Origin of the sequence: Streptococcus oralis (genome assembly GCF_016028255.1) — a bacterium.
In the GTDB taxonomy this organism is placed as follows: Bacteria; Bacillota; Bacilli; order Lactobacillales; family Streptococcaceae; genus Streptococcus; species Streptococcus oralis_AC.
This window is the reverse complement of the sequence record NZ_CP065707.1, coordinates 285,843-343,513: the sequence shown is the minus strand read 5'-3', so window position 1 is coordinate 343,513 and position 57,671 is coordinate 285,843. Positions and strand designations below refer to the sequence as shown.

Annotated in this window: 49 protein-coding genes (2 of these 49 cut by a window edge); 35 read left to right on the top strand and 14 right to left on the bottom strand. The window is 41.2% G+C overall.

Going from position 1 to position 57,671, the window contains the following annotated elements:
- The 11 genes from I6G42_RS01660 to adcA form a co-directional block, all read left to right on the top strand.
- Positions 1-200: the final stretch of an MIP/aquaporin family protein gene (locus tag I6G42_RS01660; RefSeq protein WP_038804742.1), read on the top strand. It extends 505 nt beyond the left edge of the window; the window shows 200 of its 705 coding nt (coding positions 506-705); its start codon lies off the left edge, out of view; its stop codon occupies positions 198-200.
- A 231-nt stretch (positions 201-431) separates the two neighbouring features.
- The gene (locus tag I6G42_RS01655; protein ID WP_025168981.1) at positions 432-563 is read left to right on the top strand and encodes a teichoic acid D-Ala incorporation-associated protein DltX; all 132 of its coding nucleotides are present in this window, start codon (positions 432-434) and stop codon (positions 561-563) included.
- Positions 564-583: 20 nt separating this feature from the next.
- Positions 584-2,134, top strand: coding sequence for a D-alanine--poly(phosphoribitol) ligase subunit DltA (dltA, locus tag I6G42_RS01650; protein ID WP_038804741.1), 1,551 nt, complete (start codon positions 584-586; stop codon positions 2,132-2,134).
- The gene (gene dltB / locus I6G42_RS01645) at positions 2,131-3,375 is read left to right on the top strand and encodes a D-alanyl-lipoteichoic acid biosynthesis protein DltB (RefSeq protein WP_038804740.1); all 1,245 of its coding nucleotides are present in this window, start codon (positions 2,131-2,133) and stop codon (positions 3,373-3,375) included. Before dltA ends, dltB begins: the two co-directional genes overlap by 4 nt.
- Before the next feature lie 13 nt (positions 3,376-3,388).
- Positions 3,389-3,628, top strand: a complete 240-nt coding sequence (dltC, locus tag I6G42_RS01640; RefSeq protein ID WP_000351970.1) for a D-alanine--poly(phosphoribitol) ligase subunit DltC — start codon at positions 3,389-3,391, stop codon at positions 3,626-3,628.
- Positions 3,621-4,889 carry a D-alanyl-lipoteichoic acid biosynthesis protein DltD gene (dltD, locus tag I6G42_RS01635; protein WP_038804739.1) on the top strand — a complete coding sequence of 423 codons (1,269 nt, stop codon included), beginning with the start codon at positions 3,621-3,623 and terminating at the stop codon, positions 4,887-4,889. The genes dltC and dltD overlap by 8 nt, the downstream gene beginning before the upstream one ends.
- 143 nt (positions 4,890-5,032) lie before the next feature.
- On the top strand, positions 5,033-7,072 hold the full coding sequence (gene nt5e, locus I6G42_RS01630; protein WP_038804738.1) for a cell surface ecto-5'-nucleotidase Nt5e: 2,040 nt from the start codon (positions 5,033-5,035) through the stop codon (positions 7,070-7,072).
- A gap of 144 nt (positions 7,073-7,216) precedes the next feature.
- Positions 7,217-7,657 carry a zinc-dependent transcriptional regulator AdcR gene (adcR, locus tag I6G42_RS01625; protein ID WP_001249328.1) on the top strand — a complete coding sequence of 147 codons (441 nt, stop codon included), beginning with the start codon at positions 7,217-7,219 and terminating at the stop codon, positions 7,655-7,657.
- Complete coding sequence (locus I6G42_RS01620; protein ID WP_001269483.1) at positions 7,657-8,361, top strand: metal ABC transporter ATP-binding protein; 705 nt, start codon at positions 7,657-7,659, stop codon at positions 8,359-8,361. The genes adcR and I6G42_RS01620 overlap by 1 nt, the downstream gene beginning before the upstream one ends.
- Complete coding sequence (locus tag I6G42_RS01615) at positions 8,354-9,160, top strand: metal ABC transporter permease (RefSeq protein WP_000950023.1); 807 nt, start codon at positions 8,354-8,356, stop codon at positions 9,158-9,160. Before I6G42_RS01620 ends, I6G42_RS01615 begins: the two co-directional genes overlap by 8 nt.
- 9 nt (positions 9,161-9,169) lie before the next feature.
- Positions 9,170-10,675, top strand: coding sequence for a zinc ABC transporter substrate-binding lipoprotein AdcA (gene adcA / locus I6G42_RS01610; RefSeq protein WP_038804737.1), 1,506 nt, complete (start codon positions 9,170-9,172; stop codon positions 10,673-10,675).
- A 56-nt stretch (positions 10,676-10,731) separates the two neighbouring features.
- Here the strand turns inward: adcA and I6G42_RS01605 are convergent, their stop codons facing one another.
- The 5 genes from I6G42_RS01605 to arcA form a co-directional block, all read right to left on the bottom strand.
- Positions 10,732-12,060: a dipeptidase gene (locus tag I6G42_RS01605; RefSeq protein WP_038804735.1), complete on the bottom strand. Its 1,329-nt coding sequence runs from the start codon at positions 12,058-12,060 to the stop codon at positions 10,732-10,734.
- Positions 12,061-12,082: 22 nt separating this feature from the next.
- On the bottom strand, positions 12,083-13,594 hold the full coding sequence (locus tag I6G42_RS01600) for a YfcC family protein (RefSeq protein ID WP_038804734.1): 1,512 nt from the start codon (positions 13,592-13,594) through the stop codon (positions 12,083-12,085).
- A 97-nt stretch (positions 13,595-13,691) separates the two neighbouring features.
- Positions 13,692-14,639, bottom strand: a complete 948-nt coding sequence (gene arcC, locus I6G42_RS01595) for a carbamate kinase (protein ID WP_038804733.1) — start codon at positions 14,637-14,639, stop codon at positions 13,692-13,694.
- 293 nt (positions 14,640-14,932) lie between these two features.
- Positions 14,933-15,949, bottom strand: coding sequence for an ornithine carbamoyltransferase (argF, locus tag I6G42_RS01590; protein ID WP_038804732.1), 1,017 nt, complete (start codon positions 15,947-15,949; stop codon positions 14,933-14,935).
- 57 nt (positions 15,950-16,006) lie between these two features.
- Complete coding sequence (gene arcA, locus I6G42_RS01585; protein ID WP_000094625.1) at positions 16,007-17,236, bottom strand: arginine deiminase; 1,230 nt, start codon at positions 17,234-17,236, stop codon at positions 16,007-16,009.
- Between the two features lie 754 nt (positions 17,237-17,990).
- Between arcA and I6G42_RS01580 the strand changes: the two genes are divergently transcribed.
- Positions 17,991-19,670, top strand: a complete 1,680-nt coding sequence (locus I6G42_RS01580) for an alpha-L-fucosidase (protein WP_038804811.1) — start codon at positions 17,991-17,993, stop codon at positions 19,668-19,670.
- A gap of 44 nt (positions 19,671-19,714) precedes the next feature.
- Here the strand turns inward: I6G42_RS01580 and I6G42_RS01575 are convergent, their stop codons facing one another.
- Positions 19,715-21,799, bottom strand: a complete 2,085-nt coding sequence (locus I6G42_RS01575; RefSeq protein WP_038804731.1) for a GH92 family glycosyl hydrolase — start codon at positions 21,797-21,799, stop codon at positions 19,715-19,717.
- A gap of 170 nt (positions 21,800-21,969) precedes the next feature.
- On the opposite strand from I6G42_RS01575, the gene I6G42_RS01570 reads away from it, so the two are divergent.
- The 21 genes from I6G42_RS01570 (at position 21,970) to I6G42_RS01470 (ending at position 45,024) form a co-directional block, all read left to right on the top strand.
- On the top strand, positions 21,970-23,250 hold the full coding sequence (locus I6G42_RS01570) for a glycoside hydrolase family 125 protein (RefSeq protein WP_038804730.1): 1,281 nt from the start codon (positions 21,970-21,972) through the stop codon (positions 23,248-23,250).
- A 55-nt stretch (positions 23,251-23,305) separates the two neighbouring features.
- Positions 23,306-25,951 (top strand): alpha-mannosidase, encoded by a 2,646-nt coding sequence (locus I6G42_RS01565; RefSeq protein WP_038804728.1) that lies wholly within the window; start codon positions 23,306-23,308, stop codon positions 25,949-25,951.
- Positions 25,952-26,050: 99 nt separating this feature from the next.
- Complete coding sequence (locus tag I6G42_RS01560) at positions 26,051-26,920, top strand: ROK family protein (RefSeq protein WP_038804727.1); 870 nt, start codon at positions 26,051-26,053, stop codon at positions 26,918-26,920.
- Positions 26,914-28,794 carry a beta-N-acetylhexosaminidase gene (locus I6G42_RS01555; RefSeq protein WP_038804726.1) on the top strand — a complete coding sequence of 627 codons (1,881 nt, stop codon included), beginning with the start codon at positions 26,914-26,916 and terminating at the stop codon, positions 28,792-28,794. Before I6G42_RS01560 ends, I6G42_RS01555 begins: the two co-directional genes overlap by 7 nt.
- A 112-nt stretch (positions 28,795-28,906) precedes the next feature.
- Positions 28,907-30,022, top strand: coding sequence for a DUF4767 domain-containing protein (locus I6G42_RS01550; protein ID WP_038804724.1), 1,116 nt, complete (start codon positions 28,907-28,909; stop codon positions 30,020-30,022).
- 209 nt (positions 30,023-30,231) lie between these two features.
- Entirely contained in the window at positions 30,232-31,161 is a 930-nt protein-coding gene (locus I6G42_RS01545) for an ABC transporter permease (protein ID WP_000714584.1), read from the top strand.
- Positions 31,162-31,174: 13 nt separating this feature from the next.
- Positions 31,175-32,098, top strand: a complete 924-nt coding sequence (locus I6G42_RS01540) for a carbohydrate ABC transporter permease (RefSeq protein WP_000818345.1) — start codon at positions 31,175-31,177, stop codon at positions 32,096-32,098.
- A gap of 108 nt (positions 32,099-32,206) precedes the next feature.
- A complete protein-coding gene (locus tag I6G42_RS01535; protein ID WP_000800423.1) occupies positions 32,207-33,691 on the top strand; it encodes an ABC transporter substrate-binding protein in 1,485 nt (494 codons plus the stop codon).
- A 158-nt stretch (positions 33,692-33,849) separates the two neighbouring features.
- A complete protein-coding gene (locus I6G42_RS01530; protein ID WP_038804723.1) occupies positions 33,850-34,539 on the top strand; it encodes a CPBP family intramembrane glutamic endopeptidase in 690 nt (229 codons plus the stop codon).
- 68 nt (positions 34,540-34,607) lie between these two features.
- Positions 34,608-34,904, top strand: a complete 297-nt coding sequence (locus I6G42_RS01525; RefSeq protein WP_038804721.1) for a bacteriocin immunity protein — start codon at positions 34,608-34,610, stop codon at positions 34,902-34,904.
- Positions 34,905-35,035: 131 nt separating this feature from the next.
- Positions 35,036-36,022, top strand: coding sequence for a rhodanese-related sulfurtransferase (locus tag I6G42_RS01520; RefSeq protein ID WP_038804719.1), 987 nt, complete (start codon positions 35,036-35,038; stop codon positions 36,020-36,022).
- 156 nt (positions 36,023-36,178) lie between these two features.
- Positions 36,179-36,982: a helix-turn-helix transcriptional regulator gene (locus I6G42_RS01515; protein WP_038804718.1), complete on the top strand. Its 804-nt coding sequence runs from the start codon at positions 36,179-36,181 to the stop codon at positions 36,980-36,982.
- Between the two features lie 56 nt (positions 36,983-37,038).
- On the top strand, positions 37,039-37,455 hold the full coding sequence (locus I6G42_RS01510) for a VOC family protein (protein WP_038804716.1): 417 nt from the start codon (positions 37,039-37,041) through the stop codon (positions 37,453-37,455).
- Between the two features lie 9 nt (positions 37,456-37,464).
- Positions 37,465-37,824, top strand: coding sequence for a TfoX/Sxy family protein (locus I6G42_RS01505; protein ID WP_038804715.1), 360 nt, complete (start codon positions 37,465-37,467; stop codon positions 37,822-37,824).
- Between the two features lie 723 nt (positions 37,825-38,547).
- Positions 38,548-39,408 carry a DUF4299 family protein gene (locus I6G42_RS01500; protein ID WP_038804714.1) on the top strand — a complete coding sequence of 287 codons (861 nt, stop codon included), beginning with the start codon at positions 38,548-38,550 and terminating at the stop codon, positions 39,406-39,408.
- A gap of 154 nt (positions 39,409-39,562) precedes the next feature.
- On the top strand, positions 39,563-40,486 hold the full coding sequence (locus I6G42_RS01495; protein ID WP_038804712.1) for a helix-turn-helix domain-containing protein: 924 nt from the start codon (positions 39,563-39,565) through the stop codon (positions 40,484-40,486).
- 93 nt (positions 40,487-40,579) lie between these two features.
- Positions 40,580-40,801 (top strand): hypothetical protein, encoded by a 222-nt coding sequence (locus I6G42_RS01490; RefSeq protein WP_038804710.1) that lies wholly within the window; start codon positions 40,580-40,582, stop codon positions 40,799-40,801.
- A 30-nt stretch (positions 40,802-40,831) separates the two neighbouring features.
- Entirely contained in the window at positions 40,832-41,695 is an 864-nt protein-coding gene (locus I6G42_RS01485; RefSeq protein ID WP_038804709.1) for an ATP-binding cassette domain-containing protein, read from the top strand.
- A gap of 23 nt (positions 41,696-41,718) precedes the next feature.
- Positions 41,719-42,411, top strand: a complete 693-nt coding sequence (locus I6G42_RS01480; RefSeq protein WP_038804708.1) for an ABC transporter permease — start codon at positions 41,719-41,721, stop codon at positions 42,409-42,411.
- Between the two features lie 8 nt (positions 42,412-42,419).
- Positions 42,420-43,001 carry a hypothetical protein gene (locus I6G42_RS01475; protein ID WP_038804706.1) on the top strand — a complete coding sequence of 194 codons (582 nt, stop codon included), beginning with the start codon at positions 42,420-42,422 and terminating at the stop codon, positions 42,999-43,001.
- Complete coding sequence (locus I6G42_RS01470) at positions 42,994-45,024, top strand: ATP-binding cassette domain-containing protein (RefSeq protein WP_068981907.1); 2,031 nt, start codon at positions 42,994-42,996, stop codon at positions 45,022-45,024. The genes I6G42_RS01475 and I6G42_RS01470 overlap by 8 nt, the downstream gene beginning before the upstream one ends.
- A 228-nt stretch (positions 45,025-45,252) precedes the next feature.
- Here I6G42_RS01470 and I6G42_RS01465 read toward each other — a convergent pair whose 3' ends face one another.
- The 6 genes from I6G42_RS01465 to I6G42_RS01440 all read right to left on the bottom strand — a co-directional run bounded on the left by I6G42_RS01465 (position 45,253) and on the right by I6G42_RS01440 (position 53,483).
- Positions 45,253-46,215: a DUF6574 domain-containing protein gene (locus I6G42_RS01465; protein ID WP_038804705.1), complete on the bottom strand. Its 963-nt coding sequence runs from the start codon at positions 46,213-46,215 to the stop codon at positions 45,253-45,255.
- A 62-nt stretch (positions 46,216-46,277) separates the two neighbouring features.
- Positions 46,278-47,210 (bottom strand): DUF4097 family beta strand repeat-containing protein, encoded by a 933-nt coding sequence (locus I6G42_RS01460; protein ID WP_038804704.1) that lies wholly within the window; start codon positions 47,208-47,210, stop codon positions 46,278-46,280.
- Positions 47,203-47,796: a DUF1700 domain-containing protein gene (locus I6G42_RS01455; protein WP_038804703.1), complete on the bottom strand. Its 594-nt coding sequence runs from the start codon at positions 47,794-47,796 to the stop codon at positions 47,203-47,205. The genes I6G42_RS01460 and I6G42_RS01455 overlap by 8 nt, the downstream gene beginning before the upstream one ends.
- Positions 47,783-48,109, bottom strand: a complete 327-nt coding sequence (locus I6G42_RS01450; protein WP_038804702.1) for a PadR family transcriptional regulator — start codon at positions 48,107-48,109, stop codon at positions 47,783-47,785. The genes I6G42_RS01455 and I6G42_RS01450 overlap by 14 nt, the downstream gene beginning before the upstream one ends.
- A gap of 155 nt (positions 48,110-48,264) precedes the next feature.
- Entirely contained in the window at positions 48,265-52,113 is a 3,849-nt protein-coding gene (locus I6G42_RS09995; protein WP_232234404.1) for a DUF2971 domain-containing protein, read from the bottom strand.
- A 203-nt stretch (positions 52,114-52,316) separates the two neighbouring features.
- On the bottom strand, positions 52,317-53,483 hold the full coding sequence (locus I6G42_RS01440) for a CynX/NimT family MFS transporter (RefSeq protein ID WP_038804701.1): 1,167 nt from the start codon (positions 53,481-53,483) through the stop codon (positions 52,317-52,319).
- Between the two features lie 221 nt (positions 53,484-53,704).
- On the opposite strand from I6G42_RS01440, the gene I6G42_RS01435 reads away from it, so the two are divergent.
- Together I6G42_RS01435 and I6G42_RS01430 are read left to right on the top strand one after the other, a co-directional pair.
- A complete protein-coding gene (locus I6G42_RS01435) occupies positions 53,705-54,535 on the top strand; it encodes a glycosyltransferase (RefSeq protein ID WP_038804700.1) in 831 nt (276 codons plus the stop codon).
- Between the two features lie 79 nt (positions 54,536-54,614).
- A complete protein-coding gene (locus tag I6G42_RS01430; RefSeq protein WP_038804699.1) occupies positions 54,615-56,465 on the top strand; it encodes a nucleoside-diphosphate sugar epimerase/dehydratase in 1,851 nt (616 codons plus the stop codon).
- 95 nt (positions 56,466-56,560) lie between these two features.
- Here the strand turns inward: I6G42_RS01430 and I6G42_RS01425 are convergent, their stop codons facing one another.
- Both I6G42_RS01425 and sdaAA read right to left on the bottom strand, forming a co-directional pair.
- Positions 56,561-57,190: an HAD-IA family hydrolase gene (locus tag I6G42_RS01425; protein WP_038804698.1), complete on the bottom strand. Its 630-nt coding sequence runs from the start codon at positions 57,188-57,190 to the stop codon at positions 56,561-56,563.
- Positions 57,191-57,212: 22 nt separating this feature from the next.
- Positions 57,213-57,671, bottom strand: partial view of an L-serine ammonia-lyase, iron-sulfur-dependent, subunit alpha gene (gene sdaAA, locus I6G42_RS01420; protein ID WP_038804697.1) — the 3' portion only. The gene runs 414 nt beyond the window's last position; 459 of the gene's 873 nt are visible here — the last part of the coding sequence; the start codon falls outside the window, past its right edge; its stop codon occupies positions 57,213-57,215.

Genomic DNA, 57,671 nt, shown 5'->3' with positions numbered 1-57,671 from the left:
TGATTGTCGGTATCGGTCTTTCACTAGGTGGGACAACAGGTTATGCCTTGAACCCTGCGCGTGACCTTGGTCCTCGCATCATGCACAGCCTTCTTCCAATTCCAAACAAGGGAGATGGGGACTGGTCTTATGCTTGGATCCCTGTAGTAGGACCTATAATTGGTGCGGCCCTAGCAGTCCTCGTATTTTCACTTTTCTAAGATAAATGAGCTATTTGCAATAGAGTTTGAGATGGAAGTCTCAGGCTCTTTTTTGATAGCTAAGACGTTAATATTTTAACTTGCCTTAAAATAAGCTAAAACGAACTTTTGAATTATGGTAAACAGTTGAAAAAAAGGTTGATAAAATGGTAAAATGTTAGGAAGATAAGATAGTAAATGCATAGTTGCATAGCTTTTTTGAAAAATCATAGAAAATTGAACACACTAACTATGGGAAAACACAGAAAATTGTATATGTTTTTGGGACAGACCGTCCTATATTTTGTAATCTTACTTGGTTTGCTTTATTTTTTTAGTTACCTTGGTCAGAGTCAAGGAACCTTTATTTATAATGAGTTCTAGTTTGAAGGAGAAAATGAACCGTGTCTAATAAACCGATAAAAGATATGATCGAAACGATTGAGCACTTTGCTCAAACACAGCCAACATATCCCGTCTACAATGTTTTAGGTCAAGAGCACACTTATGGCGATTTAAAGGCTGATTCGGATAGTTTGGCTGCAGCCATTGATCAGTTGAATTTGCCAGAAAAATCTCCTGTTGTCGTCTATGGTGGCCAGGAATATGAGATGTTGGCTACTTTTGTAGCGCTGACTAAGTCGGGGCATGCCTATATTCCCATTGACAGCCATTCGGCCTTGGAACGAGTTTCTGCTATTGTAGAAGTTGCAGAGCCAAGCTTGATTATTGCCATTTCAGACTTTCCATTAGAGCAGGTTTCTACACCGATTTTGAATCTAGCTCAGGTTCAAGAAGCCTTTGCTCAAGGGACTAGCTATGAGATCACGCATCCAGTCAAGGGCGATGATAACTATTACATCATCTTTACTTCTGGTACGACTGGTAAGCCAAAGGGAGTGCAGATTTCCCATGATAATCTTCTCAGCTTTACCAACTGGATGATTACGGACAAGGAATTTGCGACGCCAAGTCGTCCACAAATGCTGGCTCAACCGCCTTATTCTTTTGACCTATCTGTCATGTACTGGGCACCAACATTGGCACTAGGTGGTACACTTTTTGCGCTTCCGTCTGCTATCACACAGGACTTCAAGCAACTCTTTGCAACTATCTTTTCATTACCCATCGCTATCTGGACTTCAACACCTTCCTTTGCAGATATGGCCATGTTGTCAGAAGACTTTAATAGCGAGAAAATGCCTGGAATCACGCATTTCTACTTTGATGGTGAAGAATTAACGGTCAAAACAGCTCAAAAACTGCGCGAACGTTTCCCAAATGCCCGTATCATCAATGCTTACGGCCCAACAGAAGCGACAGTAGCCCTGTCAGCTGTTGCCGTGACGGACGAGATGTTGTCGACTCTCAAACGCCTACCAATCGGCTATACCAAGGCGGATTCTCCAACCTTTATCATTGATGAGGAAGGTAAGAAACTGCCAAATGGTGAGCAGGGAGAAATCATCGTTTCTGGACCAGCTGTTTCAAAAGGCTATATGAACAATCCTGAAAAAACGGCAGAAGCCTTCTTTGAGTTTGAAGGCCTTCCAGCCTACCACACAGGAGATGTGGGAACCATGACAGATGAGGGCTTGCTTCTCTACGGTGGACGCATGGATTTCCAGATTAAGTTTAATGGTTATCGCATTGAGCTTGAAGATGTCTCTCAAAACCTCAATAAATCTCGCTATATCGAGTCGGCTGTTGCTGTTCCACGTTACAACAAGGATCATAAGGTGCAAAATCTGCTGGCCTATGTCATCCTAAAGGACGGTGTCCGTCAGCAGTTTGAGCGTGATATCGATATTACCAAGGCTATCAAGGAAGATTTAGCAGATATCATGATGTCCTATATGATGCCGTCTAAGTTTCTCTATCGAGACAGTTTGCCACTAACGCCTAATGGTAAAATTGATATTAAGGGCTTGATCAATGAGGTAAACAATAGATGATGGAGCTTTATAAACAGCTACCTCATTTGGAACCTTATGGCAATCTTTATTATTTTTTGTACGTGATTGCTGCGACCTTACCGATATTTATCGGGCTCTTTTTCAAGAAACGCTTTGCCTGGTATGAGGTGCTCGTCAGTCTCTTCTTTATCGTCACCATGTTGGTCGGTGGAAAGACGAATCAAATAAGCGCTCTTATCCTTTATGTTATCTGGCAAGTACTGCTTGTATTTTTCTACAAAGGGTACAGGAAACGACGGGATAGTAAATGGATATTTTACCTGGTTAGCTTTTTATCTCTATTGCCAATCGTCTTTGTGAAAGTATCTCCCGCTATTCATGGCCCCCAGTCTTTGTTTGGCTTTTTAGGGATTTCTTACTTGACCTTTCGTGCAGTTGGGGTTATCGTTGAGCTGAGAGATGGTGTCATCAAGGATGTAACGATCTGGCAATTCTTGCGTTTTCTTCTCTTTATGCCGACCTTCTCAAGTGGTCCCATTGATCGTTTTAAACGCTTCAATGAAAATTATGAAACCATTCCTGAGAGGAGTGAGCTGATGGATATGCTAGAAGAGGCTGTCAAGTATATTATGCTTGGCTTCCTTTACAAGTTTATCTTGGCTCATATTTTAGGAGAGACATTATTGCCTCCGCTGAAAAATTTGGCCTTGCAGACAGGTGGTTTCTTTAATCATTATGCTTTGGCGGTGATGTATACCTTTGGTTTAGAATTGTTCTTTGACTTTGCGGGCTACTCTATGTTTGCTTTAGCCATCTCCAATTTGATGGGTATTCATAGTCCTATCAACTTTAATAAGCCCTTTCTGTCTAGGGATTTAAAAGAGTTTTGGAATCGCTGGCACATGAGTCTGTCTTTCTGGTTCCGTGACTTTGTCTTTATGCGGATGGTTATGGTGTTGACCAGAAAGAAGGTCTTTAAAAATCGCAATGTGACCTCAAGTGTCGCCTATATTATAAATATGCTGATTATGGGATTTTGGCACGGTGTGACCTGGTACTACATCGCCTATGGGCTTTTTCATGGAATTGGACTGGTCATCAATGATGCTTGGCTTCGTAAGAAAAAAGCGCTCAACAAAGAACGGAAAAAAGCTGGGAAGGACTCTTTACCTGAGAATCGCTGGATTCAGTTGTTTGGCATGGTTGTCACCTTCCATGTCGTGATGGTTTCATTCTTAATCTTTTCGGGATTTTTGAATGATTTGTGGTTTAAAAAATAAAAGGATATAAAAAATGGATATCAAATCAGAAGTTATTGAAATTATTGATGAGTTGTTTATGGAAGATGTTTCTGACATGATGGATGAAGATCTTTTTGACGCTGGTGTCTTGGATAGTATGGGAACGGTTGAATTGATTGTTGAGATTGAAAACCGTTTTGACATTCGTGTTCCAGTGACAGAGTTCGGTCGTGATGACTGGAATACAGCTAATAAAATTGTAGAAGGTATTGCGGAGTTAAAGAATGCTTAAACGCTTGTGGCTGATCTTCGGGCCTATCTTCATCGCTGGATTTTTGGTTCTTCTACTCATCTTTTTTTATCCAAGTACAACAAGCCATAATCTGACGGAGGAGAAGTACTCTGCAGCTTCCATCAGTAGAGAAAGTTTTAAAGAGAGAAGTCAAAAAGTGAGGGCGCTAACGGATCCCAATATGCGTTTTGTCCCTTTTCTAGGGTCAAGTGAATGGATTCGATTTGATAGTGTCCATCCAGCTGTTTTAGCAGAAAAATACAATCGTCCCTATCGCCCTTACTTTATGGGTCAGGCAGGAGCGGCCTCGCTTAATCAATATTTCGGTTTGCAGCAGATTCTGCCAGAAATTGAGGAAAAGCAGGCGGTGTTTGTCATCTCTCCTCAGTGGTTTACAGAGACGGATTACGAGCCAGCAGCGTTTCAGAGATTCTTTAATAGCGACCAGTTGACAGCTTTTTTAGAAAATCAATCTGGGGACATCTCGGCTAAGCATGCTGCGACGCGTTTGTTGAAGCAGAACCCGAGTGTGGCATTGAAAGGCATCCTTCAAAAGCTTTCAAAAGGAGAGGACTTGTCAGATGCTGATCGACTTATCATCAACGTCTTTGCACGATTCAATGAAAAGCAGTCCTCTCTTTTTGGTCAATTTTCCATTCGGGGGAAACTCAAGTACAAAGAACATGTAGAAAACTATTTAAAAGATCTTCCTGATCAGTTTTCCTATGACGCTTTAGAAGAAATTGCCCGTAAGGATGCAGAGGCAAATACGACCAATAACGATATGGGGATGGAGAATCATTTCTACACGTATGAGGTCAAAAAAGACTTAAAAAAATGGGAAGGGTATCAAAAAAATTATAACTTCCTAAAGTCCTCTGAATACAATGATTTGCAGCTGGTTCTCAATCAATTTGCCAAATCAAAAGTCAATGTACTCTTTGTTATCCAGCCCGTCAACAAGAAATGGATGGAATACACAGAACTCAGTGAAGAAATGTATCAACATGCAGTGGAGAAAATTCGTTACCAGCTAGAAAGTCAAGGCTTTACCAACATTGCTGACTTTTCAAAAAACGGAGGAGAACCTTACTTTATCAAGGATACTATCCACTTAGGTTGGTTGGGCTGGTTGGCTTTTGATAAGGTTGTGAATCCCTTCTTGACGGATCCAAAACCAGCCCCAGACTACAAGATGAATGACCGTTTCTTTAGTAAGGACTGGGCGACCTATGATGGAAATATCAAAGATTTCCAATAAATCGATTAAAAAAACTTGAACTGTTTTGTTCAGGTTTTTTTGGTTAAATAACGAATGTTTTATATAAAAACCAGTCAAAAGTTTTATTTTTTCTAGAAATATCGTATAATATAAAGGAAAAAAGAAAAGAAAAGGATTTCAAAATGAATAAACGTTCTTTGTTACCTGTCTTGTCGACAGCCCTGTTAGCTCCAGCCTTCTTAGCTGGACAAGTATACGCTGAAGAAGCAACAACTCCTGCAGAAAGTTCAGCTGTTATAGCGACTCCAGCTCCTGTTGAGAGCCCTGCGGTACCGGAAACTTCGGCAACTTCAGAAGCAGTTGCACCTGCAGAAGCTCCGTCAGCTCCTGTTGAATCTACTAAAAACGAAGAAAAGGATACCGTTATCTTACACACCAATGATGTCCATGGTCGTATTGTAGAGGAAAAGGGAGTAATTGGAGATGCCAAGTTAGCGACTGTCATTGAGCAGGAGCGTGCGAAATCAAATCAAAATACTCTAGTTGTTGACGCGGGAGACGCTTTCCAAGGTTTACCGATTTCCAACTCTACGAAGGGTGAAGCGCGTGCTGAAATTCTCAATCAGATGCAGTATGATGCCATGGCAGTAGGAAACCATGAGTTTGACTTTGGTCTTGATGAAGTAAAAAAATACAAGGAAATCTTGAAATTCCCATTACTTAGCTCAAATACTTATGTCAATGGAGCTCGTCTTTTTGAAGCTTCTACAATCGTTGATAAAGATAAGACTGTGGAAGGTGATGAGTTTGTTGTAATCGGTGTGACGACACCTGAAACTGCTACAAAAACCCACCCTAAAAACATTAAAGGGGTAACTTTTACAGATCCAATCTCTGAAGTCAATAAGGTCATCGAAGAAGTTCAAGCCAAGGCTCGTGCAGAAGGTAAGGACTACAAACACTATGTTGTGCTCGCTCACTTGGGTGTAGATACCACAACTCCAGTCGAGTGGCGTGGTTCAACCTTGGCAGAAGCTCTCTCTAAAAATCCTCGTCTCAAAGGCAAACGTGTGACAGTTATTGATGGGCATTCTCACACAGTAGCTTCCACAACTTATGGCGACAATGTTACCTATAACCAAACAGGAAGTTACCTTCATAATGTTGGGAAGGTTATCTACAAATCACGTCAGCTTTTGGGTAATCCTACATTGATTGCAGCTGCTGATGCTAAAAAATTACCAGCTAATCCTACAGTTGAAAAACTGGTCAAAGACATTAAACAAAAATACGATGCTGAAAATGCGGTTGAGATTGTCTCAAACAGCCCTGTAGAACTCAACGGTGATCGTGAAAATGTTCGGGTCCGTGAAACCAACCTCGGAAACGTCGTAGCAGACTCCCTCTATCAGTATGGTCAAACAGGATTTAGCCATCCGACAGACATCGCTGTGACAAATGGTGGTGGCTTGCGTGAAACCATTGCAAAAGGCAAACCAATCACTAAAGGAAATGTCATTGCCGTTCTTCCGTTTGGAAATACCATCTCACAAATCCAAGTGACTGGGCAACAAGTCTTGGATATGTTTGAAAAGTCACTCGGCTCTATCTTGCAGGTCGATAAGGATGGCAAGAAGGTCTTGGATGAGAACGGGCAACCATTGTTAGAGCCAAGTGGGGGCTTCTTACAAGTTTCAGGTGTGAAGGTCTACTATGATACCAACCTACCATCAGGCAAACGTGTCTTGGCTATCCAGGTTAAAAACCGTGCGACTGGTCGTTATGATCTTCTAGACCTCGCAAAAACCTACTATCTTGCAACCAATGATTTCTTAGCTGCAGGTGGTGATGGCTACACTATGTTGGGTGGCGCGCGTGAAGAAGGCCCATCTATGGATGCAGCCTTTGAAGAGTATCTGAAAACCGCTGATTTGACCCAGTATGAAAAGATCAATCCGAACTCACGGACGATTTCTGTGGATTCTACAACTTTTAGTCTGCCGGTAGAAACGCCTCAAACGAATGCGGCTGCTAATGATGCGACTACAAATGTGCCACTGACTTATGAGGTGGCAGGTCAATTTAGCAAGAAAGCAGTTGTCTCAGAAAAAGCCCTCCCAAATACAGGAAGCGAACAGTCCATCTTCTTGCTCTTGATGGGAATGGTAGCTGGTTTGGCAGGTTATCTTATCGAGTCGAAAACCAAAGCAAAAATAGGTTAAATTTTACATCTAGAAGAGTCTAGGGAAACGTTTTTACGCCTTTTTCCCTTGACTCTTTTTTGGTTTATGATATAATTAACCAGTAAAGAATCGGTAGCTATCTAAGTTTTTTTACGGAAAAGATAGCTAGGGAAGGAGTAACACATGAGACAGCTTGCACAGGAAATCGATAACTTTTTAAACGAGGTGATCTTGAGATCGGAGAACCAGCATGAAATTCTGATTGGGCATTGCACGAGTGACGTTGCCTTGACCAATACTCAGGAACACATCCTCATGCTCTTGTCAGAAGAATCCTTAACCAACTCGGAGTTGGCCCGTCGCCTCAATGTCAGTCAGGCGGCAGTGACCAAGGCTATCAAGTCTTTGGTCAAAGAGGGTATGTTAGAGACATCCAGAGATCCAAAGGATGCGCGCGTGATCTTTTATCAACTGACAGAGCTAGCTCGACCGGTGGCAGAGGAACACCACCATCATCATGAACACACTCTCTTAGCCTATGAACAAGTAGCAAGTCAGTTTACTCCAAATGAACAAGAAGTTATCCAGCGGTTTTTAACTGCTTTAGTAGGAGAAATTAAATAATGCGGTATATTACAGTAGAGGACTTGTCTTTCTATTATGACAAGGAACCTGTCCTCGAGCACATCAACTATAGTGTTGATAGTGGGGAGTTTGTCACCCTGACTGGTGAAAATGGGGCTGCCAAGACAACGCTTATCAAGGCGAGCCTAGGCATCTTGCAACCAAGATTTGGCAAGGTAACCATCTCAAAGACAAATACTCATGGGAAAAAACTTAGGATAGCCTATCTTCCCCAGCAGATAGCTAGTTTTAATGCTGGCTTTCCAAGTACGGTTTATGAATTTGTCAAGTCGGGTCGCTATCCGCGAAAGGGCTGGTTCCGTCGCTTGAATGCTCATGATGAGGAACATATCAAGGCCAGTCTAGACTCAGTTGGTATGTGGGAACACCGTGACAAACGAATTGGTTCCCTTTCGGGAGGGCAAAAGCAACGAGCAGTGATTGCTCGGATGTTTGCTTCTGACCCAGATATCTTCGTCTTGGATGAGCCGACGACAGGGATGGATGCTGGAAGCAAAAATGAATTTTACGAACTCATGCACCATAGTGCCCACCATCATGGTAAGGCTGTTTTGATGATTACCCATGACCCTGAGGAAGTCAAGGACTATGCGGATCGCAATATTCATCTAGTTCGTAACCAAGATTCGCCATGGCGTTGTTTCAACGTTCACGAAAGCGACCAGGAGGTGGAACATGCTTAGTTTGTTATCATATGACTTTATGCAGCGAGCCTTCTTGGCAGTTATTGCCATGAGTCTCTTTTCTCCAGTTCTTGGGACCTTCCTTATCTTACGTCGTCAGAGCCTCATGAGCGACACCCTCAGTCACGTTTCTCTGTCAGGGGTTGCCTTTGGTCTGGTTTTGGGAATTTCTCCAACTATTTCAACCATTGCCATTGTCTTGATCGCTGCGGTCTTTCTAGAGTATCTCCGGACAGTCTATAAGAACTTTATGGAAATCGGGACTGCCATCCTCATGTCTACAGGGCTTGCAGTCTCCCTTATCGTCATGAGTAAGGGGAAAAGTTCTAGTTCCATGAGTTTGGACCAATATCTCTTTGGTTCGATTGTGACCATTAGCCAGGAGCAGGTGATTTTCCTCTTTGCCATTGCTGCGGTCGTTTTACTCTTGACTTTCTTATTCTTGCGACCAATGTATATCCTGACCTTTGATGAGGACACGGCCTTTGTGGATGGCTTGCCCGTTCGTACCATGTCTATCCTCTTTAACATGGTGACAGGGGTGGCCATTGCCCTTATGATTCCAGCTGCAGGAGCTCTTCTGGTATCGACCATTATGGTCTTGCCAGCTAGTATTGCCCTTCGTCTGGGGAAAAACTTTAAATCCGTTATGTTACTAGCCAGCGCTATTGGCTTTTTGGGAATGGTGGCAGGTCTCTATATTTCCTACTATGCGGAAACACCTGCCAGCGCTAGTATCACCATTATCTTTGTAGCTGTCTTTTTGTTAGTCAGTCTACTGAAACGTTTTATCAAATAGGAGAATGAAATGAAAAAAATTAGCTTACTATTAGCTAGTCTATGTGCCCTGTTTTTAGTGGCTTGTTCCAATCAAAAACAGGCAGATGGGAAACTCAATATCGTGACAACCTTTTACCCTGTCTACGAATTTACCAAACAAGTCGCAGGAGATACTGCTAATGTAGAACTTCTAATCGGTGCTGGTACGGAACCCCATGAGTATGAACCGTCTGCCAAGGCAGTTGCCAAAATCCAAGACGCAGATACCTTTGTCTATGAAAATGAAAATATGGAAACTTGGGTTCCAAAATTGTTAGAATCCTTGGATAAGAAAAAAGTGAAAACTATCAAGGCGACAGGTGATATGCTTCTCTTGCCAGGTGGTGAGGAAGAAGAGGAAGGGCATGATCATGGCGGTGAGGGTCACCATCACGACTACGATCCCCACGTTTGGCTTTCACCAGCACGCGCCATCAAACTGGTAGAGCATATCCGTGACAGCTTGTCAGCAGATTATCCTGATAAAAAAGAGACTTTTGAGAAGAATGCGGCTGCCTATATCGAAAAATTGCAAGCCTTGGACAAGGCCTACACAGATGGCTTGTCTCAAGCCAAACAAAAGAGCTTTGTGACCCAGCACGCTGCCTTTAACTACCTTGCCTTGGACTACGGTCTCAAGCAAGTATCCATCTCAGGTCTCTCACCAGATGCAGAACCATCAGCAGCACGTTTGGCAGAATTGACAGAGTATATTAAGAAAAACAAGATTTCTTATATCTACTTTGAAGAAAATGCCTCACAAGCCCTCGCCAATACACTCTCAAAAGAAACAGGCGTCAAACTAGACGTGCTCAATCCGCTAGAAAGTCTGACAGAAGAAGCAACCAAGGCCGGTGAGGACTATATCTCCGTGATGGAGAAAAACCTCAAGGCTTTGAAACAAACAACAGACCAAGAAGGACCAGAAATCGAGCCAGAGAAGGAAGAAAATACCCAGACAGTTCACAATGGTTACTTTGAGGATGCTGACGTCAAGGACCGCACCTTGAGTGACTATACTGGTAACTGGCAGTCAGTTTATCCTTTCCTTGAGGATGGAACCTTCGATCAAGTCTTTGATTACAAGGCTAAGTTGACTGGTAAGATGACTAAGAATGAGTACAAGGCCTACTATAGAAAAGGTTATCAGACAGATGTGACTAAGATCAACATTACTGATAACACTATGGAATTTGTTCAAGGTGGCCAAAGCAAGAAATTCACCTACAAGTATGTCGGCAAGAAAATCTTGACTTATAAGAAAGGCAATCGTGGTGTGCGCTTCCTCTTTGAAGCGACAGATGCGGATGCTGGACAGTTCAAGTATGTTCAGTTTAGTGACCACAATATCGCCCCAGTTAAAGCAGAACATTTCCATATCTTCTTTGGAGGCACCAGCCAAGAAGCTCTCTTTGAAGAGATGGACAACTGGCCAACCTACTACCCAGATAACCTATCTGGTCAAGAAATCGCCCAAGAAATGTTGGCGCATTGATGTAAGAGAAAATCCCGCAAATCTGCGGGATTTTTTTGGTAGAAACGATTATCTGGTTAGGTTGCGAGACGGTAAACCGCCTCTGCGTAGATGTCCATAGCGCGATATAGATCGTCTAGGACAGCTGCTTCATTTGCCTGATGCTCAGTTTGTTGTGCTCCTGGGAAAAGAGCGCCAAAGGCTACACAGTTTGGCATGGTGCGGGCAAAGGTAGCACCACCTGATGAAAGAGGAGGAGTTTTATCTCCGGTTTTTTCTTGGTAGACTTGCATAAGGGTAGTAACAAGTTGGCTATCTCTTGCGACATAGAGGGGTGCTAGATAGTCAAATTCTTGGTAGTCAAGTTGGTAGTCTTTGGCGCACTGGGTGAGCTGTGCCACCAGTTTCTCCTTATCTGCTAGCACAGGTATGCGTATATCGATCCGAATCTCGGAGCGATCGGGATTGATGGTCAACCCTGCAACATTAAAGGAAAGGGAACCAGACGGTTCATCAGCAACTTCTCCAAAGATTCCAAGCCCTCTACCATCTTGCCCTGCTTTGTCGGCTAGAAAATGGAGGGCAGGGTGGGGTTGGAGAGGCGCGAGCACACTAGCAAGTCGAATGACTGCATTGACACCTTGACTAGCATCTTTGGCGTGTTTAGGTACCCCGAGTACGGTCACGGTTTGGTCTGTGGTTTGGTGATCAAAATTTGCTTCCTTCAAACCTCTACAAACCGCTTCATAAAGAGGACCTTGGTAACTTGCCTTATCTGGTACGACATTAAAGGCACCTCCGACATCGAGCTTGAGATGATCAGAACCGGGGCCATGAAGCTTGACTTGAAGGAGCCCCTTTTCAGCGTATGTCAAAGGAAATGACGAATCTGGTGCAAATCCCATGCTGGCTTGTTCTTCGAGGGCGTTGTAGCGTGCCATACATCTCCAAAGAGTTTCTTCATCCGTACCAAAGATAAAACGCACGCGCTTCTTAAATTGGATGCCTTGGTCAAGCAAGCTTTTCACTGCGTAGAGAGCTGCGAGTGAAGGACCTTTGTCGTCTTGTGCCCCTCGTCCATAGAGTTTGCCTTCTCTGATAGTTGCTTCAAATGGAGGAGATTGCCAATCTGACAAATCTCCTGCAGGCACAACATCTAAGTGGCAGAGGATGGCAAGGAGTTCTCCCTCACCAACCTCTGCATAACCATAATAGCCCTTGGGATCAATATAAGTTTTAAAGCCAAGTTCACGGCAGATTTCCAGCGTCTTTTCTAGAACGTCTTGAATAGCTTGTCCAAAAGGTGTCCCATTTTCCCCTTCTTGGAGGACAGATGGGTAGGAGATGAGAGTCTTTAGACTCTGTATAAAGCTCTGTTTAATGGAGTCAGTGATGTAGACGGTCATTCGTTTTACCTCACACTTTGTTCTAAAGGAATGGTAGGAAGGTACCTAGGATAAGAAGAAGTATGCTTACAATGACAATAACGACAATGAGTTTAGTAACAAATTTCCACCAAGTTCCTAGACTGATACGGCCGAGCGCGAGAGCCCCCATAACGATACCAGAAGTTGGAGCGACAAGGTTTAGTACACCAGATGCAGATTGATAGGCAGTGATGATGAGACTAGGTTTTACGTTAACGAACTCACCAAGTGGTGCCATGATTCCCATTGTAGCACTAGCAAGTCCAGATGAAGATGGGATAAGGAATGACATAGGAAGGTAGAAGAGGTAGGTCAAAACGATGAAGACCTGAGAAGAGAGACCTTGAAGTCCGACTTCACCCCAGTGTAGAATAGTTGCAGTAATCATACCGTCGTTCATGATAACTTGGATACCACGAGCTACTGCACAAATCAAGGCTACGGTGAGAAGATCTGCTGCACCAGCCATAAAGGTAGAGATAATCTTGCTTTCCTTGAGACCGTAAACAACACCAATAAGAATACCCATCACAGCAAAGAGCATTGCACCTTCTGGGAAGTACCAGCTACCGAATGGTAGAGCAGATGAACCGATAGCTCCGCCAATAACAGGGAGACCAATCAACCAATTCTTGAAATCTTCAAATATAGTGATATGCAAGTCTACCCAAGGGATAAAGCTGGCGATCATGATGATGAAAGTCAAGATGAACAAGGCAAGAACATGTTTTTGTTTCTTGTTCAAGACAGATGGAGCATTTTCGTTATCAGTGACATTGAAGTGTTTAAGGTCTTCTTCACGTTGAGAATAAACAAGTGATTTTGTAGGATCTTTTTGAATCTTTTCCGCATAGCGGTAAACAAAGTATGTGCTAATACCTGTCATAACAAACCAGAAGATGATACGAAGGATAACCCCGTCCATAGATGACACACCTGCGGTATCAGAAGCAATAACAGTAGCAAAGGGATTGAGAGTAGAGGCAAGACAGCCAACTTGAGAACCTAGTAGGATGATGGCAACGGCAGTAATGCTATCAAAACCAACAGCCATCATAACAGGAACAAGGAGTGGATAAAATGCCATGGTTTCTTCACCCATACCATAAGTTGTTCCTCCAAGCGCAAAGAGGGGCATGAGGATGAGGATCAGCATTTTTTCGCGTCCTTTGTATTTCTTAACAATAGAGGCAATACCAACATCTAATGTGCCTGTCGCATTGACGACACCTAGAAATCCTCCAACCATGAGGATGAAGAAGGCTACGTCAATAGCGGCTTTAGTTGGTTCGTGACCGAGCATCGCCCGAATCGGAGCCATTAGGATATCGTAAATCCCTTGGGGATTAGATTCAACAGTTTGATAGGTACCTGCAATGAGGTCACCTGCTTCGTTCGTGTCATACTTACCTGCTGGAATGATCCAAGTTAAGATTGCCATGATGGCAATAATAATGATCAAAACAGTGTAAGATGAAGGCATTTGGAACCTTTTTTTTGTTTTTTCACTCATTTGTTTTTCCTCCTAAACTATGCCACAAAGTATAAAAACGAATGATGTTGGTTTACCTGAGTACTCCTAGTTAGAGCTTGTACTTGGGTTAAAATGGCTAGTCTTTAACAATAATTGTTCCGCTTTCGGACTCGATCAAGGCGCCTAGATTGCTGAGGGAAGTGATAACAGCCTTGCCTTCTGGGCGGTTGGTTACAAAATCGATAGTAGCTTCGACTTTTGGTAGCATGCTACCTGGTGCGAATTGTCCTTGCTTGATGTATTCTTTTAGTTGACTGACAGTAACGTGTTCAAGTTTTTCTTGGTCTGGTTTATTGTAGTTGACATAAACATAATCTACGCCAGTAAGGACGATAAAGAGGTCAGCTTCGACGAGTTCTGCTAGTCGTTGAGACGCAAAGTCTTTATCAATAACGGCTTCGACTCCACTTAAGTAACCGTTTTCATTTTTGACAACAGGGATACCTCCTCCACCTGCTGCGATGACAACTTGACCATTATCAAGCAAGGTGCGGATGCTGTTGATTTCTTTGATGTCGATTGGTTTTGGTGAAGCTACTACTTTACGCCAGCCACGACCAGCATCTTCTTTGAAGGTTGCTCCTGTTTTTTCGCTCTCAGCTTTAGCATCCTCTTCTGAGTAGAATGGACCGATTGGTTTGGTAGGATTGATAAAGGCAGGGTCCGCTTTGTCTACTATAACTTGGGTAACAACAGAAGCGACATTTTTATCAAGCCCTACATCGAGTAATGCGTTATCAAGAGCACATTGTAGCCAAAAACCGATACTACCTTCGGTCATGGCAACCAAAGAATCAAGTGGGAAGGCAGGATTTTTTTCCGAATCTGCCATCAAGTGTTGAAGCAAGAGATTACCCACCTGAGGACCATTTCCGTGAGTGATGATCAGTTCATCTCCGTTTTGAATCAACTTGACCAGATGACGAGCTGTTTCTACCAGAGCAGCTTGTTGAGCTTGGGCAGATGGATCAGTGGAGAGGATGGCATTTCCGCCTAAAGCAACGACGATTTTTCTATGAGACATGAGCTCTCCTTTCTTTAATATGGTAAACCTGACAGAACTCTAAGAGCTACAGGCAGGTATGATGATAAAATATGAAGTGGAGGTAGCGTCTTTTCAAAAGACAAATTAGTCATTACTACTAGTAAAAGGGGTTGAACGCATAGCCGACGTTTATCAGAATGAGACTAGGAAGCAGGAAGATGACAAGAGTAAGGTGGCAAATTTGTCAAAGAGGATCCGTGCTTTCTTTCGCTAGAACTGATAAGCTATCATAGCTTTCGTCTCAACCCCTGTGTTGTGTATACGAGTAAGTTTTATACTTTAGGAATGTAGAGATTTCCAAGAGTAGCGGCCATAACAGCTTTGATAGTGTGCATACGGTTTTCTGCTTGGTCAAAGTGACGAGCATACTTGCTGCGGAAGACTTCGTCTGTTACTTCCATTTCTTCTACGCCAAATTTTTCAGCAACATCTTTACCGTAAACAGTGTGAGTGTCGTGGAATGCGGGTAAACAGTGCAAGAAGATCAAGTTTTCGTTGCCTGCTTTTTTCACTAAGTCCATATTGACTTGGTAAGGTTTCAAAAGTGCAACGCGTTCTGCGAATTTGTCTTCTTCACCCATAGATACCCAAACGTCTGTGTAAAGAACGTCTGCGCCTTTAACTGCTTCGTCAGCATCTTCAGTGATGAGAACATGTGCACCACTTTCTTTAGCAAATCCTTCAGCCAATTCAACGATTTCTTTTTCTGGGAAGAGTTCTTTTGGTGAGAAGATGTGAACGTTAACACCAAGGATAGCACCTGTTACCAGCAAGCTGTTGGCAACGTTGTTACGTCCATCACCACAGTATACCAATGTCAAGCCTTCCAAACGACCAAAGTTTTCTTGAACTGTCAAATAGTCAGCGAGCATTTGAGTTGGGTGCCATTCGTCAGTTAGACCATTCCATACTGGAACACCTGAGAATTCTGCCAATTCTTCAACCATACATTGGCTGAAGCCGCGGAATTCAATCCCGTCAAACATACGACCCAAAACTTTTGCAGTATCTTCAGTAGATTCTTTTTTACCTAACTGAATGTCATTTGCTCCGAGGTATTCTGGATGAGCACCAAGGTCAATAGCTGCAGTTGTAAAGGCTGCACGTGTACGAGTAGAAGTTTTTTCAAACAGGAGAGCGATATTTTTACCAGCAAGGTAGTGGTGTTGGATATTGCGTTTTTTCAAATCCTTCAAGTGAGCTGAAAGACCGATAAGGTATTCTAACTCTGCGCGAGTAAAGTCTTTTTCTGCTAAGAAGCTACGTCCTTGGAATACTGAATGTGTCATTCTATTATTTCCTCTTTCTATTTTTTACATTTTTTATTGACAAATACTGAACAGCGATTATACTTCTTCACGTTCAAATGGCATAGACATACAACGAGGTCCACCACGGCCCCGAACCAATTCGCTTCCGCGAATCTTAATCAAGCGAAGCCCGTATTCTTCTAGGATCTTATTGGTAATGGTATTGCGAGCATAAACGACGACTACACCAGGTGCGATTGTCAAAGTGTTGGAGCCATCATTCCATTGTTCACGCGCAGCTGCTACGATATTGCCACCACCGCAACGGATCAAATGAACTTTTTCTACGCCGAGGTTCTTTGCAAGAAGTTCAGCTAAGTCACCTTTTTCTTCAACAATCTTGAGTTTTTCATCTTCATAAGTGACAGAGTACACACGAAGATCACCTTCGATTTCTGGGTGAATTGTGAACTTGTCATAGTCAACCATGGTGAAGACAGTATCCAAGTGCATGAATTTACGGTTGTTAGCAAATTCAAATGCCAATACTTTCTTGAAGCCAACATTTTTCTTGAAGATGTTCACCAAGAGTTTTTCAATCGAAGCTGCGTCTGTACGTTGAGAAATACCTACTGCGAGAACGTCTTTAGAAAGAACGAGCTCATCTCCACCTTCAATACGAGTATCTTCTTCACGGTTGTAGACCAATTCTACTTTTCCACCATAGATTGGATGGTGTTTGAAAATGTATTTACCATAAAGAGTTTCACGGTTACGAGTATCTGCATACATGTGGTTAAGCGATACGGCATTACCAATAGTTGCAAATGGGTCGCGAGTGAAGTAGAGGTTTGGCATTGGGTCGATAGCAAATGGATAGTCTGACTCAACCAAGTCAGTTAAGCCTTTTGCTTCTTCAGGAATTTCCGGCAATTCAACTTTTTGAACCCCTGCCATAGTTTTTTCAACCAATTCCTGATTGTCCTTGATACCGTGAAGCAATTCACGAATAGCCGCCTTGGTTTGACGACCACGGATGTTGGCTTCGTCTAAATATTCCTCGATAAATTGATCGCGGATTTCTGGGGAAGTCAATGATTCAGCAGCCAATTGCTCTAGGTAAAGGACCTCAATTCCTTCATCACGAAGAGCTTGAGCAAATGCGTCATGTTCTTTTTGAGCATCTTCCAAGAATGGAATGTCATCAAAAAGAAGCCTTTCGAGATAGTCCGGCAACAAGTTTTCCAACTCTTTGCCTGGACGGTGCAACATAACTTTTTTCAGTTTCCCAATTTCTGAGAATACCTGAATTGGATGTGAAGACATGTGTTTTCCTCCTTAAAAATTTTTACGATGGCACCTTTTTGGTACCGCTTACATTTACGTTATATCATATTCTCAGAGGCGTGTCAATAGTAAAAAATGACTAAAAATTCGGACAAAACAAGGTTTTAGTAGTATTTTATGTTATTATACGATGGCAAAAGGAATTAGAGGAAATAAATGTATAAACTTCTACTAAAAAGAATATAATATTTTTTGAAAAAATTATGCTAAATTTCACATTTTAAGAAGAAATGTCCAGATTTTAATTCAGTTCTGACGAGGAATTGAGAGGAGCAGTGATTGAAAGTCGCTTAGAAAGTTATATGAAATCTATCTGAAAGCCTTTCTTTTGAATGGCATAAAATGTATATTGTACAAATTATAGAATTTTTTCTGAGTATTTAGGAAGACAGCCTAGTCTTATTGACGGTACCTAGATTTTTTGTTATAGTCAACGAGGTAACAACTAGGAAGAAGGGTTTATTCACAAGTTGTGGATAAGTCTGGGGAGAGCAGGACATTCAGCTAATATCCTAGAGGGTTCTTGATAATAGTACCGGCAACTAGTAACTGGCCAGCTTTCTAGTAGAAATCCTAGTGCAGTGGGGATTTGAGCAGAGTTTGCTGAAGGTGATAGGTTCAAAGTCAAAGAGATGGAGTCTAGAAAAGCTAGTTTTTAGGCATGTTTTCTTATCCACAATCTGTGGATAACTTTGTGAACAAGAGAAATAATCAGAGAAAGAGATACGAGATGATGACGAAAATAAAACCACATGGACCATTACCAAGTCAGGCCCAGCTGGATTATTTAGAGGATGGACTAGCTGCCTTTATCCATTTTGGCCCCAATACCTTTTATGACCAGGAATGGGGAAGTGGGCAAGAGAATCCTAAGCGTTTTAACCCGAACAAGTTGGATGCGCGTGAATGGGTTCGAGTGCTCAAAGAAACAGGTTTTAAAAAGCTGATTTTGGTGGTTAAGCACCACGATGGTTTTGTGCTCTACCAGACAGCCCATACAGATTATTCGGTCAAGGCTAGCCCTTGGAGGGATGGAAAGGGGGATTTGCTTCTCGAAGTTTCCAAAGCTGCGACTGAGTTTGACATGGATTTGGGAGTGTATTTGTCTCCTTGGGATGCCCATAGTCCCCTCTATCATGTGGACCGAGAAGCGGACTACAATGCCTACTATCTAGCTCAATTGAAGGAAATCTTGTCAAATCCTGCCTATGGTAATGCCGGGAAGTTCGCTGAGGTGTGGATGGATGGTGCTCGAGGCGAAGGGGCCCAGAAAGTCAACTATGAGTTTGAAACTTGGTTTGAAACCATTCGTGACTTGCAGGGCGATTGTTTGATTTTCTCAACTGAAGGGACCAGTATCCGCTGGATTGGAAATGAACGAGGCTATGCAGGGGATCCCTTGTGGCAAAAAGTCAAGCCAGACCAGTTAGGAACAGAAGCGGAATTAGATTATCTACAGCACGGAGACCCCTCTGGGACGCTATTTTCAATCGGGGAGGCAGATGTATCCCTTCGACCAGGTTGGTTTTACCATGAGGATCAGGACCCCAAGTCTCTCGAGGAATTGGTCGAAATCTACTTTCACTCAGTAGGGCGGGGTACACCACTCTTGCTTAATATTCCGCCTAATAAAGATGGGCTCTTTGATGAAAAGGATATCCAGCGTCTCTATGAATTTGCTGCCTACCGTAACGAGATCTATAAAGAAGATTTGGCTCTGGGAGCCAAGGTATCTGGTCCGGCTCTATCGCCAGACTTTGCCTGTCATCATCTGACAGATGGACGGAAGGCCAGTTCTTGGGCAAGTGATGCAGAGTTGCCAATCCAATTAGAGCTCGATTTAGGAGCTCCTGAAGCTTTTGATGTGATTGAGCTGAGGGAAGATTTGAAGCTAGGGCAACGCATCGCTGCTTTCCATGTTCAGGTAGAGTTGGATGGTGTTTGGCAGGAGTTTGGATCTGGTTATACTGTTGGCCACAAACGTCTCTTACGAGGATCAGTCGTTGAGGCGCAAAAGATTCGTGTGACCATTACAGAGACACAGGCTTTGCCTTTGTTGACCAAGATTTCACTTTATAAAACACCTAGCTTGTCAAAAAAAGAAGCTGTTCAGCAACTAGAGTTCTCAGAAAAAAGTCTGGCTGTGACCAAGGGAGAAAATGCCTATTTTACAGTTAAGCGCAGAGAATCTAGTACTCCTTTAGAAGCTAAGATTTCGATTCAACCAGGGACGGGTGTGCATGGTGTCGCTTATCAGGATGAGATTCAAGTCCTTATGTTTCAAGCTGGTGAGACTGAAAAAAGGCTGACGCTACCAACCTTGTATTTTGCAGGAGATAAAATCCTTGATTTTTATCTGAATTTGACGGTAGAGGGGCAGCTTATTGATCAACTTCAAGTTCAAGTTTCATAAAAGAAGAACCTTTGAATCGTTCAAAGGTTCTTTTCTTTTGGTTATTAGTGGTTTGGTAACCAGCTGAGAGTGAAGGTTAGTTGCTCAGCTTTCAAGAGGTCTTGGTGTTGGATACTAGATACTGGGGTCTTGTCCAATCGACATTCTTTGACAAAGTTGAAATGACTGTTGTTTTGCTCGGCATGGATATCCAGCCATTTACCTTCTTTAGCCAGGTAGATACGGAGGTGGTCAAAGAGAGGGATTCCGAGATCGTAGCTGGGCTTGCCCGGATAGGTCGGATAAAAACCAAGAGCTGACCAAATGTACCAAGCCGAGAGACTGCCATTGTCCTCATCGCCAGGATAGGCTTCCCAGCTTGGGCGAAAGGCTTTCTGACGCAAGGTTTTGATGAGTAGAGCAGTGTAGTCAGGGTAGTTGCTGTAGCGGAAGAGATAAGGGATGTGGAGGCTAGGCTGGTTGGAAATGGCGATTTGCCCAAAAGGAGCGGTAGCCATCTCGCTCATTTCATGAATCTCGTAACCATAGCCGGTGGTTTCAAAGAGAGGAGCGTCCTGACAGGATTTCAAAAGATAGTGGCTAAATGCTTCTTTTCCGCCCATGAGTTGACGCAAACCTGGGATGTCATGTAAGACGCCTAAAGTCGCTTGAATGGCAGAGCATTCGGCGTAGTCTCGTCCCCAACTATAAGGAGAGAAGTCGGTGCGGAAATTTCCTTGACTATCACGCGCTCGCATGTAACCTGTCTCAGCGTCAAATAGATGGCGGTAATTTTGTGATGCAGACATGTAGGTCTCAGCTATTTCTCTTTTCCCTAGTTTTTCGGCACAGCTGGCGATACAAAAGTCACTATAGGCGTAGTCTAGGGTATGGCTAACGCTTTCGTGGTGGTCGGTAGAGAGGTAGCCCAGTTCTTGGTATTGGGCTAGTCCATGGCGACCATTGATGCCGAGAGAGTCGGACTTGCTGGCTGTTTCAAGCATGGCTTGGAGGAGTTCTTTTTCTAGGTCGGGGGCCATGTCCTTGCAGGCGCTATCTGCGATAATGCCGTCTAAAAGGGTACCAGGCATCATGCCACGTTCATCTGGAGCCAACCATTTTGGAAGAAATCCGGTATCGTGGTAGCTATTGAGAAAGCCTTCTACAAAGAGACGATAATGCTCTGGTATGACAAGGGCAAAGAGGGGGAAGGTAGTGCGGAAGGTATCCCAGAAGCCATTGTTGCTAAAGAGGACACCGGGCTTGACAGTACCAGTAGTCAGGTCCATATGGATAGTTTGCCCTGACTCATCAACCTCATAAAAAGTCTGAGGAAATAGGAAGAGTCTGTAGAGGCAGTGGTCAAAGAAGGTTCGGTCGGCTTCTCCTGTCTCTATAACGTCAAAACGATGGAGGAGATTTTCCCAGTCCGCTTGGGCATTTTCTTTACAGCTATCAAAATCTTCTTGAGGTAGATTGACTAGAGCTTGAGAAGGGGATATGAAAGAAGTGCCTAGTTGAATCTCGGCTTGACTGCTTGCTAAGTCAATTCGCCAGTCTCCCTCTTCTTGTGTGATAGCAAGAATATCCGTATTCATTTGTAGAGCAGTAAACAGTATCAGCGGATTTTTGTTGGTCTCTGTTTTTCCCTCTTGACGCAGGGCAAGAGTCCGCTTATCTATTTGTTCTACTGTAAGTTCATCTGCTGCGTGAAGATAGAGGGAGAGGACTTTGCCTTGCTTTTGCTCCAAACGAATAGAAGCGCCATAGCAAGTCGGTGTCAGTTGGCTTTCAATCTGATAGCGCAGGGAGAAAATCTTCAGATAATGAGATTGGAAGGAGGCTTTTTCGATATCATAAGAAGACTGGCGGTGAAAGAGACTGTCTCCCCCAAGCTGGCCTGTGACAGGTGTTAGGAGTAGCCAAGAATAGTCGCCAATCCAAGGACTTGGTTGATGGGTCAATCGAATCCCCTGAAAGATGGGCAGATGCGGATCGAAGAACCAAGCTCCCTCCTGGTCACTGGTCTGAGGCACAAAATAATTCATCCCAAAAGGTACGCCTGTATAAGGCAGAGTATTTCCCCGAGAGAAGGCATGCTTGCTAGCAGTACCAAAGCGGGTATCGATGGTTTCAAGTAGTGGTTTCATAGTCTTTCCTTTAGCTGTTTTTCTACATTATATCAGAAAAATGAGGCCTTTAGATATGGGGTTCGAAAGTAAGCAATTTTGTAGAGAAATGACTATCATTTGTGTATGTATTTTCTTTCTCAAAAACTATATACTGAACATGAAACTTGTTTGAAAGAGGAAACTGCACGATGATTTATTCGAAAGAAATTGTTAGAAAATGGTTGGATGAAGTAGCAGAGCGTGCCAAGGACCATCCGGAGTGGGTGGATGTCTTTGAGCGTTGCTATACAGACACCTTGGACAATACGGTTGAAATCTTAGAAGATGGCTCAACTTTTGTCTTGACTGGGGATATTCCTGCCATGTGGCTTCGGGATTCGACAGCCCAACTCAGACCCTACCTTCATGTGGCTAAAAGAGATCCTCTCTTGCGTCAGACCATTGCAGGTTTGGTCAAGCGTCAGATGACCTTGATTCTCAAGGATCCGTATGCTAACTCCTTTAACATTGAGGAAAACTGGAAGGGTCACCATGAGACTGACCACACAGACCTTAATGGCTGGATTTGGGAGCGCAAGTACGAGGTGGACTCGCTTTGCTATCCTTTGCAGTTGGCTTATCTCCTTTGGAAAGAGACTGGGGAGACCAGTCAGTTTGATGAGACTTTTGTCGCAGCGACCAAGGAAATTCTCCATCTTTGGACAGTGGAACAAGACCACAAGAATTCACCTTATCGTTTTGTCCGCGACACAGATCGAAAAGAAGATACTTTGGTAAATGATGGCTTTGGACCTGACTTTGCAGTGACAGGTATGACCTGGTCAGCTTTTCGTCCGAGTGATGACTGCTGTCAGTATAGTTATTTGATTCCGTCCAATATGTTTGCCGTAGTTGTCTTGGGTTATGTGCAAGAAATCTTTGCAGCATTTGTCCTAGATGATAGCGAGAGTATTATCGCAGATGCTAAGCGTCTCCAGTCTGAAATCCAAGAAGGGATTGAAAACTACGCCTATACCACTAACAGCAAGGGCGAAAAGATTTACGCCTTTGAAGTGGACGGTCTAGGAAATGCTAGCATCATGGATGATCCAAACGTACCAAGTCTGCTGGCGGCGCCTTATCTGGGCTACTGCGATGTCAACGATGAAGTGTATCAGGCAACTCGTCGTACCATTCTAAGCCCTGAAAATCCATATTTCTACGAAGGAGAATATGCTAGTGGTCTCGGAAGTTCTCATACCTTTTATCGCTATGTCTGGCCGATTGCCCTCTCTATCCAAGGCTTGACAACAAGTGATAAGGCAGAGAAAAAATACTTGCTGGATCAGCTGGTTGCCTGCGATGGTGGTACAGGTGTCATGCACGAAAGCTTCCACGTGGATGACCCAACGCTTTACTCTCGTGAATGGTTCTCCTGGGCCAACATGATGTTCTGTGAATTGGTCTTGGATTACCTAGATATTCGCTAGCCAATTCTTTAGTTAGATAGAAATAAAAATTTAAGTTAGAATGAGGTTTTACTTCATGGAAAATGTTGTTGTACATATTATCTCACATAGTCACTGGGATCGTGAGTGGTACTTGCCTTTTGAAAGCCACCGTATGCAGTTGGTGGAATTGTTTGACAATCTCTTCGATCTCTTTGAAAATGACCCTGAGTTCAAGAGTTTCCACTTGGACGGCCAAACCATTGTCCTTGATGACTACTTGGAAATTCGCCCTGAAAATCGCGACAAAGTCCAACGTTACATTGACGAAGGCAAACTCAAAATTGGTCCCTTTTACATCTTGCAGGATGATTACTTGATTTCCAGTGAAGCCAACGTCCGTAATACCTTGATTGGTCAAGCAGAATGTGCAAAATGGGGCAAATCCACTCAGATTGGTTACTTCCCAGATACCTTTGGAAATATGGGACAAGCTCCCCAAATCCTTCAAAAATCAGGCATTCACGTGGCAGCCTTTGGCCGTGGTGTCAAGCCGATTGGATTTGATAACCAAGTCCTCGAAGATGAGCAGTTCACTTCCCAGTTTTCAGAAATGTACTGGCAGGGTGCAGACGGAAGTCGCGTTCTTGGTATCCTATTTGCCAATTGGTACAGTAACGGAAATGAAATCCCAGTTGATAAGGATGAAGCCCTGACCTTTTGGAAACAAAAACTGTCAGACGTGCGTGACTACGCTTCGACCAACCAATGGTTGATGATGAACGGCTGTGACCACCAGCCTGTACAGCGAAATCTGAGCGAAGCCATTCGTGTGGCCAATGAACTCTTCCCAGATGTGACCTTTGTGCATAGTTCCTTTGATGACTATGTCCATGCAGTAGAAAGTGCTCTACCTGAGCAACTATCTACCGTTACAGGTGAGTTGACCAGTCAGGAAACAGATGGCTGGTACACACTTGCCAACACTTCTTCTTCACGGATTTACCTTAAACAAGCCTTCCAAGAAAATAGCAACCTGCTAGAACAAGTGGTGGAACCATTGACTGTCATCACTGGCGGCCACAACCACAAGGACCAGTTGACCTATGCTTGGAAAGTCCTTCTACAAAATGCGCCACATGACAGTATCTGTGGTTGTAGCGTGGACGAGGTTCACCGTGAAATGGAGACACGTTTTGCCAAGGTCAACCAAGTCGGAAACTTCGTTAAGACCAATCTTCTCAATGAGTGGAAGGGCAAAATCGCAACCCACGAAGCCCAAAGCGACCATCTCTTTACTGTCATTAACACAGGCTTGCATGACAAGGTTGATACGGTCAGCACAGTGATTGATGTGGCGACTTGTGATTTCAAAGAATTGCACCCAACAGAAGGCTATAAGAAGATGGCAGCCTTGACCTTGCCAAACTACCGTGTCGAAGATTTGGAAGGACATGCTATAGAAGCGAAAATCGAAGATCTGGGAGCTAATTTTGAGTATGATTTGCCAAAAGACAAGTTCCGTCAGGCTCGTATCGCTCGACAAGTGCGCGTGACAGTCCCTGTTCATCTGGCACCACTTTCTTGGACAACTTTCCAATTGCTTGAGGGAGAACAAGAACACCGTGACGGTATTTACCAAAATGGAGTGATTGATACGCCATTTGTAACGGTAAGCGTGGATGAAAACATCACGGTCTACGACAAGACAACTCATGAAGCTTATGAAGACTTTATTCGCTTTGAAGACCGTGGTGACATCGGAAATGAGTACATCTATTTCCAACCAAAAGGAACAGAGCCTATCTACGCAGATCTGAAAGGTTATGAAGTCTTGGAAAATACAGCTCGTTTTGCCAAGATTTTGCTCAAGCATGAATTGACAATTCCAGTAAGTGCAGACGAAAAACTAGATGCAGAACAAAGAGGCATCATCGAGTTTATGACGCGTGAAGCTGGGCGCTCAGAAGAATTGACAAGCATTCTTCTTGAAACAGAGATGACCGTCTTTGTTGACAATCCACAAATCCGCTTCAAGACTCGCTTTACTAACACCGCCAAAGACCACCGTATCCGTCTCTTGGTCAAGACTCATAATACGCGTCCAAGCAATGATTCTGAAAGCATCTATGAGGTGGTGACACGACCAAACAAACCAGCGGCTTCTTGGGAAAATCCTGAAAATCCTCAACACCAACAAGCCTTTGTCAGCCTTTATGATGATGAAAAGGGTGTGACGGTGGCAAATAAAGGATTGCACGAGTATGAAATCCTTGGAGATGATACCATTGCAGTGACCATCCTTCGTGCCTCAGGTGAGCTAGGTGACTGGGGTTACTTCCCAACACCAGAAGCTCAATGCTTGCGTGAGTTTGAAATCGAGTTTACACTTGAATGCCACCAAGCAGGGGAACGCTTCTCAGCTTTCCGTCGTGCCAAAGCCTTCCAAACACCTTTCACTAGTCTTCAGCTCGCTAAACAAGAAGGAAGTGTTGCTGCGACTGGTAGTCTCTTGAGTCATGCGGCACTCAGCTTGCCGCAAGTCTGCCCGACAGCCTTTAAAGTGGCGGAAAATGAAGAAGGATATGTACTTCGTTACTACAATATGAGTCAAGAAAATGTGCGCATATCAGAACACCAACAAACCATTTTGGACTTGCTTGAGCGACCATATCCAGTTCATTCAGGACTATTGGCTCCACAAGAAATTCGTACAGAATTGATTAAAAAAGAAGACATTTAACAGTTTTAAAGTGTTTGATAACTAATACTATGAGATAGAAAGGAGGGGCGAATGAGTAAGGACTAACTACTGACTCGCCCCTTTTTATGGTAAGGAACAATGACCATTGCAACCATTGATATCGGAGGGACTGGGATTAAGTTTGCCAGTCTGACTCCTGATGGAAAAATACTAGATAAGACAAGTACTCCAACGCCAGAAAACTTGGAGGCTTTACTGACATGGTTAGACCAGTTCTTGTCAGAGCAAGATTATAACGGCATTGCTATGAGTGTTCCAGGCGCGGTCAATCAAGAAACAGGTGTGATTGAGGGAATTAGTGCCGTCCCTTACATCCATGGCTTTTCTTGGTATGAGGCCCTTGCTCATCATCAGCTACCTGTCCATCTAGAAAATGATGCCAACTGTGTTGGGCTTAGTGAATTGCTAGCTCACCCAGAGATTGAAAATGCGGCCTGTGTCGTGATTGGGACAGGAATTGGCGGTGCCATGATTATCAATGGCAAGCTTCACCGAGGTCGCCACGGCTTGGGAGGAGAGTTTGGCTACATGACAACTATCGAGCCTGCAGAAAAGCTCAACAACTGGTCGCAACTAGCGTCAACTGGAAATATGGTGCGATACGTGATTGAAAAATCTGGTCAGACTGACTGGGACGGACGCAAGATTTACCAAGAAGCTGCAACAGGAAATGCCCTTTGCCAAGAAGCTATTTTGCGCATGAACCGTAATCTGGCGCAAGGCTTGCTCAATATTCAGTATCTGATTGATCCAGATGTTATTAGTCTGGGAGGCTCTATCAGTCAAAATCCAGATTTTATCCAAGGCGTCAAAAAAGCTGTCGATGAATTTGTCGATACCTATGAAGAATATACGGTCGCACCTGTCATCCAAGCCTGCACCTATCATGCAGATGCCAATCTCTACGGTGCCCTTGTCAACTGGCTACAGGAGGAAAATCAATGGTAATTTTTACAGGACTTAGTCCCAAACAAACTCAGGCAATTGACTTGCTGACAAAGCATATCTCTTTACCAGATGTGGAAGTTGCAGTCGCTCAGTCTGACCAGGCCTCTATCTCTATCAAGGGTGAGGATGGACATTATCAACTAACCTATCGCAAACCCTATCAACTTTACCGCGCCTTGTCTTTGTTAGCAACAGCTCTAGTAGAAGGTGATAAAGTAGGGATTGAGGAGCAGGCGGCTTATGAAGAGTTGGCCTACATGGCAGACTGTTCGCGAAATGCAGTGCTAAATGTGGCTTCTGCCAAACAGATGATTGAGGTCTTGGCTCTAATGGGTTATTCAACCTTTGAGCTTTACATGGAAGATACTTATCAGATTGAGGGACAACCTTACTTTGGTTATTTCCGTGGTGCCTACTCGGCTGAGGAGTTGCAGGAAATAGAAGCCTACGCCCAGCAGTTTGACATGACCTTTGTGCCTTGCATCCAGACCTTGGCCCACTTGTCAGCCTTCGTTAAATGGGGTGTCAAAGAAGTGCAAGAACTTCGTGATGTGGAGGACATTCTCCTTATCGGCGAGGAAAAGGTGTATGATTTGATTGATGGCATGTTTGCCACTCTATCTAAACTACAAACACGCAAGGTCAATATCGGGATGGATGAAGCCCACTTGGTTGGCTTGGGACGCTACCTGATCTTAAACGGAGTTGTGGACCGTAGTCTCCTCATGTGCCAACACTTGGAGCGCGTGCTGGACATTGCAGACAAGTATGGCTTCCACTGTCAGATGTGGAGCGATATGTTCTTCAAACTCATGTCAGAAGATGGCCAGTACGACCGGGATGTGGAAATTCCAGAAGAAACTCGCGTCTACCTAGACCGTCTCAAAGACCGTGTAACCTTGGTTTACTGGGACTATTATCAGGATAGCGAGGAAAAATACAATCGCAACTTCCGCAACCACCACAAGATTAGCCAGGATATCGCCTTTGCAGGGGGAGCTTGGAAGTGGATTGGTTTCACACCCAACAACCATTTCAGCCGTCTTATCGCTATGGAGGCCAATAAAGCCTGCCGTGCCAATGACATCAAAGAGGTCATCGTGACGGGTTGGGGGGATAATGGTGGAGAAACAGCCCAATTTTCTATCCTACCAAGTTTGCAAATCTGGGCAGAACTCAGCTACCGCAATGATCTAGACCGTTTGTCTACTCATTTCCAGACCAATACAGGTCTATCAGTTGAGGATTTCATGCAGATTGACCTAGCTAACCTCTTGCCAGACCTGCCAGGCAATCTCAGTGGTATCAATCCCAACCGCTATGTCTTTTATCAGGATGTTCTTTGCCCGATTCTTGACCAGCACATGACACCTGAACAGGACAAGCCCCACTTTGCGCATGCTGCGGAGACCCTTGCTGAAATCAAAGAAAAAGCTAGTGCCTACTCTTATCTATTTGAAACTCAGGCCCAGTTGAATGCTATTTTAAGTTCTAAAGTGGATGTGGGACGACGCATTCGTCAGGCCTACCAAACAAACGATAAAGAAAGTCTACAAGAAATCGCCAGACAAGAATTACCAAAACTCAGAAGCGAGATTGAACAATTCCATGCCCTCTTTAGCCGTCAATGGTTGAAAGAAAATAAGGTCTTTGGCTTGGATACAGTCGATATCCGTATGGGCGGACTTTTGCAACGTATCAAACGAGCAGAAAGCCGTATAGAGGCTTATCTGTCTAATCAGATTGACCACATCGACGAGCTAGAAGTTGAAATTCTACCATTTACTGACTTCTATGCAGACAAGGATTTCGCAGCAACTACAGCCAATCAGTGGCATACCATTGCGACAGCTTCGACGATTTATACGACATAGGCATTTATCACAAACAGTTAAACATCTCCTTTTAAACACATGGAGATGTTTTTTGATTTGGAGATAGGGAAGGAGTATAATGAAAGAATAAGGATGGTTTGGAGGTATGACCATGAAAAAGTTACTACTGGTCCTAGGTGCTAGTATGCTAGTCTTATCTGCCTGCCACAGAGCGACAGAGGATGGCGTAACGAGTCCGTCAATACCAAGGGAACAACAAACCAAGGAAACAACCAACTATTTTCACTATTTAGCAGATTCCTATCAAAAGGCTTTTTCGCATGAAAAAGATCATAAGGATACAACCGTCCAATCACCTATGGCTGCTACTCTTGCAGCCATGGAAGAACTTGAGTTATCTAATCCGGCTGATCAAGCCTTGATTATAAAGAACTACTCGGATTTTCAGAAGCTAATTCAATACAATACTGAAAAGTGGGAGGAAGAGTTTGCAAGCTGGGCTTCTTCTATGGGGCAGTCCTATCATAGACTAGAGCATGCAAACTTTGATGAAAAAAATGAACTAATCAAAAAATTAGAAACTACAACAGTCTCTCAGAAAAGTGTCAAATGGAATGTTTTTGGAGTATCGAGTGACAATGCCTATGATTACTTGGTTTTGGCTGCCTACTATGACAATCAGGACAAACATTTCTACCTATTTACACTGAAGGATGGGCAAGCACAGGTCTTGCATGCCGATAAGACACTGGAAACTATCCCTACTGCAAATTTTGAAGAGACTGAAAACACAGATTTAGCGCAACGTTTTAAGGAATTTCTATTAAAAACAAGTGTAACTACAGAGAGCGAGCCAGATACAGATAATAGTTCTTTAATAGACAAGATAAAAACAGCCATGGAATCCTACTCGGATAGTAAAGGTGAAAGATTTAAGTCAACTAACTTAGCAACATATGGTCACTACTATGGACTAGCAGTGCCAGACCAGATAATGCAATTTGGACAAGTAGATGGGGTGAATTATACTTTTAAATGGTATGGGTATATTGCAGGTTCAGGTTCTGGGCGGTTTGAAATCCGAGCTTGCTATGTGAATGAAGCAGAGACAGAGGTGATTCTCTTTGGCTACAAGGATGGTAATCCTGCTCTTTTACATACAGAAGGAAGACCAGAGATTGAGAAGAATGAATCAGGGGCTATCATAAGTGCTCAGGTTCATTTTGTCGAGTTTCATCACCCAATATTGGAACAAGTTTTCAATTAGTAAAGAGGAAATACATTTATCGTATGCAGAGTGTTTCTCGTGAAACCTATTTCTTATAAAAAACTTCTCCACATAAAATAATTTGTGGAGTTTTTTCTATAATTAGTAGTTTAACCTAGCCATCAATTAGGAGTATACTAATAATGTAATCGTTATCAAACCTAAAAATTCGATGAAATCAGTTTTTAGGAATAAAAAGGGAGGAAATTATGAAAAAGTTTTCAAAGACCTTGAGAGATAACTGGATCTTTCTCTTGATGGTTTTACCAGGGGCTCTCTGGCTGATTCTATTCTTTTACATTCCAGTATTTGGGAATGTGGTCGCCTTTAAAGACTACCACATGACCAGTAATGGATTCATAGATAGTATTGTGAATAGCAAATGGGTCGGGTTAGATAATTTCAGATTCTTGTTTAGTTCAAAAGATGCCTTTATCATCACTCGAAATACCGTTCTTTACAATCTCGGCTTTATCTTTATCGGTTTGATTGTATCAGTAGGGATTGCCATCATCCTCAGCGAACTTCGCTCTAAGAGAATGGTTAAAATCTTCCAAACATCTATGTTGTTCCCTTACTTCCTGTCATGGGTTATCATCAGTTTCTTTACAGATGCCTTCCTAAACATTGACAAAGGGGTTTTCAACCATTTCCTAACATCCATTGGCATGAAGGAAGTCAACTTCTACGCTGACTTAGGCATTTGGCCATACCTTCTCCTTTTCCTAGGTATTTGGAAAGGCTTTGGATATAGCAGTGTCATGTACTATGCGACAATCATGGGAATTGACCCAACCTACTACGAAGCAGCAACAGTGGACGGGGCTAGCAAGTGGCAACGTATTCGCAACGTAACCATTCCTCAGTTGACTCCGCTTGTAACAGTCTTGACCATCCTTGCAGTCGGAAATATCTTCCGTGCAGACTTTGGTCTCTTCTATCAAATCCCACACAATGCGGGTCAGCTTTACAATGTAACCAATGTTTTGGACGTATATGTCTTTAATGGTTTGACTCAGACAGCAGATATCGGTATGGCTTCAGCAGCCGGTCTTTACCAATCCGTTGTCGGTTTGATTCTGGTTATCCTATCAAACTTGCTTGCAAGACGAGTCGATCCAAACTCAGCTTTGTTCTAGAAAGGAGGAGAATATGGCAGAAAAGAAAATTAAAAAAGAAAAAATCGATAATGTCGGCATTCACTCCTTCAGTAAGAAAGCAGATATCTTCTTTAGTATTATCTCTGGTTTGATTGCTCTTTCTTGTATCTTGCCCTTTATCTTCGTTATCATCATTTCGGTGACAGATGAAAAGAGCATCCTCCAGTATGGATATAGCTTTTTCCCATCACAGTTTGGATTAGATGGTTTTGAGTTCTTGGCTCAGTTTAAAGATAAGATCCTCCAAGCGCTCTTTATCTCAGTCTTTGTGACAGTAGTCGGGACAGTGACCAATGTCTTCATTACAACCACTTATGCCTACGCCATCTCACGGACAACCTTTAAGTACCGCAGATTCTTCACAATCTTTGCCCTTCTTAGTATGTTGTTCAATGCTGGTTTGGTACCAGGCTATATCGTGGTGACTCGTTTGCTCCAACTTGGTGATACGGTTTGGGCCTTGATTGTTCCAATGCTTCTCTCACCATTCAACATCATCTTGATGCGTTCCTTCTTCAAGAAGACCATTCCAGAAGCCATTCTAGAATCCGCTCGTATCGATGGTGCCAGTGAAGCTCGGATCTTCTTCCAGATTTGTTTGCCATTGTCACTTCCAGGTATCGCAACCATCACGCTTTTGACAGCTCTTGGTTTCTGGAACGACTGGTTCAACGCCCTTCTTTATATCAAGAGTGACAACTTGTATCCATTGCAGTATTTGCTCATGCAAATCCAGCAAAATATGGACTACATTGCAAAAGCAGTCGGCCTATCTGGCCAACTGGGAGTTGCTCTACCGAAAGAAACAGGTCGTATGGCCATGGTTGTTGTTGCAACCCTTCCAATCGCGATTCTGTATCCATTCTTCCAACGCTACTTTGTAAAAGGTTTGACCATCGGTGGTGTGAAAGAGTAGCACTTGCTGAGAAACACCGTTTCTCCCTTCCCAACTTCATCTTAGTGACTGAAGTTACAAATCATTAAATCGTTTATAAGTTTAAAAATAAAAAAAGGAGTTTTTATCATGAAAAACTGGAAAAAATATGCTTTTGCATCTGCTAGCGTAGTCGCTTTGGCTGCAAGCCTTGCCGCTTGTGGAAACCTTTCAGGTAACAACAAAAAAGCTGCTGACTCAGCTTCAGGTGATAAACCTGTTCTTAAAATGTACCAAATCGGTGACAAACCAGACAACTTGGATGAATTACTAGAAAATGCAAACAAAATCATCGAAGAAAAAGTTGGTGCTAAATTGGATATCCAATACCTTGGATGGGGTGACTACGGTAAGAAAATGTCAGTTATCACATCATCAGGTGAAAACTATGATATCGCCTTTGCAGATAACTATGTTGTAAATGCTCAAAAAGGTGCTTATGCGGACTTGACAGAATTGTACAAGAAAGAAGGAGCAGAGCTTTACAAAGCACTTGACCCAGCTTACATCAAAGGGAACACTGTAAACGGTAAGATTTACGCTGTTCCAGTTGCAGCCAACGTTGCATCATCTCAAAACTTTGCCTTCAACGGCGCTCTTCTTGCCAAATATGGCATTGACATTTCAGGTGTCACTTCATACGAAACACTTGAACCAGTCTTGAAACAAATCAAAGAAAAAGCTCCAGACGTAGTACCATTTGCGGTTACGAAGAACTTTATTCCATCTGATAACTTTGACTACCCAGTGCCAAACGGACTTCCATTCGTTATCGACCTTGAAGGAGATACTACTAAGATCGTAAACCGTTACGAAGTACCTCGTTTCAAAGAACACTTGAAGACTCTTCACAAATTCTATGAAGCAGGATACATTCCAAAAGACGTAGCAACAAGCGACACTTCATTTGACCTTCAACAAGATACTTGGTTCGTTCGTGAAGAAACAGTAGGACCAGCTGACTACGGTAACAGCTTGCTTTCACGTGTTGCTAATAAAGATATCCAAATCAAACCAATCACTAACTTCATCAAGAAAAACCAAACAACACAAGTTGCTAACTTTGTCATCTCAAACAACTCTAAGAACAAAGAAAAATCAATGGAAGTGTTGAACCTCTTGAACACTAACCCAGAACTCTTGAACGGTCTTGTTTACGGTCCAGAAGGCAAGAACTGGGAAAAAGTTGAAGGTAAAGAAAACCGTGTCCGCGTCCTTGATGCTTACAAAGGAAACACTCACATGTCAGGTTGGAACACTGGTAACAACTGGATCCTTTACATCAACGAAAACGTTACAGACCAACAAATCGAAGATTCTAAGAAACAATTGGCAGAAGCTAAAGAATCTCCAGCGCTTGGATTCATCTTTAACACTGACAGTGTGAAATCTGAAATCTCAGCAATCTCTAACACAATGCAACAATTCGATACAGCTATCAACACTGGTACTGTAGACCCAGATAAAGCAATTCCAGAATTGATGGAAAAATTGAAATCTGAAGGTGCCTACGAAAAAGTATTGAACGAAATGCAAAAACAATACGACGAATTCTTGAAAAACAAAAAATCATAAGATCGATTGATTTCGTGTATTCATTCCTAATTCCTAAAAATGTGATCACTGCCTTCCTTAGTTCTCTAGGGGAGGTAGTGATTTTTAGGATGTAAAAATGAAAGTAGCAATTCTGAGAGTTTAGGTGATGGGATACACATATATATAGGGGATTTATTATGAAAAAATATCGTCTTCTTTTCAAAATGAGTGCTGTCTTCTCTTACCTATTTTTCGTATTTGGTCTTTCTCAGCTGACTCTTATCGTCCAAAACTATTGGCAATTTTCTTCTCAGATAGGAAATTTCTTCTGGATTCGAAATATCTTGAGTTTGCTATTTAGTGGAGTCATGATTTGGATTCTGGTTAAGACAGGCCATGGTTATCTCTTTCGCATTCCAAGAAAAAAATGGCTTTGGTATTCGATTTTGACAGTATTAGTGGTAGTGCTCCAGATCTCTTTTAACGTTCAGACAGCTAAACATGTCCAGTCAATTGCGGAAGGTTGGGCTGTATTGATTGGTTATAGTGGGACTAACTTTGCAGAGCTAGGTATTTATATAGCCCTGTTCTTTCTGGTTCCACTGATGGAAGAGTTAATCTATAGAGGATTACTGCAACACGCTTTCTTTAAGCATTCGCGATTTGGTCTTGATTTGCTTCTTCCTTCTATTTTATTTGCTCTCCCTCATTTTTCAAGCCTGCCTAGTCTGTTAGATATCTTCGTCTTTGCAACAGTTGGGATCATCTTTGCTGGTTTGACCCGCTATACCAAGAGCATTTATCCATCCTATGCAGTGCATGTGATCAATAATATTGTAGCGACCGTGCCATTTTTGCTGACTTTTTTACATAGGGTGTTTGGGTAAAATATTGGCGCGAGAGTGAGGAATTATAGTTTTTCAATTTATAAGTGAGTTTCTGGAGGAAAATGAGAATGACATCATTAAAATGGTTTGCTGGAGGAAGTGAAAGGCGTTGTGAAGCGATGGCTATTATAGATCATCTATTGGAAGATATAAAGGATGCGCCTCAACTTTCTCCCTTGAAAAATCAGTTAGTGATTTATAAAAAACGATTAAAGGACGATGGAACCTCTACTCCATTTATTCTGAGCCAAATGAACGTTGACATCTCACGTGTGTTGATTGATAACAAGCTAAGTTTGTCAAAAAGTCAAGCCGAGCAAATAAAAAAATTGAGAGAATTATCTGCGATTCGCTATGGTTACTGATGAAGTGCAGGGGTAGGACTCTTTCTACAATTTCCGGTCAAATAAATTGCAATCACTTTCCCAAGTGGGTATACTAGTATAGTTAGATGAAAAATTCTGAAAATTTAAGAATAGAAAAGAGAACAAATCTTATGGCAAAAGATATTCGTGTCTTACTTTACTACCTCTATACTCCAATTGAAAATGCAGAGCAATTTGCGGCAGATCACTTGGCTTTCTGTAAATCAATCGGCCTCAAAGGTCGTATCCTAGTCGCTGACGAGGGAATCAACGGAACCGTTTCGGGTGACTACGAAACAACTCAAAAATACATGGACTACGTTCACAGCCTCCCAGGAATGGAAGACCTCTGGTTCAAGATTGACGAAGAAAATGAACAAGCCTTCAAGAAGATGTTTGTTCGCTACAAGAAAGAAATTGTCCACCTTGGTTTGGAAGACAACGACTTTGACAACGACATCAACCCACTTGAAACAACAGGTGCTTACTTGTCTCCAAAAGAGTTCAAAGAAGCCCTTCTTGACGAAGATACAGTTGTCCTTGACACACGTAACGATTATGAGTACGACCTAGGACACTTCCGCGGAGCTATTCGCCCAGACATCCGCAACTTCCGTGAGTTGCCACAATGGGTTCGTGACAACAAGGAAAAATTCATGGACAAACGTGTCGTGGTTTACTGTACAGGTGGAGTTCGTTGTGAGAAATTCTCAGGCTGGATGGTTCGTGAAGGCTACAAAGATGTCGGTCAGCTTCATGGCGGTATCGCAACTTACGGTAAAGATCCAGAAGTTCAAGGCGAGCTTTGGGATGGGAAAATGTACGTCTTTGACGAGCGTATCGCAGTCGATGTCAACCATGTTAACCCAACCATCGTAGGGAAAGACTGGTTTGATGGAACACCATGTGAACGCTATGTCAACTGTGGAAATCCTTTCTGTAACCGTCGTATCCTAACATCAGAAGAAAATGAAGACAAGTACCTTCGTGGCTGCTCACACGAGTGTCGTGTTCACCCACGTAACCGCTATGTTTCAGAAAATGAATTGACACAAGCAGAAGTTGTTGAGCGCCTAGCAGCTATCGGTGAAAGCTTGGAAACATTGGTGGCTCAGTAATTTAGTCGTGAAGATAAAAAACTTTAGGCGGATAGCGTCTAAAGTTTTTTCATTATTTATTTAAAGCTTAGATTTTCATTATTCAGGTTTCGATTTTTTGTCCTTTCTTTTTGATGTGATATAATGGGGTTGAATAAATGGGAAAGGAGCAGGTCTATGTCTAAAGCTATTATGGAAGAAGTGGCAGCCTATCTGCGTCAGCATGCAGATGAAGAGCTGAGTCTGACCGATTTGGCTGAGCATTTCCATTATAGTCCTTTCCATCTATCCAGAACTTTCAAGAAAAAGATGGGATTTTCTATCAAGCAATATGTGGAAGCTCTTAAGATGGAAAAAGGAATTCAGGAGATTGTAGAAAGCCGGCAAAATGTGACCGAGACATCTATGGAAGCTGGTTATGATAGTCTAGGCAGTTTTTCCAATACTTTTAAGCGGCATACTGGACTTTCGCCTAAAAAATACTACCAAGAATCAACCAAGGCTTATGATTTTATGGTAAAACAGCTAGATGAGAAGGGAGCTTTGTTACATCAGAATCCCGACTGTAAAAGTGACAATAGGCTGACTGTGGCGCTATCTTATCCTGAGGGGTATGAACCACGCCTTAGCTGTGTCGGGTTGTTTAAAACCCGAATACCCAAAGAAGAGCCGGTTATCGGAGTAGCACTGAGTCAGGAGAGCCGGTTTACTTTTGAAAATGTACCCGATGGTCGCTACTATCTTTTGGCCTGTGAATTGCTGGAAGATTTACGCCTAACTAAAAACTATGTCTTGAAGCATAACTTTCGCTGGGGCAGCGATGAGCCTCTCACTTTTGCAGGCGATAGCATCTATCAAGAGGAAATCAGCATGCGCAGGCCCTTGCCCAGTGATCCACCTATTACAGTTAATCTTCCAGTTTTAATCATGCGTTCCCTAGCCAAACAAGCGCAATTGAGAATAAGAAAATTTTTATCCTAATTGATAAACTGATACTAGAGATTTATTCTCAGATATAAAAAATTGGAGGAACAATAATGAAATTAGACGTGTTTTTAAGTTTTAATGGTCAGGCCGAAGAAGCTTTTCGTTTTTATGCAGATCTTTTTCAGACAGAGATAAAGGGACTTGTCCGAGCCAGTGATATGATGGATCCAGCTGACCTTCCTGCAGCAAAACGGGATAAGATTGCTTGGATTGCCTTAGATACGGAAAACTTGACCCTGAATGGTGAGGATGTAGGCATTTTTAACGACCTATCTATTCCTAGCAATCATCAGCCCAATCAATGGTTAGTTCTGAGCCCAGACAGTAGAGAAGAAGCCGATGAGCTTTTTGCTAAGCTTGCTGAAGGTGGACAGATTCTCTATGCTCTAGAGAATCAATTTTTTGCTAAGTTTTATGCCCGCTTAATTGACCGTTTTGGTATCGGCTGGGATGTGATGATGAATTAGAGGAGAGCGATGGCGTATAGTAAATCTTTAGCTCAACAGATTCGTACCATTTTAGCTACTGAACTTCCTCCTCATGTTTTTGAAGAAGAGGTAGAAGAGAAGAAGATGTTTGGTGGTTTGGCTTTTATGGTCCAAGGTAAGATGACCGTTACTGTGAGTTCGAGAAGTCAAGAGCTTGTCATGGTCCGCATTGGTAAGGAAATGGAAAAGCAGGTCCTGCCTAAAAATGGTGCCAGTGTGACTTTAATGAAGGGTAGGCTTTATCATGGCTATATTGATTTAGATGGTGAAGCACAAAAAGAACTGTCTTACTGGATCAAGCTAGCCTTGTCCTACAATCAGGAGCTGACGCAGCAGGATAAAAAGTAAGAAGAGCTCAGAATGAGTCTTGCTTTCTTAGAAGTTTATTCATTGCCTTTTTATGAAATTCAGATATATTCTCAGAATATGTATTGATTTTGTGACTTTAATTAGCAAGATTTTATGAAAATAAATCCTATACGAAGAAATGATGCTAAGAAGGAACATATAGGCAATTAAATTGATAAGCAAATTAAAAAGATATATGAGATTATAAAGAAATACTTACCTTTAGTTATAAGCGTAATATAGACGAAATGCTTGAACATCTAAGTTACGATTCCAATTATTCGTGTAGATACTTTGATAATAAGGAAGAAAAAATAAAATTTTCAAAGATTCAATTTGTAATAATTGATAAGGAAGAGGTTATTTTTGTCTCATCATCTTATGCGTCTTATCCATATTCTTTGAAAGGAATTGGTGGGGGTATTTAGAAAATATTTTGAACAAGCATGGCAGTTAGCTACAAAATTAAAGTCGGATAGCAATATAGATAAGGACAGTATAAGCTATATAGAATTTACTTACAGAAAATAAAGACGATTCCTTTGGTCGTCTTTATTGCATTTCTAGGGTGTGTGAATACCGATTACTTTTAGTCTGCTGAATGTCAAGCAATTTTCAGGGGCTGTTTTTCTATGCTTTTTATCTAAAAATCTAAAGTTTGTTTCTGTATCTTTCAGGAAAATAGGTTATACTATATGTAAACGATTTCAAAGGAGGCCAGTTATGGCGAAAACATTTTTTATCCCAAATAAAGAAAGCATTCTAGGACAACAGGAGGTCTTGACTGCCAAGTCTATCTTGGCCTTGGTGGAAGGCTTGGAGTCACACAGTTATGATGCGGTCTATCTCCGTCAGCCCCTCAATCGTCTCGAGTATATCGAGTGTGGGATTGTAGGTCAGTCACAATTTCTCTTCAAGGTGAACTATGCGGATAGTCGAAAAGGCTATCAAGTGGTGATTCCAGACTTCCTTACTAGAGCGGACTGGGAGATTGTAGAAGCTCTCCTCCAAGCCCTATCGAGCAAGTTGGGGCAAGTGGTAGAAGGGCTAGAAGGGTTTGAATTTGAAGCTTATTTCCGACAAACAGTTCAGAATTATCTAGCGGATAAGGCGGCTCGTCTAGTATACTGCCAAGGGCTCTTGTCCCCTATCTATCTCAACAAGGAATACCTCGAGAGCTTTTTGGTTGAGAACGGACTGGTACGTTTTGAAGAGCTGGTCAAGAAAGTTCAAGGATCTGATGCCTACCTTGCCAGTGTGAGATTTTACCCAGATGCTCAAGGCAAGGTGCACGGTATCTATCACCTAGCCCAGGGAGTCAAGACGATTTTGCCAAAGGAACCCTTTGTACCAGCATCCTATACGGAGCAACTGGCAGGCAAGGAGCTTGTTTGGGAGATTGACCTAGTGAAGATTTCTGGTGATGGGTCCAAAGTAGAAGACTACGAAGCCATCGCTCGCTTGGATTATGCAAGATTCCTAGAGTCGCTACCAACAGCATTTTACCACCAACTAGATGCCAATCAACTAGAAGTACAAGCCATTTTGGGAAAAGATTTTGAAGAATTGGCACAAGAAAAGTAAAGCAGGTCAACTGCTATTTAGCATGCGAAAGATAGTTTAGCTTAGTTAGGTTTTGTAATGTGAAATTTCAAAAATTGCTTAGTTCAATGAAAAATAGTATAATATAACAAAAAATAGAATATTGTTCGTTAAATAATGATCAGGAGATCTTGAGATGGATATCAAGAAGGAAGTAGGTAAAAGAATCCGAATGTTGCGAGAGATGAAACATCTCACTCGTGAAACTCTTTGTGATGATGAAACCGAGATAACAGTACGCCAATTAGCACGGATTGAATCAGGGCAGTCTTCCCCAAGTTTATCTAAGGTAGAGTATATAGCTTACAAACTAGGCTGTCCAATTTCACATATAGTAGATATGGATCATATGATTTTACCTTCAGAGTACTTGATATTAAAGGATAAACTTATTAAGTTTCAAACTTATGGAGATGATGACAGAATTCATATTAAAGAAGAGTTGTTTGACAGAGTTTACGAACACTATTATGATAGTCTACCTGAGGATGAGCAGATTGCAATCAGCGCCTTACAAGCTAGTTTTGATGTCTTTGTAAGTGAAGATGCAGGGTTTGGTGATGCTTTGCTTGATGAGTATTTTGAACAAGTAAAGATAAGAAAAAATTACTCGGTAAATGATTTGCTTCTCATAAAATTGTACTTGGTTTCGTGTTTAGCAAGACCGACTGAGTATCATCGTGAACTATTTTGGGAACTTTCTAAAAAACTTCTGAGAGAAACGAATTCATCCGATTTAGAGACAGCCTATATGTTAAAGAGAACGGTGCTTGATTCTTTAGCTGTTCAATGGATGGAAAAATCTTACTCCACTTTTGAGCCTTATGTTAAGGCGATGAACACGCTGATGATTTTATCGCAGGATTTTCAAAACAAGCCAATTGTTGATATGCTAGATGCTATGTGTACTTTATTTCATAAACAGGATAAGGAAAAAGCTATCTACTTATATGATAGAGCCGTTATTTGTGCTCAAGCATTTGGAGACCAAGTATTAGAAGCGCGTATATTGGGAGAAAAAGAAAAAGATATAAAAACTTTTGAGGAAATGAAGAGCTGACATGACATTTTTGTCATGTTTTTTTGTTTTTGAAAGCGTTAAGCTAGAGATGTAATGAAGGGTTAATTGAGTTATTTAGAGTAGGAGGAAGAGATGGAGAATCTGAGTATCTCGCTAGAGACTTTTACACAGACTCGCCACAGTTTGGTGTTTCGAAATAACACGACTGAGCAAAAGTTGGTAGAGATAGCGATAAATAACGAAGTCTTTCGCCTAGCTATTTTAGATGCAGGCGAAGAGCGAGTTTTAATTCTGCCTGAAGAGGTTACAGATGTTAGGAATTTTGGGATTTCAGAGGTGGAGGATAATTCATGAAACCAAAAGATATAATAAAGGAGAGAAACTATGAATCGTGTGATTTTAAGTCTTAAACATATCGATAAAACATATGGGAAAGAACAGGTTCTTCATAATGTTTCCTTTGATATTGATCAAGGAGAAATATGTGGTCTTATTGGTGAAAATGGTGCTGGAAAGACAACATTAATGAGAATTCTCCTAGGACTAATTCGGGCTGATAAGGGAGAAATCAAGAGTGTTTCTCAGCATAAGATTGGCAGTATTATCGAATCACCTGCCCTCTATCCAAACCTGACTGGACGCCAACACTTGCAATATTACAAGACAAGATTTGGTTTAAAGACAGATATCATAGAAATGTTGGAATTGGTTCGCCTACCCAAACCATCATGGGATCGAAAAGTGAAAAACTATTCTCTTGGCATGAAACAAAGATTATCGATAGCAATTGCTCTTCTGGATAATCCAGAGCTCATTATCCTAGACGAACCAGTGAATGGTTTAGATCCTCAAGGGATTTCAGATTTAAGAAAAATGATTTTGAGTTTAAGGGATCAGTTAGGAGTTACTTTTTTAATCTCGAGTCATATTCTGTCAGAATTGGAATTTATAACAGATAAGTATATCATCATGAAAAAAGGAAAGATTCTAAATGTGACGAGTTCACAAATGCTAGCGAATGATTTATCTGAAAAAATTTTCCTAAAGACAAGTGATAATCAGATTCTAAAAATGTTTTTAGAAAAAGAGGGCATTGTTCATTTTGAGCAGGATGACTATCTGGTTGTTACAGAAAAGGAAAAATTAATGGCTATCTTGGAATATAGTATTGGTTCAAATCTAGTGATACAGGATATTTATATTAAGAAGGAACGCTTTGAGGACTACTATTTGCGTAATATTATCTGATGATTTAAGAAAGGAGGAGAGTCATGAATTCTCTTAAGGCAGATATGTATAAATTTTACTGGGAAAAAAGAGGAGTGCTTCCTAGTTTGTTGATAGGGTTATTAGTTTTGTTATTCTCCTTATTTTTTAAGTCATCAAATGAAAATGAGCCGGCATTTCGAGTGTTGATTTCAAACGTGAGTGGTTTTATTCCGTTGCTTTTCATCTCTTCCAATTTATTTTTCTGGGGAGAAGATTATAGTTTCCGTACGATCAATATTCTGCTCACAAAAGAAAAACAACGATGGAAGTTATTTTTATATAAAACTTTGGGAACCTTTTGTTTGTCTTTATTATATGTGTCTATTTTTTATAGTTTGGCAGCTCTTGTTTATTTAGAAGGGGACATGGTGTTGATTGTTTCGACATTTTTACACCAGCTACCATACTATTTTGTCATTATAAGTGTCTCGTTATTGATTTTTCAAATATTTGATAAGGTTTATGAATCATGTATGATTTATACACTCTACATTTTACTATTTGATAACCTATTGGCTTACGTCCTTCCAAATTCTGGTGAGAGTGTGAAAGACTATTTACTTATGACTTTAAATTTGAAAGCTTCCCCTGGGGTAAGTCAATTTACCTTTACGAACGTATGCTACCCTATAGTGGTGAGTATAGCAGTACTTGTGCTTGCGTTAGCTGTATTTAATAAAAAAGAATTTAAGTAGGAGGACTAATGATGAAAAAAATAGGAATTGTAATTGGGCTGCTGTTACTGTTTGTAGTAGCTGGAATTTTATTAACTTTAAAAAGAGGAGAGACGACAATCAGTTTGAAACAATCATGGACTCTCTCTTCTAAAAGTATTAAAACGTTAGAGTTTTATGGCTCAAAGCAAGCAATTGATGTTAAAGTTGTCAAGAGTGAATCAGATGAAACAAGTGTTCAAATAGAAGGAAAAGTTTCCGAAGAATCAGCGAATAATATATCTAAAAACGTTAAAATGAGTTCAGATAGTCTATATCTACCATTTTCACAACATGGTTTTAATTTGGCTCTGAGTTCAGAAGGAAAAGACAAGTTATATGTAACTATTTCCTTAGGAAAAAATACTACTTTCGAAAAAATATTTATAGATACTCTTGTTGGCGATGTATCTATTACAGTTCCTAAAGATTTTGATGGGATTTATACTTTACATACAAACAATACAGGAGAAATTTTAAGGGTTCCTACCACAAATCAAACTTCTAATAGCGTCATTGAAGTTGATGGCTATAGTAAGATAAGTGTTGAAAAAGGAGAAAAAAATGGTTAGTCACTATAAACAAGCAACTTTGCTGGATTGTGGAATGGCTTGTGTAAAGACAATCATTTCTTATTATTTCCCCAAATTAGAACATCTGGATAGTCTACAATTTGATAACAATAGTCACCAAGGATTGTCTTTGTTTGATATAGAAGGTATACTAAAAAACTATGGTATTGATGCGGATTCTTATCAAATTGACACTCCTAGTTTGTTAAATAACGTATCATTTCCTTATTTGATGATAGTAGAAAGAGCTGGTTTACCTCATTATATTGTTGTATTAGATGGAGACAGTAATTCATTGACTGTTTCTGATCCTGCGAATGAAGAAATTGAGAAAATTTCAAGATTAGAACTTTTTAGTCAGAGTGTAGGAATTGTTTTAATTCCTCAAAAGAATGAGAATGTTAATTCAGAAGATAGAAAAGATATTGTTACGATAAGCTATGCAGATAAGTTATATCATAGATTTCTAGCTTCACTTGGTTGGAAGAGAAAGTTTGCAATCTTTTTCTTGGGAATAGCCAAAATTATCTTACCAGTTACTATTGCTTTTTTTCTACAAATAACGATGTCTAATCTGCTTAATATTCAGTTTAGCTTTCAGCTATTTAGTCTCGCTTCAATAATATTAGGTTCATATTTGTATTGGCAGTTTTCTATATTGGAAACAAGATTAAAAGGAAAGATTGAAAATGATTTTTTAAATGATATTCTGTCCTCTTTTTATCAGAACCAATTAAATGATTTTTCTTTAACTAAGAATTATGAGTATGTTAGTAGTTATTTTTGGAATTTGTTGTTATCAGCAACAGGTATTATGCAAAAATTTTACTTAAAGGTACAACTTTTAGTGTTTTGCTTGCTACTATTATTGCTATTAAAATTGAATATCATTATTTTCGCAGTTACAAGCTTATCTATAGTTATTCTTGGCTTATATGTAAATTTTGAGATACGAAAAGTTGTAAAAAATCAGCGAGAATTTATTGCTAAGAGTTCTAACTTTAGTTCTCTTGTAGAAAATACAATTTATGGTTTGCAAGATATTATAAGTTTCCAAAAATCTAGCGACTTTATCAAAGAATTTAATGAAAGACTCAATGAACTGTTGGGAACGAAACTAGATAGTACACATATTACCAATAGATTATTAGCTTCTACTCAGATATTTATTGGTTTAACTGGTTCATTTTTGATTGCTACTATAATTTCTATGAGAGATTATGAACATATAGCAGAGTATGCAAATAGTATTTTGATTCTATTACTTTTATCTAGCATTTTAAGTTCTTTAATTACATCTTGGGTAGCATTGAAAAAAAGTCAATATTCCTTTGAGTTTATCGGAACAGAGGAGGTAGAAGCGAAAAGGGATGTTGTTCCTATTTCAGTAGCTAAAATTAAACAGTTGTCCTGCCATGATTTATCTAAAAAATGGGATGAAAGATTGATATTTAATAAATTAAATTTGGAATTTAATAGTGGTGAACTAACAGTTGTTACAGGTGGTAATGGAACAGGCAAATCATCTCTTTTGAATATTATTCAGGGATTATCTTCTCCAACAGAGGGTGATATTGTACTGAATGGAATGGAAAGTTTTTCTACTTTAGAGGAGACTAATATTTTGGATTATTTAAGCGTGTATTCATCTGAATTTCATGTATTCCCTGGAAGTGTTTCAAAAAATATTAATTTCACCCTATTTAATAAGGAAAACTATGAATCAAATAATCTTGATAGTCTGAATCTCAATGTATCTCTGAGTCATCAGATTGATGGGAAAGCCACCAATATTTCGCAAGGTCAGAAACAAAAAATTCTACTCATGAGGAGTTTATCACAAGAAAAGGACATCTATCTATTCGATGAGCCTACAGGAAATTTGGACAGAAACTCAACTGAATTATTTCTAAATGAGGTTGAGAAATTAGTGAACGAGGAAAAGATTGTTATTGTCGTGACTCATGATAAGGATGTTATTGCTAGAGCAAGCAAAGTTATTAATATGGATGAATTTCATTAAAAGTTAAAAAATGGAGATTGGTGGTTTCTAATCTTCATTTTACCTATAACTAATTTGTATAATATTTGGAATAACGAGTTTCATAGCAATGTTATCATACTACTGAACTCTAGTAATAAAACCCATCCTAGGACAAGATTTTGAAGGATTGGCAAGCATCGAATAGACATTGTTCAAAAAAGAGTAAACATAAAAATCCCTGTCATTAACAAATGGCAGGGATTTTGGTTAAAAGAAGGTCAGGATGCGAAGGTAGTCAACTGTCAGCGCGAGCTCTGCAATGAAGAAGGGTAAGAGAATAGCGCCATCAAGTAAGACAGCTAGCAAGAATCGATAAAATGGGTCAAGGCTACTGGTCTTACTTGGCTTGCTAATCACAAAGAGATTTCCAAGGGCAAAGATGGCCATGCTTAGAAGAGTGAGGATACCAGCAAATCGCAAGCCACCAAAGAGTGCAAAGAAACTTGCTAGAGCTGTTAGGACAAGTGGGATAGCAAAGAGTCTGCTATACCGATCGCAAGCTTCTTGGAAGGTGAAGTCGCTCTCCTGGTCCAGTACACGTCGGACAGTAAAGCCTCCCAAAATGATGGAAAAGTAAAATAGAGCGCTAGCGACCAAGATGGAGAGTCCAGCAAAGAGATCTAAAGGAGGGAGCTGGTTAGGTAAACTATTGGCAATAGATGCCATATAGCCGTAGTAGAGGTGCTTGATATGATAGATACTAAAGAAAAGGTTAATTGAGGATAGCAAAGTGAGCAGGGCAAAGACACTATAACGATGCTTTTGGTCCGTATTCTTGCTGGCAGTTGGTTCTTGGATAGCATCCAGTAGCCAAGTCCAAAATAGTGCGATTTCTTCTTTGAATCGGGCAGTTTTACGAGGGTCAATATCTGGGATATAGGGGCTTTCTAAAGCCTTGCTGAGGATACTTTTCTCTTTTGCAGGGTTTTCTTGTTTGTGTTCCTCTTCAGCTTTTCCTTCTCCCTCTTCCTCGGTTTGGGTTTCCTCGATTATTTCGGGAGTTTCCTCCTCATGCGTTTCCAGTTCTTTAGGTGAGACAGGTGTTTCTTCGCTTACTTGTAGTTCGGTCTTCACAGTTTCCGAAGTCTCTGGCTCGTTGGGCTGGATTTCCGATTTTGTCTGAGGTAATTTCTTTTCAAGATCGGCACTTTCAAACCATTCTTGTGTCATGGTGGAACCTCCTTTTTTATGGTCGTTTTCTATCTTTAGACTAGCAGATGAGAGCGTTTTTGTCAATGGTTTCTAGGTGGAGCAGAGTATTCTTCTTCCTTGGGTAGGTAGATATCCTGGCTGGCCCTTATAATGAGCAGGTCCTTGACATCTGCTTTTTCAGTTTTGTAAGGGTTGGCAAGTTCATTGTCTTTTTGTCTAGGGTGTTCTCTGTATGCTTTACGATAAATACCGCCATGCTTAGAAGAAATGTCTAAATTGATACGATCGAATTCTGTCTTAGAAAGAAAGAGTCTTAAGTCGTTATGAGAGTCTAGCTCAACCTTACCGTGAAACTGGATATTCTCAGCATAGATGTGTTCCCCTTCCGTCTTGACCTGGCTATCTGTCAATTCTGTATCAAAAATATTGATAATACTAGGTGTCGTTAGTATACTGTTCTTGATGGAGCTTTCTGTTATTCTTAAGTGGTAGCCTTTTGTTTTGATTGTCGCATTTTCAAGGGTGACTTGACGGATGGAGGTCTGTCCACGATTGGCCGAGACATTGATAGCTTTCAGAGTTCTCCCTTTAGGTAAAGAGAGAATAACTTCATTAAAACGGTTGGAATAACTGCTGGCAATACGAAGTAGGCCTTCGATTCCTGAACCGAGAAAACGATGTTGGGAGGCTTGTTTGTCAGTGACGCTCAGTGTTTTGTCACTCATGCCAGTAGTCAGATCATGACGGCCAGACATGGACGGATGATAGGTGATGTGGATCTTGTCATCTACAGACTCTGTGATGGTTAGGCTGTGTTCTTCAAGGGTCAAATCAAGTTTTTCCACTTCGCTTCCGAAGGTCACTTCTTCGATACGATTGTCATAGACGGGGTCTTTTGACATGGCAAGCAAACTTTGAATACCATTGGACTGGGCGCCTACAATAATCATGATAAAACCAAGGATCGTGGAAACTACACCAAAGATGAGAAATCCTTTCGTCAATTTACGCATGTCTGTCACCTCTCTTTCCTTTTTTAAGAATCCATTGCACCAAGCGGACGACCAGAAGGCCAAAGAAACGAGCTACATAGGAGATGCCTAGTAGAACAAGAGAAGAAGCACCGATAGCAAGCAAACCAGCCCCGAAAATCAAGATAAAGGCGGATTTGGCTTCGACTAGGATACTAAAACTCTCTACGATAAAGAGTCCGCCCAGTAGGATACCTGTCACAGAGACAGTAAAGAAGGCTAGAATGACAGAGGCAGCTGCGATAAAAAGCCCGATAATGGTTAAGATAATTGCAATTCCAACAGGAATTCCGATAGGGGCTGCTAGTAAGGCAAGTAGGGCAATGTGTAGCAGTTGACGGTCATTCTTTTGAGCAGGTGCTTCATTGACTTTCTTGTCGAGGAGGTTAGAGAGAACATCATGAGCCGCTTCTTTTGGTGTTCCCAGACTAGCGATAAGCTCTTCTTCGCCCTCTGGACCTGCATCGTCAAATAGTTCCTTAAAGTAGTCCATGGCTTCGATGCGGTCAGCTTCAGGTAGTTTATGGAGATAGGTTTCTAACTGAGTCAGATAGTCAGTTCTTGTCATGGCGGATACTCCCTTCTATGATGCCGTTGATGGTGTCGGTATAGAGCGTCCACTCTTCCTTTAGAGTAATGAGCTGCTCTACGCCCTGATTGGTCAAGGAGTAGTATTTGCGCATACGCCCCTGAAACTCTCTAGAGTAGGTGGTCAGAAAGCCACTGGCTTCCAATTTTTTGAGAATGGGATAGAGCGTAGATTCTTTTATATTGGCGATGAGTTTAATGGTTTGGCTAATCTCATAACCATAAGAATCTCCCTGCTCCAGTACAGCCAAGATGAGAAACTCGATCAAGGCAGAGGATGTTGGGAAGTACATGGGAAACCTCCTTTTTATTATATAAAAATTTTATATATACTCTTTTCAAATATATTGTATCTCAATATGAAAGCCCTGTCAAGAAATATGTGTAAAAATTTTATATATAAAAAACTCCTAGTATAAACTAGAAGTTTAGAGGATGTTGCCAGTCTTTATCTAAATTTTATCATAGATTTCTTATACTTAATTTTCTTATCCAAAAGTTTCAATAAAGGAGTCACGTACTCAGGATTCGGAAACTTAGGACCGAAAATGACTTCCCCAATTTGAATTGGATTCTCCCGTTCTATATAAAGTTTACCTACTCCAGAGGTTTTGTCAATTTTGATTTCCTTATTACTTGGGTCTAGATTAGCATAGCGTAAGATACGCAGTTCATTCTCATATTTATAATCTACAGATTTAAACAAGTAACGAATTTCTTCTATACATTCAGCAATAGCATTTTGATAGTTCTCCTCTGTGACTTTTGAACCGATATCTAGTTTTTCTTTTAAATTATTCAACAATTTTTCTAATTTATCTATTTCCGATTTCTCAAATAGTTCAGTTTGTTCTAGTTTTAAATTTTCCCCTATATGCTTAACATAGGCAATTCGGTAAAGATAATCGTTATTCCGTTTTGGTACATTCTCTTTTTTTTCAGATTTCGACCTTTTTTCTTCATCTATAATAGCTACAGTTGGTTTAATATTATTTAATTCATTTGGTGAGCCTTTTAAATCATACGATAGAGTAGATTCTACCTTATTCATTGTCTCTACTAAGGGGATGGCCTCTTTACGCCAAGAAACATCATTGAAGGAAGTAAATCTAGAAAAATCATCTTCACGAAGTACCAAACAAACGCCTTTGGCATCATCACCATACTGGGACCACATGGCCAAATCATCCGTTTTGTTTGTAAAACTCATTAAAAACCATGAGCTTGGCTCCAAAACATCTCGTCTATCTAAGCCCAATATCTGTTCTATGACGATTCCTTCTTCAGGATCATTCATATAATTAGCATTATACAATCGAGTTTTTCCAGATACCGAAAAAGTACTTTTCTTCTTTTCATTCTCCTCTTTCTTCTTTTCATTCTCCTCTTGATCTAACATAATTTGGAGAGTGCTTCCCTTGGTGTAATGGCCGAATTTAAGCACCTGATTTTTATCTTCGTCTTTTAGTCCCAATTGATACTTGATTTTTTGAACAAGTTGATAAATTGATAGCAAGTTCCTTAGTTCACTCGAGTCTTCTTTATAACGCTTTACCCATGTTTTTAAAATAGCATATTTAGTATTCTTTAAAAGACCTTCTTTTAAGATAAAGTTGAATAGCTTGTACTCATCACGGTCACAAACATTATCATCACGGAAAAATAAATCATCAAAATTTTGTATCATAAATTTTGAAAATTTTTCATAGAGTTTTTTAATTATTTTTGTGGTTTGAAGACGTTCATCTAACTCCGTTTGATGATTAAATAAGCTTGCTAAGAACATACCATATATAAAAGCAATTTCTTCGGATTCTCGGAAAGGTTCATGTTCATACAATTCCTGTAATTTCTTAGCAGTGGTTTCGAGTTTATTTAACTCAGTCTGCTTGGCTGCTAAATTGAACAAAATCCTAGCATACCGCAAAGCTATATCAGGGGATTCAGGGAATTGTTGATGCAAGACCTTTAATTTTTCAACAGTAGCTTCGATTTCATTCAACTCCGTCTGCTTGATTGATAAATTAACCAAAATCATAGCATACTGCAAAGCTATATCAGGTGAATCCTGGAATTGTTGCTGTAATTTCTCTAATTTTTCGACAGTAGCCTCCAGTTCTTTTAACTCCGTCTGCTTGGCTGATAAATTAACCAGAATCTGAGCATACTGCAAAGCTATATCAGGGGATTCAGGGAATTGTTGATGCAATCCCTGTAATTTCTCAACAGTAGCCTCCAGTTCTTTTAACTCCGTCTGCTTGATTGATACATTGAACAAAATCTGAGCATACCCCAAAGCTATATTAGGCGATTCGGGGAATTGTTGATGCAATCCCTGTAATTTCTCAACAGTAGCCTCCAGTTCTTTTAACTCCGTCTGCTTGATTGATAAATTGAACAAAATCATAGCATACATTTCTGCTATATCAGGCGATTCAGGGAATTGTTGATGCAATCCCTGTAATTTCTCAACAGTAGCCTCCAGTTCTTTTAACTCAGTTTGCTTGGCTGATAAATTAACCAGAATCTGAGCATACTGCAAAGCTATATCAGGTGATTCAGGGAATTGTTGATGCAATCCCTGTAATTTCTCAACAGTAGCCTCCAATTCTTTTAACTCAGTCTGCTTGATTGATAAATTGAACAAAATCTGAGCATACTGCAAAGCTATATCAGGCGATTCAGGGAATTGTTGATGCAATCCCTGTAATTTCTCAACAGTAGCCTCCCGCTCATTCAACTCAGTCTGCTTGATTGATAAATTGAACAAAATCTGAGCACACTGCAAAGCTATATCAGGTGAATCAGGGAATTGTTGATGCAATCCCTGTAATTTCTCAACAGTAGCCTCCAGTTCTTTTAACTCAGTCTGCTTGATTGATAAATTAACCAAAATCTGAGCACACTGCAAAGCTATATCAGGTGAATCAGGGAATTGTTGATGCAATCCCTGTATTTTTTCAGCAGTAGCCTCCCGCTCATTCAACTCAGTCTGCTTGGCTGCTAAATTGAACAAAATCCTAGCATACCGCAAAGCTATATCAGGGGATTCAGGGAATTGTTGATGCAAGACCTTTAATTTTTCAACAGTAGCTTCGATTTCATTCAACTCCGTCTGCTTGATTGATAAATTAACCAAAATCATAGCATACTGCAAAGCTATATCAGGTGAATCCTGGAATTGTTGCTGTAATTTCTCTAATTTCTCAACAGTAGCCTCCAGTTCTTTTAACTCAGTCTGCTTGATTGATAAATTAACCAGAATCTTAGCATACTGCAAAGCTATATCAGGTGAATCCTGGAATTGTTGCTGTAATTTCTCTAATTTTTCGACAGTAGCCTTCCATTCCTTCAACTCAGTCTGCTTGATTGCTAAATTGAACAAAATCCCAGCATACCGCAACGCTATATCAGGCGAATCCTGGAATTTTTGCTGTAATTTCTCTAATTTTTCGACAGCAGCCTTCCATTCCTTCAACTCAGTCTGCTTGATTGCTAAATTGAACAAAATCCCAGCATACCGCAACGCTATATCAGGCGAATCCTGGAATTGTTGCTGTAATTTCTCTAATTTTTCGACAGCAGCCTTCCGCTCTTTCAACTCAGTTTGCTTGGTTGATAAATTAACCAAAATCATGGCATAACGTAAAGCTATATCAGGCGAATCCTGGAATTGTTGCTGTAATTTCTCTAATTTTTCAGCAGTGGTCTCGATTTCCTTCAACTCAGTTTGTTCGGTTGACAAATTGAACAAAATCATGGCATACTGCAAAGCTATATCAGGCGAATCCTGGAATTGTTGCTGTAATTTCTCTAATTTTTCAGCAGTGGTCTCGATTTCCTTCAACTCAGTTTGTTCGATTGACAAATCAACCAAAATCATGGCATAACATAAAGCTATATCAGGTGAATCCTGGAATTGTTGCTGTAATTTCTCTAATTTTTCGACAGTAGTCTCGATTTCCTTCAACTCAGTTTGCTTGGTTGATAAATTAACCAAAATCATGGCATAACATAAAGCTATATCAGGTGAATCCTGGAATTGTTGCTGTAATTTCTCTAATTTTTCAGCAGTGGTCTCGATTTCCTTCAACTCAGTTTGTTCGGTTGACAAATTGAACAAAATCCCAGCATACCGCAACGCAATGTCTTCTGATTCAGGATATTGTTCATAAATTATTCTTGCTTTTTCTGCTAGAGCTTCATAGTCAGTCTGATCTATCTCCTTTGCTGATAAGTCAAAGAACCTATCTAACTCTGCTAAACTTTCTTTCAAATTGTATTTCTGTTCATCCATTCTATGTACCTCGCTTGAAATAGTAGCTATCTTATAAACTAATTTATTTTTCGCATGACAATTAGTTTCTATACATCTTATTATATCAAAAACACTACCTTTCTGCTAACAGATGGATGGTGCTTTTTCTTGATAGAAACGCCTAAAAAACCAGACAGAGTCTGGCTTTGCATTGTTTATATCTGAGCAGTATTTTAGAAAAATTAAAGGATTTTATCCGCCCGATCTACCATAAAGAGTGAGATGGTCAAGATGATATCGATGGCTAGAAGGGCAAGGACAGCTGGAACCCAAGATTGGAAAAGGTCAAAGCTATAACCAAACAAGGTAGGACCAAAGGCCGCCAAGATGTAGCCCCCTGTTTGCGCCAGGCCTGAGAGTTGCGCAGTCTTTTCAGGCGAGCTGGTCTTAAGTGAGAAGCAAACCATGAGATAAGGAAAGAGGGCGCTACATGCTGTCCCAATCAAGAGGTGAGCGACTAGCCAGTAGAGGAAGTTGTCGCTTGGATACAAGAGCATGGCAATTCCTATCATACCAGCGATAGAGATAACTGCCAGCATGATTTGACGGTGACCGTCTGACAAACGAGTTGTTAGACTTGGGATGGTCATGGAAAAAGGAATACTGATCAGTGAGAAGATAGAAGCTAGAAGAGCCGCATCGCTATTAGAAAGACCAGCACTAATAGCCATAGTTGGCAACCAAGTCATACTTGTATAAAAGAGCAAGGACTGAAGCCCGCCAAAGATAATGATAGCCCAGACATCTTTACTTTTTAGAATATTTTCTTTGACTTGCTTTTCTTTTTGGCTTTCTAGGTGGTGGTTGTGGCGATGATTTGGCAACCAGACTAGCAGAGTGACCAGACATAGAAAGCTGAGAACGAGGATCAAGCCCTTCCAAGAACTAGCTTGAGTGATAGGGACAGAAAGATAAGAAGCGATAGCTGTCGAAATTCCCATAGCAGTGACATAGAGTGTTGTTAGGAGACTGATCTTTTTAGGCTGATTTGCCTGAATCATACTAGGGAGAAGAACATTAAAAATGGCGATGCTCGCACCGATAATCAGAGTTCCTAGATAGAGAAGGGGAAGATTGAAGATACGAATGACAGAGCCAATAGTTAAGAGAAGGAGACAGTAAGTAAAGAGATGCTCTAGTCCAATCTTTTGCGCCAAGCGACTCGCACAAGCCGAGAAAAGAGCAAACATCAAGAGAGGGAGACTGGTTAAAATCCCAAGGGAACTGACCTCAACTCCTAGTCCCTGAGCAATGTCTCCTAAAATAGTTGGTAAAGCAGTAAAAGGAGAGCGCAAAACAGTCCCGATTAAGACAATTCCAAGAACAAAAAAGAGTGATTGTTTTTTCATGAAAACCTCGATAAGATGATTTTAATAACAGCTTATTTTAAGGTTTTTTCTATATAATGTCAAGTAAAGACGGGGAGGAAAGCTGGAAAGATTTAACTGAAAATATACAGAAAGGAGACAGATTTCTTTACTAGAATTTTCCTTGATTTGAGATAAAAATAGGAAACTAAGAAATTTTGTGATAAAATAGTGGAAGGAAATCTATAAATTGGAGAAAAACTGTGTCTGAAAAGCAAAAAATCAGCGTCTTGATGTCGGTCTATGTAAAGGAAAAACCGACATTTTTGAGAGATGCTATCAAGAGTATTCAAAACCAGACCTTGAAACCAAGTGAGCTTGTTCTTGTTGAGGACGGGCCGCTCACGCCCGAACTCTATCAGGTGCTAGATGAAGTGGAAGCGCAGTCAGAGATTCCAGTTAAGCGTTGCCCTTTAGAAGAAAATCAAGGTTTGGGTTTGGCTCTTCGATACGGTGTTTTACAGTGTCAGTACGATATCATCGCTCGCATGGATACAGATGATATAGCTGTTCCGGATCGTTTTGAGAAACAGCTTCAGCTAATGGAGAAAGAAGATCTCGATCTCTTAGGCGGACATATTGCAGAATTTATTGACAATCCTGACGAGATTGTGTCTTATCGTCGTGTTCCAACTCAGCACGCAGACATTGTGGCCTATCAGAGAATGAGAAGCGCCTTTAACCACATGACAGTCATGTTCAAAAAGGATATGGTTCTCAAGGCAGGTAACTACGAAGACGGACTTTATATGGAGGACGACCTCCTCTGGCTCAATATGATTGCCGCAGGTGCCAAGACTGGAAACTTGGATCAAATCTTGTGTCAGGTTCGTGTCGGTGCAGGGATGTTTGAGCGTCGAGGTGGTTTGCGCTACCTCAAACTCTATCGCCAAGCTCGTCAGCGTATGCTTGAAAGAGGGCAAATTTCCTACATGGAATATGCGAAAAGCATTGCCATTCAGGTCATTGTTGCACTTTGTCCAGGCTTTGTACGTCAGTTTATTTTTGTAAAATTATTAAGAAAAAATAAATAGTATTGTAAAAGATAAAATAGCCCAAAAATGTTATAATAACAATATATGTTTAAATTCTTTTAAGAAAGAGTAAATTCCTATGAATAAAAAACTAACAGATTACGTGATTGATCTGGTTGAAATTTTAAATAAACAGCAAAAACAAGTATTTTGGGGTGTATTTGATATTATTAGTATGGTGGTTTCCATCATCGTGTCTTACATTCTCTTTTATGGCTTGATTAACCCAGCGCCTGTGGACTATGTTATCTATACTGGTTTGGCTTTCCTCTTCTATCAAATCATGATTGGATTTTGGGGGCTCAATGCGAGTATTAGTCGCTATAGTAAAATCACAGATTTCTTAAAAATCTTTTTTGGCGTAACCGTCAGCAGCATTGTCTCTTACGGACTTTGCTACGCTTTTCTTCCTCTATTTTCTATCCGGTTCATCATACTCTTTATCTTATTGAGTACCTTCCTGATCTTACTCCCTCGTATCACTTGGCAGTTGATTTATTCTAAGCGCAAGCAGGGAAGTGGAGAGGGCGAACACCGCCGTACTTTCTTGATTGGTGCTGGTGATGGTGGGGCCCTCTTTATGAACAGCTACCAACACCCAACTAGTGACCTTGAGTTAGTGGGAATTTTGGATAATGATGAGAAGAAAAAGGGACAAAAACTAGGTGGAATTTCCGTTTTGGGTTCTTATGATAATCTGCCTGAATTGGCCAAACGCCACCAAATCGAGCGCGTCATCGTAGCCATTCCTTCGCTTGATCCGTCAGAGTACGAACGCATCTTGCAGATGTGTAATAAGCTAGGCGTCAAATGTTACAAGATGCCTAAGGTTGAGACAGTTGTTCAAGGGCTCCATCAACCAGGTAGTGGTTTCCAGAAAATTGATATCACAGACCTTTTGGGCCGTCAGGAAATTCGTCTTGACGAATCGCGTCTTGGTGCAGAGCTTACAGGCAAGACCATCTTGGTGACAGGAGCCGGCGGTTCGATTGGTTCAGAGATTTGTCGTCAGGTCAGTCGCTTCAATCCTGAACGCGTGATTTTGCTGGGCCATGGTGAAAATTCAATCTATCTCGTTTATCATGAATTGATCCGTACATTCCAAGGGATTGATTATGTTCCTGTTATTGCAGATATTCAGGACTATGATCGTCTTCTACAAGTGTTTGAACAGTATAAACCAGCCATCGTTTACCATGCTGCAGCCCACAAACACGTTCCGATGATGGAACGCAATCCAAAAGAAGCCTTCAAGAACAATATCCTTGGAACCTATAATGTTGCCAAGGCTGTTGATGCAGCCAAAGTACCTAAGATGGTCATGATTTCGACTGACAAGGCGGTCAATCCACCGAATGTTATGGGCGCAACCAAGCGCGTGGCAGAATTGATTGTCACTGGCTTTAACCAACGTAGCAAATCAACCTACTGTGCAGTTCGTTTTGGGAATGTTCTCGGTAGTCGTGGTAGTGTGATTCCTGTCTTTGAACGTCAGATTGCTGAAGGCGGCCCTGTAACAGTGACAGACTTCCGTATGACACGTTACTTCATGACCATTCCAGAGGCCAGCCGTCTGGTAATCCATGCTGGCGCTTATGCCAAGGACGGAGAAGTCTTTATCCTCGATATGGGCAAACCAGTTAAGATCTATGACTTGGCTAAGAAAATGGTGCTTCTAAGCGGACACACAGAAAGTGAAATTCCAATCGTTGAAGTTGGGATTCGCCCAGGTGAAAAACTCTATGAAGAACTCTTGGTTTCGACCGAATTGGTTGATAACCAAGTCATGGACAAGATTTTCGTTGGTAAGGTAAATGTCATGCCACTAGAAGCCATCAATCAGAAAATTGAGGAGTTCCGTTCACTCAGCGGAGATGAGCTCAAAGAAGCCATCATTTCCTTTGCAAATGAGACAACCCATGCTGAGTAAGAGTGACTCATGTAATTGATCATAAATCAAAGACCAAGGTTTTGTGTAGACAGAACCTTGGTCTTTTTACTCTGTAGTTTGAAGCTATTAGCTTGTTATAGCTGACTGATGATATCATCGATTGTATGGGCAATCCAGTCAGGATGATAGCTGAGTAAATCAGCTTCTTCTCCAAATCCCCAAGTGACAGCGAACTTTTTAATGCCAGTTTCTTGAGCTCCGATCATATCAAACTTAGTATCCCCGATGATGAGGACTTGGTCTGCAGGGAGTTGATGTGTCTGCAAGGCATAACGGATGACATCCGCCTTGTGTAGTGTTTCAGGACTAGAACCGTAAATGCCATCAAAGAAATGATGAATTCCCAGATTTTTAGTCATATCATGAGCAGTAGGAGTATTCTTTGTAGTGGTGATGTAGAGAGGATAGTTTTGCGAGAGTTCTTGAAGCAATTCCGTTATTCGGGGGAAGAGTTGCGCTTCGTGGATCCCTTTTTTCTTGTAGTAAGAACGGTAGGTTTGAACAGCTTCCGAGATTTGCTCCTTTGGGAGACAAGTTGCAAAGCTAGTTTCAAGCGGTGGACCCATGAAACCACGAATGGTTTTAGCATCAGGAGTCGGGACTCCCAGTTGTTCAAAGGTATGAGTAAAGGAATTGTGGATCCCGATAGAACTGTCAACGAGTGTTCCGTCTAGATCGAAAAAGATGGCTGAGATTGATGACATAGTTTCTCCTATTAGATGAGGTTTATTCTCCGAAGATTTCTTTTTGTAGGCGACGACCAGTAGGTGTGGCAGCGAGTCCACCCTCAGCCGTTTCTCGGAAGGCAGTTGGGAGGCTGGATCCGACTTGGTACATGGCATCTATGACTTCGTCAACAGGAATCTTAGACTCGATACCTGCCAAGGCCATATCTGCCGCGATAAAGGCAAAGCTGGCTCCCATAGCATTGCGCTTAACACAGGGAACCTCGACCAAACCAGCGACAGGGTCACAGATGAGGCCCAGCATATTTTTAATGACAAAGGCAATGGCTTGACTAGCCTGATAGGGGCTTCCACCTGCAGCCAAGGTCAAGGCTGCGGCACTCATGGCAGAGGCAGAGCCAACCTCGGCCTGGCAGCCACCTTCAGCGCCCGAGATAGAGGCATTGTTTGCGATAACTAATCCAAAGGCACCAGCAGCAAAGAGGAAATCCAGCTGTTC

Bases quoted from the DNA above. Each gene is read 5' to 3' on its own strand.
- I6G42_RS01655 (WP_025168981.1), top strand. From the start codon at position 432: ATGGGAAAACACAGAAAATTGTATATGTTTTTGGGACAGACCGTCCTA.
- dltB (WP_038804740.1), top strand. From the start codon at position 2,131: ATGATGGAGCTTTATAAACAGCTACCTCATTTGGAACCTTATGGCAAT.
- dltC (WP_000351970.1), top strand. From the start codon at position 3,389: ATGGATATCAAATCAGAAGTTATTGAAATTATTGATGAGTTGTTTATG.
- dltD (WP_038804739.1), top strand. From the start codon at position 3,621: ATGCTTAAACGCTTGTGGCTGATCTTCGGGCCTATCTTCATCGCTGGA.
- nt5e (WP_038804738.1), top strand. From the start codon at position 5,033: ATGAATAAACGTTCTTTGTTACCTGTCTTGTCGACAGCCCTGTTAGCT.
- adcR (WP_001249328.1), top strand. From the start codon at position 7,217: ATGAGACAGCTTGCACAGGAAATCGATAACTTTTTAAACGAGGTGATC.
- I6G42_RS01620 (WP_001269483.1), top strand. From the start codon at position 7,657: ATGCGGTATATTACAGTAGAGGACTTGTCTTTCTATTATGACAAGGAA.
- I6G42_RS01615 (WP_000950023.1), top strand. From the start codon at position 8,354: ATGCTTAGTTTGTTATCATATGACTTTATGCAGCGAGCCTTCTTGGCA.
- adcA (WP_038804737.1), top strand. From the start codon at position 9,170: ATGAAAAAAATTAGCTTACTATTAGCTAGTCTATGTGCCCTGTTTTTA.
- I6G42_RS01605 (WP_038804735.1), bottom strand. From the start codon at position 12,060: ATGACCGTCTACATCACTGACTCCATTAAACAGAGCTTTATACAGAGT.
- I6G42_RS01600 (WP_038804734.1), bottom strand. From the start codon at position 13,594: ATGAGTGAAAAAACAAAAAAAAGGTTCCAAATGCCTTCATCTTACACT.
- arcC (WP_038804733.1), bottom strand. From the start codon at position 14,639: ATGTCTCATAGAAAAATCGTCGTTGCTTTAGGCGGAAATGCCATCCTC.
- argF (WP_038804732.1), bottom strand. From the start codon at position 15,949: ATGACACATTCAGTATTCCAAGGACGTAGCTTCTTAGCAGAAAAAGAC.
- arcA (WP_000094625.1), bottom strand. From the start codon at position 17,236: ATGTCTTCACATCCAATTCAGGTATTCTCAGAAATTGGGAAACTGAAA.
- I6G42_RS01580 (WP_038804811.1), top strand. From the start codon at position 17,991: ATGACGAAAATAAAACCACATGGACCATTACCAAGTCAGGCCCAGCTG.
- I6G42_RS01575 (WP_038804731.1), bottom strand. From the start codon at position 21,799: ATGAAACCACTACTTGAAACCATCGATACCCGCTTTGGTACTGCTAGC.
- I6G42_RS01570 (WP_038804730.1), top strand. From the start codon at position 21,970: ATGATTTATTCGAAAGAAATTGTTAGAAAATGGTTGGATGAAGTAGCA.
- I6G42_RS01565 (WP_038804728.1), top strand. From the start codon at position 23,306: ATGGAAAATGTTGTTGTACATATTATCTCACATAGTCACTGGGATCGT.
- I6G42_RS01560 (WP_038804727.1), top strand. From the start codon at position 26,051: ATGACCATTGCAACCATTGATATCGGAGGGACTGGGATTAAGTTTGCC.
- I6G42_RS01555 (WP_038804726.1), top strand. From the start codon at position 26,914: ATGGTAATTTTTACAGGACTTAGTCCCAAACAAACTCAGGCAATTGAC.
- I6G42_RS01550 (WP_038804724.1), top strand. From the start codon at position 28,907: ATGAAAAAGTTACTACTGGTCCTAGGTGCTAGTATGCTAGTCTTATCT.
- I6G42_RS01545 (WP_000714584.1), top strand. From the start codon at position 30,232: ATGAAAAAGTTTTCAAAGACCTTGAGAGATAACTGGATCTTTCTCTTG.
- I6G42_RS01540 (WP_000818345.1), top strand. From the start codon at position 31,175: ATGGCAGAAAAGAAAATTAAAAAAGAAAAAATCGATAATGTCGGCATT.
- I6G42_RS01535 (WP_000800423.1), top strand. From the start codon at position 32,207: ATGAAAAACTGGAAAAAATATGCTTTTGCATCTGCTAGCGTAGTCGCT.
- I6G42_RS01530 (WP_038804723.1), top strand. From the start codon at position 33,850: ATGAAAAAATATCGTCTTCTTTTCAAAATGAGTGCTGTCTTCTCTTAC.
- I6G42_RS01525 (WP_038804721.1), top strand. From the start codon at position 34,608: ATGACATCATTAAAATGGTTTGCTGGAGGAAGTGAAAGGCGTTGTGAA.
- I6G42_RS01520 (WP_038804719.1), top strand. From the start codon at position 35,036: ATGGCAAAAGATATTCGTGTCTTACTTTACTACCTCTATACTCCAATT.
- I6G42_RS01515 (WP_038804718.1), top strand. From the start codon at position 36,179: ATGTCTAAAGCTATTATGGAAGAAGTGGCAGCCTATCTGCGTCAGCAT.
- I6G42_RS01510 (WP_038804716.1), top strand. From the start codon at position 37,039: ATGAAATTAGACGTGTTTTTAAGTTTTAATGGTCAGGCCGAAGAAGCT.
- I6G42_RS01505 (WP_038804715.1), top strand. From the start codon at position 37,465: ATGGCGTATAGTAAATCTTTAGCTCAACAGATTCGTACCATTTTAGCT.
- I6G42_RS01500 (WP_038804714.1), top strand. From the start codon at position 38,548: ATGGCGAAAACATTTTTTATCCCAAATAAAGAAAGCATTCTAGGACAA.
- I6G42_RS01495 (WP_038804712.1), top strand. From the start codon at position 39,563: ATGGATATCAAGAAGGAAGTAGGTAAAAGAATCCGAATGTTGCGAGAG.
- I6G42_RS01490 (WP_038804710.1), top strand. From the start codon at position 40,580: ATGGAGAATCTGAGTATCTCGCTAGAGACTTTTACACAGACTCGCCAC.
- I6G42_RS01485 (WP_038804709.1), top strand. From the start codon at position 40,832: ATGAATCGTGTGATTTTAAGTCTTAAACATATCGATAAAACATATGGG.
- I6G42_RS01480 (WP_038804708.1), top strand. From the start codon at position 41,719: ATGAATTCTCTTAAGGCAGATATGTATAAATTTTACTGGGAAAAAAGA.
- I6G42_RS01475 (WP_038804706.1), top strand. From the start codon at position 42,420: ATGATGAAAAAAATAGGAATTGTAATTGGGCTGCTGTTACTGTTTGTA.
- I6G42_RS01470 (WP_068981907.1), top strand. From the start codon at position 42,994: ATGGTTAGTCACTATAAACAAGCAACTTTGCTGGATTGTGGAATGGCT.
- I6G42_RS01465 (WP_038804705.1), bottom strand. From the start codon at position 46,215: ATGACACAAGAATGGTTTGAAAGTGCCGATCTTGAAAAGAAATTACCT.
- I6G42_RS01460 (WP_038804704.1), bottom strand. From the start codon at position 47,210: ATGCGTAAATTGACGAAAGGATTTCTCATCTTTGGTGTAGTTTCCACG.
- I6G42_RS01455 (WP_038804703.1), bottom strand. From the start codon at position 47,796: ATGACAAGAACTGACTATCTGACTCAGTTAGAAACCTATCTCCATAAA.
- I6G42_RS01450 (WP_038804702.1), bottom strand. From the start codon at position 48,109: ATGTACTTCCCAACATCCTCTGCCTTGATCGAGTTTCTCATCTTGGCT.
- I6G42_RS09995 (WP_232234404.1), bottom strand. From the start codon at position 52,113: ATGGATGAACAGAAATACAATTTGAAAGAAAGTTTAGCAGAGTTAGAT.
- I6G42_RS01440 (WP_038804701.1), bottom strand. From the start codon at position 53,483: ATGAAAAAACAATCACTCTTTTTTGTTCTTGGAATTGTCTTAATCGGG.
- I6G42_RS01430 (WP_038804699.1), top strand. From the start codon at position 54,615: ATGAATAAAAAACTAACAGATTACGTGATTGATCTGGTTGAAATTTTA.
- I6G42_RS01425 (WP_038804698.1), bottom strand. From the start codon at position 57,190: ATGTCATCAATCTCAGCCATCTTTTTCGATCTAGACGGAACACTCGTT.